63 protein-coding genes and 1 pseudogene (1 of these 64 running past the window's edge) are annotated in these 57,497 nt (G+C 33.6%); 26 read left to right on the top strand and 38 right to left on the bottom strand.

Features of this window, described 5'->3' with window-relative positions; genetic code table 11:
• The 3 genes from ACJAZK_RS07785 to ACJAZK_RS07775 form a co-directional block, all read right to left on the bottom strand.
• A protein-coding gene (locus tag ACJAZK_RS07785) for an SPFH domain-containing protein (RefSeq protein WP_415223430.1) crosses the window boundary here: on the bottom strand, positions 1-696 show its 5' portion. 165 nt of this gene lie to the left of the window's left edge; only the first 696 of its 861 coding nucleotides appear in the window; its start codon is at positions 694-696; the stop codon falls past the left edge of the window.
• 250 nt (positions 697-946) lie between these two features.
• Positions 947-1,873 carry an alpha/beta hydrolase family protein gene (locus ACJAZK_RS07780; protein ID WP_415223429.1) on the bottom strand — a complete coding sequence of 309 codons (927 nt, stop codon included), beginning with the start codon at positions 1,871-1,873 and terminating at the stop codon, positions 947-949.
• A gap of 488 nt (positions 1,874-2,361) precedes the next feature.
• A complete protein-coding gene (locus ACJAZK_RS07775) occupies positions 2,362-2,961 on the bottom strand; it encodes an alpha-ketoglutarate-dependent dioxygenase AlkB family protein (protein WP_415223428.1) in 600 nt (199 codons plus the stop codon).
• 187 nt (positions 2,962-3,148) lie between these two features.
• Between ACJAZK_RS07775 and ACJAZK_RS07770 the strand changes: the two genes are divergently transcribed.
• Positions 3,149-3,832: a M15 family metallopeptidase gene (locus ACJAZK_RS07770; protein ID WP_415223427.1), complete on the top strand. Its 684-nt coding sequence runs from the start codon at positions 3,149-3,151 to the stop codon at positions 3,830-3,832.
• Positions 3,833-3,993: 161 nt separating this feature from the next.
• Positions 3,994-4,794: a tryptophan-rich sensory protein gene (locus ACJAZK_RS07765; protein WP_415223426.1), complete on the top strand. Its 801-nt coding sequence runs from the start codon at positions 3,994-3,996 to the stop codon at positions 4,792-4,794.
• Between the two features lie 63 nt (positions 4,795-4,857).
• On the opposite strand, the gene ACJAZK_RS07760 is transcribed toward ACJAZK_RS07765, so the two are convergent.
• Entirely contained in the window at positions 4,858-5,397 is a 540-nt protein-coding gene (locus ACJAZK_RS07760) for an RNA polymerase sigma factor (RefSeq protein ID WP_415223425.1), read from the bottom strand.
• Between the two features lie 108 nt (positions 5,398-5,505).
• Here ACJAZK_RS07760 and ACJAZK_RS07755 point away from each other — a divergent pair, with 108 nt between their 5' ends.
• Together ACJAZK_RS07755 and ACJAZK_RS07750 are read left to right on the top strand one after the other, a co-directional pair.
• On the top strand, positions 5,506-6,669 hold the full coding sequence (locus ACJAZK_RS07755; RefSeq protein WP_415223424.1) for a FecR family protein: 1,164 nt from the start codon (positions 5,506-5,508) through the stop codon (positions 6,667-6,669).
• A gap of 70 nt (positions 6,670-6,739) precedes the next feature.
• Positions 6,740-9,769: a TonB-dependent receptor domain-containing protein gene (locus ACJAZK_RS07750; RefSeq protein WP_415223423.1), complete on the top strand. Its 3,030-nt coding sequence runs from the start codon at positions 6,740-6,742 to the stop codon at positions 9,767-9,769.
• Between the two features lie 306 nt (positions 9,770-10,075).
• Here ACJAZK_RS07750 and ACJAZK_RS07745 read toward each other — a convergent pair.
• Positions 10,076-10,174 (bottom strand): annotated as a pseudogene (locus ACJAZK_RS07745) (NAD(P)-binding protein); the annotation flags it as partial.
• Positions 10,175-10,373: 199 nt separating this feature from the next.
• Here ACJAZK_RS07745 and ACJAZK_RS07740 point away from each other — a divergent pair.
• The 3 genes from ACJAZK_RS07740 (at position 10,374) to ACJAZK_RS07730 (ending at position 12,168) form a co-directional block, all read left to right on the top strand.
• The gene (locus ACJAZK_RS07740) at positions 10,374-11,669 is read left to right on the top strand and encodes a DEAD/DEAH box helicase (RefSeq protein WP_415223422.1); all 1,296 of its coding nucleotides are present in this window, start codon (positions 10,374-10,376) and stop codon (positions 11,667-11,669) included.
• Between the two features lie 143 nt (positions 11,670-11,812).
• Complete coding sequence (locus ACJAZK_RS07735; RefSeq protein WP_415223442.1) at positions 11,813-11,875, top strand: DUF6500 family protein; 63 nt, start codon at positions 11,813-11,815, stop codon at positions 11,873-11,875.
• Positions 11,876-11,943: 68 nt separating this feature from the next.
• Positions 11,944-12,168: a VF530 family DNA-binding protein gene (locus tag ACJAZK_RS07730; protein WP_415223421.1), complete on the top strand. Its 225-nt coding sequence runs from the start codon at positions 11,944-11,946 to the stop codon at positions 12,166-12,168.
• A 1-nt stretch (position 12,169) separates the two neighbouring features.
• On the opposite strand, the gene ACJAZK_RS07725 is transcribed toward ACJAZK_RS07730, so the two are convergent.
• From ACJAZK_RS07725 to ACJAZK_RS07630, 20 genes are all read right to left on the bottom strand, one after another.
• Positions 12,170-12,832 (bottom strand): hypothetical protein, encoded by a 663-nt coding sequence (locus ACJAZK_RS07725; RefSeq protein WP_415223420.1) that lies wholly within the window; start codon positions 12,830-12,832, stop codon positions 12,170-12,172.
• Between the two features lie 83 nt (positions 12,833-12,915).
• Positions 12,916-13,827 (bottom strand): YitT family protein, encoded by a 912-nt coding sequence (locus tag ACJAZK_RS07720; protein WP_415223419.1) that lies wholly within the window; start codon positions 13,825-13,827, stop codon positions 12,916-12,918.
• Positions 13,828-13,834: 7 nt separating this feature from the next.
• Positions 13,835-14,287, bottom strand: coding sequence for a tRNA (cytidine(34)-2'-O)-methyltransferase (locus ACJAZK_RS07715; protein WP_415223418.1), 453 nt, complete (start codon positions 14,285-14,287; stop codon positions 13,835-13,837).
• Positions 14,277-14,501: a hypothetical protein gene (locus ACJAZK_RS07710; RefSeq protein ID WP_415223417.1), complete on the bottom strand. Its 225-nt coding sequence runs from the start codon at positions 14,499-14,501 to the stop codon at positions 14,277-14,279. Before ACJAZK_RS07710 ends, ACJAZK_RS07715 begins: the two co-directional genes overlap by 11 nt.
• 59 nt (positions 14,502-14,560) lie before the next feature.
• A complete protein-coding gene (locus ACJAZK_RS07705) occupies positions 14,561-14,704 on the bottom strand; it encodes a hypothetical protein (protein ID WP_415223416.1) in 144 nt (47 codons plus the stop codon).
• Between the two features lie 62 nt (positions 14,705-14,766).
• Positions 14,767-15,102, bottom strand: a complete 336-nt coding sequence (locus tag ACJAZK_RS07700) for a hypothetical protein (protein ID WP_415223415.1) — start codon at positions 15,100-15,102, stop codon at positions 14,767-14,769.
• Between the two features lie 140 nt (positions 15,103-15,242).
• Complete coding sequence (locus ACJAZK_RS07695; protein WP_415223414.1) at positions 15,243-15,458, bottom strand: DUF805 domain-containing protein; 216 nt, start codon at positions 15,456-15,458, stop codon at positions 15,243-15,245.
• Positions 15,459-15,460: 2 nt separating this feature from the next.
• A complete protein-coding gene (locus ACJAZK_RS07690) occupies positions 15,461-15,574 on the bottom strand; it encodes a hypothetical protein (protein ID WP_415223413.1) in 114 nt (37 codons plus the stop codon).
• Between the two features lie 115 nt (positions 15,575-15,689).
• Complete coding sequence (trpA, locus tag ACJAZK_RS07685; protein WP_415223441.1) at positions 15,690-16,454, bottom strand: tryptophan synthase subunit alpha; 765 nt, start codon at positions 16,452-16,454, stop codon at positions 15,690-15,692.
• A complete protein-coding gene (locus tag ACJAZK_RS07680) occupies positions 16,447-17,538 on the bottom strand; it encodes a family 10 glycosylhydrolase (protein ID WP_415223412.1) in 1,092 nt (363 codons plus the stop codon). Before ACJAZK_RS07680 ends, trpA begins: the two co-directional genes overlap by 8 nt.
• 86 nt (positions 17,539-17,624) lie before the next feature.
• Positions 17,625-18,719 carry a carbohydrate-binding family 9-like protein gene (locus tag ACJAZK_RS07675; protein ID WP_415223411.1) on the bottom strand — a complete coding sequence of 365 codons (1,095 nt, stop codon included), beginning with the start codon at positions 18,717-18,719 and terminating at the stop codon, positions 17,625-17,627.
• On the bottom strand, positions 18,719-19,900 hold the full coding sequence (gene trpB / locus ACJAZK_RS07670; protein WP_415223410.1) for a tryptophan synthase subunit beta: 1,182 nt from the start codon (positions 19,898-19,900) through the stop codon (positions 18,719-18,721). Before trpB ends, ACJAZK_RS07675 begins: the two co-directional genes overlap by 1 nt.
• Complete coding sequence (locus tag ACJAZK_RS07665; protein ID WP_415223409.1) at positions 19,890-20,570, bottom strand: phosphoribosylanthranilate isomerase; 681 nt, start codon at positions 20,568-20,570, stop codon at positions 19,890-19,892. The genes trpB and ACJAZK_RS07665 overlap by 11 nt, the downstream gene beginning before the upstream one ends.
• Positions 20,567-21,352, bottom strand: a complete 786-nt coding sequence (gene trpC / locus ACJAZK_RS07660) for an indole-3-glycerol phosphate synthase TrpC (RefSeq protein WP_415223408.1) — start codon at positions 21,350-21,352, stop codon at positions 20,567-20,569. The genes ACJAZK_RS07665 and trpC overlap by 4 nt, the downstream gene beginning before the upstream one ends.
• 1 nt (position 21,353) lies before the next feature.
• Entirely contained in the window at positions 21,354-21,509 is a 156-nt protein-coding gene (locus ACJAZK_RS07655) for a hypothetical protein (protein WP_415223407.1), read from the bottom strand.
• 78 nt (positions 21,510-21,587) lie between these two features.
• Positions 21,588-22,580: an anthranilate phosphoribosyltransferase gene (gene trpD / locus ACJAZK_RS07650; RefSeq protein WP_415223406.1), complete on the bottom strand. Its 993-nt coding sequence runs from the start codon at positions 22,578-22,580 to the stop codon at positions 21,588-21,590.
• 187 nt (positions 22,581-22,767) lie between these two features.
• On the bottom strand, positions 22,768-23,331 hold the full coding sequence (locus ACJAZK_RS07645) for an anthranilate synthase component II (protein ID WP_415223405.1): 564 nt from the start codon (positions 23,329-23,331) through the stop codon (positions 22,768-22,770).
• A gap of 338 nt (positions 23,332-23,669) precedes the next feature.
• Positions 23,670-25,070: an anthranilate synthase component I family protein gene (locus tag ACJAZK_RS07640; protein WP_415223404.1), complete on the bottom strand. Its 1,401-nt coding sequence runs from the start codon at positions 25,068-25,070 to the stop codon at positions 23,670-23,672.
• Positions 25,071-25,408: 338 nt separating this feature from the next.
• Positions 25,409-25,981: a YceI family protein gene (locus ACJAZK_RS07635; protein ID WP_415223403.1), complete on the bottom strand. Its 573-nt coding sequence runs from the start codon at positions 25,979-25,981 to the stop codon at positions 25,409-25,411.
• 29 nt (positions 25,982-26,010) lie between these two features.
• Positions 26,011-26,463 carry a MarR family winged helix-turn-helix transcriptional regulator gene (locus ACJAZK_RS07630; protein WP_415223402.1) on the bottom strand — a complete coding sequence of 151 codons (453 nt, stop codon included), beginning with the start codon at positions 26,461-26,463 and terminating at the stop codon, positions 26,011-26,013.
• Between the two features lie 102 nt (positions 26,464-26,565).
• On the opposite strand from ACJAZK_RS07630, the gene ACJAZK_RS07625 reads away from it, so the two are divergent.
• From ACJAZK_RS07625 to ACJAZK_RS07605, 5 genes are all read left to right on the top strand, one after another.
• Positions 26,566-27,090, top strand: a complete 525-nt coding sequence (locus tag ACJAZK_RS07625) for a TlpA disulfide reductase family protein (RefSeq protein ID WP_415223401.1) — start codon at positions 26,566-26,568, stop codon at positions 27,088-27,090.
• A gap of 16 nt (positions 27,091-27,106) precedes the next feature.
• Positions 27,107-27,715, top strand: coding sequence for a thioredoxin family protein (locus tag ACJAZK_RS07620; protein ID WP_415223400.1), 609 nt, complete (start codon positions 27,107-27,109; stop codon positions 27,713-27,715).
• A gap of 121 nt (positions 27,716-27,836) precedes the next feature.
• Positions 27,837-28,151: a rhodanese-like domain-containing protein gene (locus ACJAZK_RS07615; protein WP_415223399.1), complete on the top strand. Its 315-nt coding sequence runs from the start codon at positions 27,837-27,839 to the stop codon at positions 28,149-28,151.
• A gap of 13 nt (positions 28,152-28,164) precedes the next feature.
• Positions 28,165-28,563 (top strand): rhodanese-like domain-containing protein, encoded by a 399-nt coding sequence (locus tag ACJAZK_RS07610; RefSeq protein ID WP_415223398.1) that lies wholly within the window; start codon positions 28,165-28,167, stop codon positions 28,561-28,563.
• A 202-nt stretch (positions 28,564-28,765) separates the two neighbouring features.
• Positions 28,766-30,715, top strand: coding sequence for a protein-disulfide reductase DsbD family protein (locus ACJAZK_RS07605; protein WP_415223397.1), 1,950 nt, complete (start codon positions 28,766-28,768; stop codon positions 30,713-30,715).
• A 1-nt stretch (position 30,716) separates the two neighbouring features.
• On the opposite strand, the gene ACJAZK_RS07600 is transcribed toward ACJAZK_RS07605, so the two are convergent.
• The 4 genes from ACJAZK_RS07600 to msrB form a co-directional block, all read right to left on the bottom strand.
• Complete coding sequence (locus tag ACJAZK_RS07600) at positions 30,717-31,655, bottom strand: aldo/keto reductase (RefSeq protein WP_415223396.1); 939 nt, start codon at positions 31,653-31,655, stop codon at positions 30,717-30,719.
• A 327-nt stretch (positions 31,656-31,982) separates the two neighbouring features.
• A complete protein-coding gene (locus ACJAZK_RS07595; protein ID WP_415223395.1) occupies positions 31,983-32,255 on the bottom strand; it encodes a glutaredoxin family protein in 273 nt (90 codons plus the stop codon).
• 12 nt (positions 32,256-32,267) lie between these two features.
• The gene (msrA, locus tag ACJAZK_RS07590) at positions 32,268-32,819 is read right to left on the bottom strand and encodes a peptide-methionine (S)-S-oxide reductase MsrA (protein WP_415223394.1); all 552 of its coding nucleotides are present in this window, start codon (positions 32,817-32,819) and stop codon (positions 32,268-32,270) included.
• The gene (gene msrB, locus ACJAZK_RS07585; protein ID WP_415223393.1) at positions 32,819-33,280 is read right to left on the bottom strand and encodes a peptide-methionine (R)-S-oxide reductase MsrB; all 462 of its coding nucleotides are present in this window, start codon (positions 33,278-33,280) and stop codon (positions 32,819-32,821) included. The genes msrA and msrB overlap by 1 nt, the downstream gene beginning before the upstream one ends.
• 486 nt (positions 33,281-33,766) lie before the next feature.
• Between msrB and ACJAZK_RS07580 the strand changes: the two genes are divergently transcribed.
• Entirely contained in the window at positions 33,767-36,082 is a 2,316-nt protein-coding gene (locus ACJAZK_RS07580) for a transglycosylase domain-containing protein (RefSeq protein WP_415223392.1), read from the top strand.
• A 21-nt stretch (positions 36,083-36,103) separates the two neighbouring features.
• Here the strand turns inward: ACJAZK_RS07580 and ACJAZK_RS07575 are convergent, their stop codons facing one another.
• The 7 genes from ACJAZK_RS07575 to ACJAZK_RS07545 form a co-directional block, all read right to left on the bottom strand.
• Positions 36,104-36,769 carry a hypothetical protein gene (locus ACJAZK_RS07575; protein ID WP_415223391.1) on the bottom strand — a complete coding sequence of 222 codons (666 nt, stop codon included), beginning with the start codon at positions 36,767-36,769 and terminating at the stop codon, positions 36,104-36,106.
• Between the two features lie 144 nt (positions 36,770-36,913).
• Positions 36,914-38,113: a glutamate-5-semialdehyde dehydrogenase gene (locus tag ACJAZK_RS07570; protein ID WP_415223390.1), complete on the bottom strand. Its 1,200-nt coding sequence runs from the start codon at positions 38,111-38,113 to the stop codon at positions 36,914-36,916.
• A gap of 15 nt (positions 38,114-38,128) precedes the next feature.
• The gene (proB, locus tag ACJAZK_RS07565; protein WP_415223389.1) at positions 38,129-38,899 is read right to left on the bottom strand and encodes a glutamate 5-kinase; all 771 of its coding nucleotides are present in this window, start codon (positions 38,897-38,899) and stop codon (positions 38,129-38,131) included.
• Complete coding sequence (proC, locus tag ACJAZK_RS07560) at positions 38,892-39,707, bottom strand: pyrroline-5-carboxylate reductase (RefSeq protein ID WP_415223388.1); 816 nt, start codon at positions 39,705-39,707, stop codon at positions 38,892-38,894. The genes proB and proC overlap by 8 nt, the downstream gene beginning before the upstream one ends.
• A gap of 43 nt (positions 39,708-39,750) precedes the next feature.
• Positions 39,751-39,936, bottom strand: coding sequence for a hypothetical protein (locus ACJAZK_RS07555; RefSeq protein ID WP_028872167.1), 186 nt, complete (start codon positions 39,934-39,936; stop codon positions 39,751-39,753).
• Positions 39,937-40,123: 187 nt separating this feature from the next.
• Positions 40,124-40,480, bottom strand: coding sequence for a hypothetical protein (locus ACJAZK_RS07550; protein WP_415223387.1), 357 nt, complete (start codon positions 40,478-40,480; stop codon positions 40,124-40,126).
• A gap of 210 nt (positions 40,481-40,690) precedes the next feature.
• On the bottom strand, positions 40,691-41,194 hold the full coding sequence (locus ACJAZK_RS07545) for a MarR family winged helix-turn-helix transcriptional regulator (RefSeq protein WP_415223386.1): 504 nt from the start codon (positions 41,192-41,194) through the stop codon (positions 40,691-40,693).
• 454 nt (positions 41,195-41,648) lie between these two features.
• On the opposite strand from ACJAZK_RS07545, the gene ACJAZK_RS07540 reads away from it, so the two are divergent.
• Positions 41,649-41,789, top strand: coding sequence for a hypothetical protein (locus ACJAZK_RS07540; RefSeq protein WP_415223385.1), 141 nt, complete (start codon positions 41,649-41,651; stop codon positions 41,787-41,789).
• A 1,083-nt stretch (positions 41,790-42,872) separates the two neighbouring features.
• Here the strand turns inward: ACJAZK_RS07540 and ACJAZK_RS07535 are convergent.
• Complete coding sequence (locus ACJAZK_RS07535) at positions 42,873-43,223, bottom strand: hypothetical protein (protein WP_415223384.1); 351 nt, start codon at positions 43,221-43,223, stop codon at positions 42,873-42,875.
• Positions 43,224-43,932: 709 nt separating this feature from the next.
• Positions 43,933-44,199 (bottom strand): hypothetical protein, encoded by a 267-nt coding sequence (locus ACJAZK_RS07530; RefSeq protein ID WP_415223383.1) that lies wholly within the window; start codon positions 44,197-44,199, stop codon positions 43,933-43,935.
• A 385-nt stretch (positions 44,200-44,584) separates the two neighbouring features.
• On the opposite strand from ACJAZK_RS07530, the gene ACJAZK_RS07525 reads away from it, so the two are divergent.
• The 12 genes from ACJAZK_RS07525 to ACJAZK_RS07470 all read left to right on the top strand — a co-directional run.
• Positions 44,585-46,441 (top strand): B12-binding domain-containing radical SAM protein, encoded by a 1,857-nt coding sequence (locus ACJAZK_RS07525; RefSeq protein WP_415223382.1) that lies wholly within the window; start codon positions 44,585-44,587, stop codon positions 46,439-46,441.
• A gap of 944 nt (positions 46,442-47,385) precedes the next feature.
• The gene (locus ACJAZK_RS07520; RefSeq protein ID WP_415223381.1) at positions 47,386-47,532 is read left to right on the top strand and encodes a hypothetical protein; all 147 of its coding nucleotides are present in this window, start codon (positions 47,386-47,388) and stop codon (positions 47,530-47,532) included.
• A gap of 1,662 nt (positions 47,533-49,194) precedes the next feature.
• The gene (locus ACJAZK_RS07515; RefSeq protein ID WP_415223380.1) at positions 49,195-49,659 is read left to right on the top strand and encodes an Rrf2 family transcriptional regulator; all 465 of its coding nucleotides are present in this window, start codon (positions 49,195-49,197) and stop codon (positions 49,657-49,659) included.
• 43 nt (positions 49,660-49,702) lie between these two features.
• Positions 49,703-50,029 carry a HesB/IscA family protein gene (locus tag ACJAZK_RS07510; RefSeq protein WP_415223379.1) on the top strand — a complete coding sequence of 109 codons (327 nt, stop codon included), beginning with the start codon at positions 49,703-49,705 and terminating at the stop codon, positions 50,027-50,029.
• A gap of 84 nt (positions 50,030-50,113) precedes the next feature.
• The gene (locus ACJAZK_RS07505) at positions 50,114-50,464 is read left to right on the top strand and encodes a 4Fe-4S dicluster domain-containing protein (RefSeq protein WP_415223378.1); all 351 of its coding nucleotides are present in this window, start codon (positions 50,114-50,116) and stop codon (positions 50,462-50,464) included.
• A 157-nt stretch (positions 50,465-50,621) separates the two neighbouring features.
• The gene (sufB, locus tag ACJAZK_RS07500) at positions 50,622-52,070 is read left to right on the top strand and encodes a Fe-S cluster assembly protein SufB (protein WP_415223377.1); all 1,449 of its coding nucleotides are present in this window, start codon (positions 50,622-50,624) and stop codon (positions 52,068-52,070) included.
• Between the two features lie 25 nt (positions 52,071-52,095).
• A complete protein-coding gene (gene sufC, locus ACJAZK_RS07495; protein WP_415223376.1) occupies positions 52,096-52,848 on the top strand; it encodes a Fe-S cluster assembly ATPase SufC in 753 nt (250 codons plus the stop codon).
• 17 nt (positions 52,849-52,865) lie between these two features.
• Positions 52,866-54,167: a Fe-S cluster assembly protein SufD gene (sufD, locus tag ACJAZK_RS07490; protein WP_415223375.1), complete on the top strand. Its 1,302-nt coding sequence runs from the start codon at positions 52,866-52,868 to the stop codon at positions 54,165-54,167.
• Positions 54,168-54,377: 210 nt separating this feature from the next.
• Entirely contained in the window at positions 54,378-54,806 is a 429-nt protein-coding gene (locus ACJAZK_RS07485) for a SufE family protein (protein ID WP_415223374.1), read from the top strand.
• A 4-nt stretch (positions 54,807-54,810) separates the two neighbouring features.
• Positions 54,811-55,137 carry an iron-sulfur cluster assembly protein gene (locus tag ACJAZK_RS07480; RefSeq protein WP_028872991.1) on the top strand — a complete coding sequence of 109 codons (327 nt, stop codon included), beginning with the start codon at positions 54,811-54,813 and terminating at the stop codon, positions 55,135-55,137.
• A 1-nt stretch (position 55,138) separates the two neighbouring features.
• Positions 55,139-55,654, top strand: a complete 516-nt coding sequence (locus ACJAZK_RS07475; RefSeq protein WP_415223373.1) for a DUF2480 family protein — start codon at positions 55,139-55,141, stop codon at positions 55,652-55,654.
• A gap of 433 nt (positions 55,655-56,087) precedes the next feature.
• Positions 56,088-57,497: aconitate hydratase (locus ACJAZK_RS07470; protein WP_415223372.1), on the top strand; the 1,410-nt coding region annotated here is incomplete at its 3' end.

The following is a 57,497-nucleotide window of genomic DNA, read 5'->3' as shown; positions in this document are numbered from 1 at the left end:
TTCTACAATTTTGTGTCTTGCAGCAACTATTGCAGTAGCTTGTTGGCGTTTCAACATGGCGTTTGCTATTTCTTGAGCATAAGCAAGATATCCAATACGAGCTTCGAGTACTTCAATACCTGCAATAGATAGACGTTCATCAATTTCTTTTTCTAGGGCAGTACTTACTTCATTAACACTAGATCGTAATGTGATGTCTTCATCAACTCCTTCATCTGCAAAATTGTCATAAGGATACATACTCGCCAGCTTACGTACAGCAGCATCCGTTTGAACTCTAACAAAGTTTTCATAAACGTCTACATCAAATGCCGCTTTATAGGTGTCTTGAACTCGCCAAACTAAAATCGTACTGATCATAATAGGATTGCCAAGCTTGTCATTTACTTTTAAACGCTCACTATCAAAGTTCCTGGCACGTAGCGAGATTTTCTTTTTTGTATAAAATGGATTTACCCAATAGAAACCGTTTAGTTTTACTGTGCCAATATATTTACCAAAGAGAAGCAGTACGCGAGACGCATTAGGTTGTACCATTATAAATCCAGGAGTTATAAAGATAGCAAAGAGTACCGATAGGAGAAAAATTGGATTTTTTAAATAGATCATTACAACAATGCTTCCGAAGAATAAAATAAGAACTACAAAGAGCATAAGGTATCCATTTGCTGGAACGATAATTTTTTCTTCTTTCATTGGTTTTATATTTTAGTTAAATAATTCAATATGATATTATTTTGATATCAAATATACATCAAATATTTATATGACACAAATGAAGTTTGGCACGCCATTTGCTTTACATATAGTGTAATTGATTATGATGATCTTAGAAGAGGAGTGATTACCTCGCATAACGGAGTAACATTTACATTTGGTTGGTTAGTTAATAAAAACGCATCTCTTTTTGAGATGCGTTTTTTATTTGAATAGGTCGTTGTTACCACTATTTCAGGATAAAACTAGAGATTATAGAAATGAGTTCTTCCGAAATTTTACGAGACGACTCATTGTAGCTTTTTGAATTGACTAATTGATCCCCTTCAATTATGAAAAGAACATGGTTCATTTTCTCAATGATATTAATTTCAGAATCTTTTGAAGCAACTTTAAGTAATTGTGCTTCATCAACAGAAACTTGAAGATCGTTTGTTCCATTTATAATAAGAATAGGAATATCTAAAGACTTAATAACCTTTTGCGGATTATACTGCATCCAATTCATAATAAAGGGTTGCACATCTGCTCTAAATACAGGAGCAAGTGGAGGAGGATAGTCTGTTGTTGTTTTTCCAGCTTTTAAGCTTTCAAACGCTTTTTTTGTGGCATCAATAAGCGAGGGATCCATAGCGCCAATTTGTTCTGTGATGACTTCATCTATAGATTGTCCTGAACCCCCAAGTGAGATAAATCCATCTGCTCTGTCTTTTGAAGCAAGCATACCAATTAAACTGCCTTGACTATGTCCAATCACATAAATACTAGAGTACGTTTTGTCTTTTTTAAAATAATCAACTACAGAAATAGCATCAGTCACAAAGTCATCAAACTTAATATTAGGATCTACATTATTTTTTCTAATTTGTTTTACAATACGTTTATCATATCTAAAAGTTGCAATACCTATATTAGTTAAAGCTTCAGCAAGCTTTTTAAGAGAGTTGTTTCTTAAAAAATTCTGGTTTCCATCTCTATCTGTGGGTCCAGAATCAGCAATAATAACGGCGAGCCTAGGTTTGTCTCCATCATTTGGAGTTAACAGTGTGCCATCGATGAGATTGTTGATGGCAATATCTTGGGTGCTATAACTCAGTTCTTGACTGTTTGTAGTGAAACTGAAACAAATTAATAAAATGTTTAAATAATAATTCATGTGTTGTATTTCTAATTTCTTAACGGTGACATGCTCTTTGTACGTAACATGCTCATTTCATAATTCTTTTTTTGTTCAGCTACACCATAAATATATCAAAGTTAATTAAATTTAAAATAGATTTTTAGAGTTTTTAGTATCTTAATTTCTTTAAAATTTAAATTTGGAACATGTATTTAATCGATAAAACAGACTATTTCATCTTAATATGTTAAAATTAAGTGTATTTCATCGATTAATAGTGTATTTTAACTTGTACATCGAAAGAGAGTTATATATTTGAAGTGTACTAGAATTTTGTTTTAGTTCAATGGATTAATTAATTAATATTTGCATGTGTTATGACTTAGAGACCCTAAATCTACCACATATAAAAAGCAAATTAAGGAGAACCAAGGTTGAGGGACCTTGGTTTTTTCGTATCTACTATTCTGTAATAATTTGACGATCTCGACATTTCGATTCATTCAGTTCATATTATGTTATAATTATAGTATCGTTCTAAAGGTGAGGTTGATGCGCTCTCCAATGGTCTTTTTTGTCTTAGCAATTTGATGTAGCCAATAGTGCTGCATTTCTCCACGCATCAATAATAAACTCCCATGATTGAGATTTATTTTGTGTCGTTCGTCTTTTATGTGACGATGTTTAAAATGAAATGGTCTTGTTTCGCCAAAACTTAGCGAGGCAATTACAGGATTTTTTCCTAACGCTTTCTCATTGTCCGCATGCCATCCATTACTATCGTTTCCATTGCGATACAAATTGAGTAAAACAGACGTGAATTGATGCTCAACCTCTTGTTCGATGTCTGATTTAATCTGCTGCAATTCCGAAGTGAAAATAGTAGGTTGCATTGTAATATTTGAGTAGCTGTAAGGCTGACTATTATTAGCATACAATGAAGTGAGCCTTGGCTGCTTGTATGTTTTGCCGAAGAGGGTAATGTCATCTTGTTGCCAGTTTACAGTCTTTTTCAGAATCTTAAAATAGTACTCTGCGTTTGTCGCATTATAAAAGTTTTCGATATAAAGTAATTCGGCATTTGGTAGATTAAAATGCCTTTTTTCTGCGGAAAATAAGTCCATCACTTAATTTTTATCTAATTTAGTGTCTGATGCTAAACAGACTCTTTTTATAATTTAATTTGTTTTTGATGCTTTTTCATAAGTCGATAGCTTAGCGTCAGGTGATTAAAAATAAATTGAAAGGGCATCAAAAAGAAATAAATTTAATGTTGTTATGTTTTCAACCAGCCACTAATTTAGCTATATCATGAAGATTCACAAAATATTACTGCTGGTAAGTGTAATTATTACCTTTGTATTTTCTCTGCAAGAGCAAAAAAGGCTACCAGAGGGATTTGTTTATGTGAAGGACATTATTCCAGACTTGAATGTGCAGTTACGCTATTTTTCGACACATAATTTTGTAGGTGATACTATTACGGGTTATAAAGCCAATAGATTGATACTGACAAAGCAATCTGCAGAGGCTTTAAAAAAAGTTCAAAATGATTTACAAGATCAAAATTTATGTTTGATGGTTTATGATGGCTATCGTCCTCAGCAAGCTGTGAACCATTTTTCACGATGGGCAAATGACTTAAATGATACATTACTAAAACGAGAATTTTATCCAAAGGTTAACAAGCGTCATCTGTTTAGAGATGGTTATATTGCGTCACGTTCTGGTCATAGTCGTGGGAGCACATTAGATCTCACTATTATTGATGGAAATACCAACGAACCAATAGATATGGGTAGTCCGTATGATTTCTTCGGAAAAGAATCGTGGGTAGATTATCCAGACCTTACAAAAATACAATTAGCTAACAGACAATTATTACAAAATATAATGCTGAAATATAACTTTATAAATTATCCTAAAGAGTGGTGGCATTTTACTTTACGCTGGGAACCATTTCCAGAAACGTTTTTTGATTTTGAGGTGGAGTAGGTGAGATGAGCGTTTATTCTTGCGCAGAAATAATAAATCGTATAACAAGTAAAGCGCTATTTGTCGGGTTAAATTATGAGCACATTAAATTCAGTAATAACCTATGGTTTCTCGTTTTTATAAAAATTATAAAAAGAGTTCCATTTCTGTAAAAAATAAATATGAAAAAAACACTACAAATAAGTAATGGAGTTGCTTTAATAGCCACCATTTTCATGAATTATCTATCCAATACGGGTTTGATGAATGATACCACGATTGGCGAAATTTCAGGCGGATTACGAACATTATTCACGCCTGCAGGTTATGCGTTTTCTATTTGGGGAATTATATATCTTCTACTTTTAGGTTTTGGTATCTATCAAGGTAGAAGTTTGTTTGTTAAAGTTCGGGATGATGATTTTGTGATTCGGGTAGGTTGGTGGTTTATATTATCATGTATCGCAAATAGTTGTTGGGTCGTGAGTTGGGTTTATGGATATACAGGCTTATCATGCTTTTTTATTTTTTTACTCTTGTACTCATTGCTTAAAATAGTGTGGAATAATCGCATGGAATTATGGGATGCGCCAATATCTATTATAGTATTTTTATGGTGGCCATTTGTCATTTACAGTGGTTGGGTCACTGTGGCGAGTATTGCAAACGTCTCGGCTTATTTAGTAAAAATAGGTTGGGATGGTTTTGGGATTTCTCCAATAACTTGGAGCCTCATTATGATAGTTATCGCTACACTACTAAACCTTATAATTACTTGGAAACGTAACATGCGTGAATTTGCACTCGTAGGTGCCTGGGCTTTAATTGCGATTGGAGTAGCAAATCAAGATATTCAAACTACGATTGCATATACAGCTTTTACTGCGGCAGGGATTTTAGTTGTAAGCAGTGGTTTTCATACTGCTAAAAATAAGGATACGAATCCTTTTGTAAAGTTTTTTGAACTTAAGAAGGGAGAGTAATGTATAAAAGCAGACTGTAAATTGTACTTATGATTTTATATATTCTGAGATAATCAATTAATTTTAAAGCATAAAAGATGTAGCGTGTTCTCTTAAAAAGCTGAGAGCTTTAGACATATGATTTTCTACTGTCTTTATTGAAATCCCTAAATCATTAGCAATCTCTTTATATTTTCTACGCTCCAGTTTGTTAAGGATGAAAACCTCTTTACATTTTGGAGGTAGTTGGTCAATAAGCTTATTTAGAATTTCGATTCGGTTAGATTCGGGTGTTTTTTCTTCTTCATAAACTGCTGTCAAAACATCCCAACGAACTTGGTCTAAAAAGTCTACTTTAATCTTTTTTTTACGAATGTGTTGTAAAAACTCATTGTGACAGATTCTAAAGAGATAATTTTTTAAAGATGTTTTTACGATAATTTTTTTACGCTTTTCCCAAAATTTTATCATGGTTTCTTGCGCAAGATCTTCCGCAAGTTCGGGATCATTACATAAACTACAAACATAATTACAGAGCCAGATATAATAGGTGTCAAATAATAATTTGTAGGCGGAAGCGTCGTTTTTACTTAGGCGTTCAAGAAGTTTTGACTCATTGATCATTGGTCAATGTATAATTAAATTATTAATAAATGATAAATAAGTAGGGGTTTTTTGAAAAGTATGCATCTATTTGTCAGAGAAGCGTGCAGAACTTTACGAATTATTGAAATGAAAAACCTGATTAAAAAATATCTAGAAGAATCGATTTCTCCTGACGAACAAGCGCTTTTAAAAAGCTGGGTTCAGCAGTCTGACGAAAATAGGAATCTATTTGAAAAAGAAATCATAGCCTGCGACGCACGGTCTGAATTTGATTTTGATATCAAAGTCGCTTTAGAGCGTTTTAACCATAGCATCTCTCAAAAGCGTTCCGCTTTTAAAGTACGCAGACTAAATATAATTTATAGATATGCTGCTGTTTTTATAGGTATCGGTGCTTTGGGCTTCATGAGCAGAGCCTTAATTTTGGATTCAGGAGTAAAAACCGAGAATTTAATTGCTACTGCAGAGTCTTCTCAGGACGTTGACGCAATTGTAATCAAGTTAGCGGACGGAACAATTCAAATTCTCGACGAAGACGAAGAAGTCGGTATTACAGATGCTCAAGGTAATTTGGTGGCTAGCAAGAAAGACGCCACACTCCGATTTGAAAAGTCGAGTTCTTCCGTTACGGAATTAGTTTATAATGAGATTACCATTCCTAATGGTAAAAAACTCAAACTTGAACTTTCTGATGGTTCTCTAGTTTGGTTAAATTCAGGGACGTACTTTAAATTTCCGCAGCAATTCATATCATCTAAAAAAACACGTTCTGTATTCTTAGTTGGAGAAGCTTTTTTTGAAATAGCTAAAGATAAAACACTTCCATTTATAGTAAACGCAGGGGAACTCGATGTAAAAGTTTTGGGAACAAAATTTAATGTCTCTGCTTACGAGGCAAACGATGCTGTTGCCACAACGCTAGTAGAGGGATCTGTATCAGTTTGTAGGGATTTGGTTCCAGAAATAAAAACTGTTTTAGTACCTAACGAACAATTGCGCTACAATATTCAGTTAAAAAGTATGACTAAAGAGATTGTAGAGGTTACAATTTATACAGCATGGATGGAAGGCAAATTAATCATAAACAATTTAAGATTTAAAGAAATCTTAAGAAGGCTAGAGCGCAGGGATGATATTACGATTATCAATAAAGCCAAAAATTTAGATAATGAGATGTTTAGGGGAGCATTCAAAAACGAATCTGTAGAAGAGGTTCTTCAAACGATGGCTATAAGTACGCCATTTAATTATAGTATAAACAATAAAATAATCACGATTACCAATAAATAAAGCAGGACGTGTTCGGCGCAAAATCTTGCTTTTTAACTAATTATTAATGTCTAACAAAAACCAAAAAATCATGAAAAATTTAATTAAACAGTTATTTGATCCCTTTAAGGGAAGCTCAAATTCCATCAGTTTTAAGATGCGGTTGAGTTTTGCCTTTTTACTGCTTCTAGCTATGCAGGTTTCAGCAAATAATGTGTTTTCGCAAAACGAGATTCAGCTCGACATGAAGAACACATCTTTAAAGTTAGTTCTTGATGAAATCAAAGAACAAACTGGGTATAGTTTTTTCTACAACGTAAACGAGGTTCAGGATCAAATGAACCTTAGTATCGTTGCAAAAAAGGAAACTTTAGAGCAGGTGCTCAAAAAGATCTCTGCAAAACTACCTTTAGACTATACTATTAATGAAAAACAAGTAGTGCTCACTCCAAAAGCAGTAATGAAGCCTGCAAATGTGGCAATGCAACAAGTGCTTAAAGGTACTGTTACAGATATTGCTGGCGTACCACTTCCAGGTGCAAATATTTTGGTAAAAGGAACTACTGTAGGAGCGCAAACTAATTTCGATGGAGAATTTACTATTGATGTTCCAGAGGGAAGTACTATTCTTGTTGTGTCTTACATAGGTTTTAAAAGCACAGAAGTTGATGTGACAGGAAAATCTGAGGTTACCATACAGCTACAAGAAGATGCAGGACAGCTTGATGCTGTAGTGGTAGTTGGGAGTAGAGGTAAGCCTAGAACAGCGATGGACTCTCCTGTGCCAGTTGATAACTTAAGTACTGCAGATTTAGCTCTAACAGGCCGAGGCGTGCTTGATCAGCAGTTAATGTTTAAAGTGCCTTCATACAACTCAACACAACAGCCTATATCTGATGCAGCAGCACATTTTAGTCCAGCAGATTTAAGAGGTTTATTACCTTCTAGAACTTTGGTTCTTGTCAACGGAAAACGTAAAAACGCGAGTGCTTTAGTGTATAGTTATGTGACTCCAGGACGAGGAGAAGTCGGTGTTGATATGAAATCTGTGCCAACAGCCGCTTTAGAGCGTGTTGAGGTATTGAGAGATGGTGCCGCAGCGCAGTATGGTTCTGACGCTATCGCAGGTGTTATTAATCTTGTACTCAAGAAAAAATCAGATCCTTTTATAAATACGAGTTTTAGCACCACTACAGAAGGTGATGGTGAGCAATATCAGCTTGAAGCAGGTTTTGGTATGGATATTACTGAAAAAGGTTATGCTAATTTTACATTTAATTATTTTGACCAAAAAAGGTCGCAACGAGCAGGTACAGTTAGTAGTGTGCAGGATGAGGCAGATTATTGGGGTGTTACAGATACAAGTGATTTTAATACTACCGATTTAGAAGGATTTTTAGACCGAAATCCAAGTGCAGGATTTCAAGTTGGTTTACCCGATATGAAGATTACTAACTTTTCGTATAATATGGGATATACGCTTGATGAAGAATCACAAACTGAAATATACTCTTTTGGTACTCTTACCAATCGTAGTGGTTCTGCTCCACAGTTTGCACGAGTGCCATATTGGGTCTCCGGTTTTGAGCAAATTTATCCAGGACAAGAATTTTTCTTAGCAGAAATGTCTCCACAAATTGTTGATAATACGTTTTCATTAGGATTAAAAACTGTTTATAACGAATGGAACTTCGACTTGAGTTCTACAATGGGTAAAAACCGAATCGATTATTACATCACTAATTCATTCAACCAATCATATGGAGCTTCTAGCCCATCAGACTTTTACAATGGTGCGCATCAGTTTAGCCACGTCGTAAATAATCTAGATGTGGTACGTACATTTGAAGATGCAGGAATCAACGCATTAACTGTAGCCTTTGGTGCTGAGCACAGAACTGAGCGTTTTGTGACCGAAGCAGGTGAGGTTGCCTCTTATGCAGATGGTACTCCTGACGATCCTACAGATCGAACGGGCTCTGAATCTTTTGGTGGTTTTAAACCAGAAAATGCTTCAGATGACTACCGAAGTAATTTAGGTATTTATGCCGATGTCACAGCAGATCTTACAGAAAATTTCTTAATAGGTGGCGCCCTTCGTTTTGAGGATTATAGCGATTTTGGAACTCAAGTAAGCTGGAAGTTAAGCTCTCGATATAAGCTTTTAGATAATAAATTAAGTATCAGAGGGTCATTGAGTAGTGGGTTTAGAGCACCATCTCTACACCAGTTATTTTATACCGCAGTCACTACGACACTTACAGAAAACGGGATTCAGCAAAACGGAATTTTAAATAATTCTGATCCTGCATTACGCGCTTTAGGGATCCCTAAACTTGATGCTGAGACCGCTTTTAATATCGGTTTAGGTGCGACCTACCGTATTAACAAACATATGGGAATCACTATTGATGCGTATCAAATTGATGTAGATAATCGCATCGTATTGTCTGGACAGGTCACACCTACAGGAGATCCTAGTAATCCCATTGATCAAACTTTGAGTAGCGTGAATGTTGGTGCTGCAGGTTTTTTCTTAAATGCAATCAATACACGTACACAAGGGATAGATATCGTATTTACATACGATAATATAAAGCTTGGTAGGGGTGTCTTAGGAGGTAGTGTTGCAGCTAACTTTAATATGACGGAGGTGAGTGAATTAAACTTTCCTGATTTTATTGATCAAAATGACTTGGGAGATGCTTTGTTTTCAAGAGAAGATATCTCACGTGTTGAAACATGGAGACCTAGACAAAAGATCGTCGCTACAGTAAACTATGCTTTAGAACGTTTCTCCACCAATCTTTCGTTTTTAAACTATGGAAAAGTAACGTATAGACATCCATCAGATCCTGTTAATGACGCAACTTATGGAGGAAAGACACTTACAGATTTAAGTTTCTCTTATGAATTTACAGATAAGCTTAATTTCACGATAGGAGCAAACAATCTTTTTAATATATATCCAGACACATTTGCAGATGCTTATTCGTCTACAGGTGGCGTACCTAGTGATCGTAATCTTGATTTTGTTGGAAGATTCAAATACCCATGGCAAACAACACAGTTTGGTATCGATGGTACACGTATCTTTAGTAGATTAACGTTCAATTTTTAAAATGAATTTGCTAGCTAAAGGGTAGGCTTATTTTTAAACTTTCCTTTGGTGTTTTTTGTATTATATTTGAGTTTAAATGGGCTTTGTACTTCGTGTACAGGCTCATTTTTTGTGTTATAGTTTTTTCGGAAATATGTACAACTTCGAATTCTAGATTTTAATCAAGATATGCGATTGCTTATACTACTTTTGTCGCTGCAGAAATTTTAGTATTTAGAAATTATACTGATACGCTGTAAGTTGAACTACGAATTCTTTTGTTAAGTTTTTGAGTTTAAGAAACAGAAGTAGTTTTATTAAGTATCGTTTCTCACCAACTAAAACTTTATATCCTTTTTTTGATAATCTTAAGGCGCTAACCGAGCCTCCAAAGCCACTTCCTACTATAATATAATCGTATTCTATTTTTTATTTATAAGGACATGTTAAGAGATCAGCTGTTATGAGAATGAAAAGCCATATGTTTTCAAAGTTGGCTAATTTTCACGAGAAGCCAAACTTTAATCTACTTACCAAATTTATTAGTATTACCTTTGCGAACAACAAAAAATGACGCTTAACACACAGTAGGTCATTTAAACACTAATTTGACCAAAACATATTTATGTCATTTAAATCTTTAGGCCTATCTGAGCCTTTACTTAAAGCTATTAGCAAAAAAGGATACACAACTCCAAGTCCAATTCAAGAAAAAGCAATTCCTCCAGTAATGGAAGGGCGAGACGTATTGGCTTCAGCACAAACAGGGACAGGGAAAACCGCAGGTTTTACCTTGCCATTATTACATTATTTATCTGAGAATCCAAAGGAAAAATTTAGACCAATACGTGCATTAATTTTAACACCAACGCGTGAGCTTGCAGCTCAAGTACATGAGAGTGTTAGAGATTATAGTGAGTTTTTAGATATTAGAAGTACTGTGATTTTTGGTGGCGTTAATCAAAAGCCACAAGCAGCTGCGATTCGTCGAGGTGTTGATATATTGGTCGCAACGCCAGGCCGCTTATTAGATTTACATAATCAAAATCTACTATCTTTAAAACGTGTTGAGGTTTTTATATTAGATGAAGCAGATCGTATGCTAGATATGGGGTTTCTAAGAGATATAGAGCGCGTCATGAATGCCATGCCTGTAAAACGTCAAAATTTAATGTTCTCTGCAACCTTTTCAAAAGACATTAAAAAGCTTGCCAAAGGAATTTTAAATAACCCTGTACAGGTAGAGGCAACTCCAGAAAATACGACTGTAGAAGCTATTTCTCAAAAAGTATATCGTGTTGCTAAAGCAAAAAAGCCTGATTTGCTAATTAAGCTCATTTCCGAAGGAAAGTGGAAACAAGTGCTTGTCTTTAATAGAACGAAACATGGTGCGAATAAGTTAACAAAGAAACTTATTTCTTCAGGAATCAGTGCGGCAGCAATTCATGGTAATAAAAGTCAGGGTGCTCGAACAAAAGCTCTTGCTGGTTTTAAAAATGGAAGTGTGAAAGTATTGGTTGCTACAGATATTGCAGCTCGTGGTTTGGATATTCCATTGTTGCCACATGTTGTTAATTTTGAGTTGCCTAATATTTCTGAAGATTACGTGCATAGAATCGGTAGAACTGGTAGAGCAGGAGCTAACGGGAAAGCAATCTCATTAGTAAGTGCAGATGAAACGACATTTTTGCGTGATATTGAAAAGTTGATTGGAGAGAAAATCGAAGTTGAAATACTTGAAGGTTTTGAACCAGATCCAAATGCATCTACTGAGCCCATTAAACAAGGCCAAGGTAGACAAGGAGGCGGGAATAGAAACCAAAGCCGAAATTCTAGTTCTAGAAACTCTGGAGGTAGCAGAAGTAGTTCTAATCGAAGTAGTAGTTCTGGTCGAAGTAGTAACTCTAGACGACGTAACTAACTATTAGATGTGTTATCATGGGTTTCGTCTCGCAACAAAACACCTCTAAAATTAGAGAATGACAACACTTTTAAAGTAAAAGATTATTGACGTTTGTGATAAAAAAATTACTCAAAAAGGGGCTAATGTAGGACTCTCATTATATGCTTTTTTTTAAGAACAAAAATGATACTCCAAAATTATTGGTGGAAGTCGCTACTCGGTGAATTAAAATACACCAATTAAATCATTTTGAGAGCGCAGTAAAAATCAAAGAAATGGTAGAGCAATTGTAATGGAAACTCAAAAAAACAATCCGCTACACGGAATTAAATTAGAGCAAATCGTAACCGATTTAGAAGCGCATTACGGTTGGGAATATATGGGTACAATCATTAATATTAAATGTTTTAATGATAGACCATCTATAAAATCAAGTCTCAAGTTTTTAAGGCGAACACCTTGGGCGCGAACAAAAGTTGAATATATGTACTTAAAGATGCTTAAAAATAAACGGTAAATTAATCCTCGTTGTCCTCTTCAAATTCTTGAGCAGTCGCATCAAACTCGGCGTCTTTAAATTCATCTCTACTCATCCAATATTCAGATGTCGTCAAAATGTAAGATGACATACCAGTGGTTTTTAAATCCCAAATAATATCCTCGGCTTCCTCAAAAGATTCTTTACCCGCTAATTGATTTGAGAATAAGCGTTTTATAACATTATTACTAGCTAAGGTCTTATCTAATAGTTTTAAAATCAGCTCTTTGGATAGCTCCTTATTGGGGCTTATTTCAAATTCTATAAGAGTTGCTTTTGCACTGGGAAACGTTCCATTATAAGCTTTATGAAGTAATTGATTAATATTAAAAAGTTGATGATGTAGGGATATATCTGCATATTCTTCGGAAATTTTATCCAATAACATATCGTGAGACATTTGTTCAATTTGATTCTCATTTAAATGATCACTTAGTTTATAATCTAAAATTAACGCTGCAGCTTCATTGGGTTCAAAATCTGAAATAGCCATAAAAAGGAGCTCTAATAATTCCGAAGGATTTGAACTTCCAGTGTCCTCCAGTCCAAAAGCATTTAATAATTGAATGTAATCTTCAGTCGTCCATGCATTTTGTAAGATATCAACAGTGGTTACACTATTTATTATAATATGGTATTTCATAGTTTTTAAATATAAAGTATTAATAATTCCTGTTATTTTTGACGCTAACGAGACGTTTTTACTCGAAATCGTATCCTAAACACTTAAGAATTTTTCAACGGATGCGTTATTAGTTTTTTGTTTTTTTTCCTGTTAAGGTAGTGTCTTAAAACGCCTCCTTTAACATTGTTGACATCAAATTCTACGATAAAAGCATTGTCATCAATATTAGAAATAACGCGATACATTTTCTTGATATCAATACGATTAATAATGGTGTGAATAATATCAAAATCTTCAATTTCGCCCGTACTTCCAAAGCCTATACGTCCTTTGTAAACGGTTATTCCAGCGCCAAGTTCTGTAATAATTGCAGTCTTTATTTTTTCGTAGTCTTTTGACACAATAGTAACACCAATAAAATCTTCAAATCCTTCAATAATCAAGTCCGTCACTTTCGCAGTAATGATATAGGTAAGGATGGAGTACATCGCAATTTCTGTAGAAATCACAAAGGCAGTAACACTAAATAAGATCACATTAAAAACTAAAATAACTTTACCTATGCTAACTCCGAATCTATCGTTAATAAATATGCCTAATATTTCTGAGCCATCTAAAACTGATCCATTTCGTATGGCAATCCCAATGCCGGCTCCAACAAAAAGTCCTCCAAAAATGGAGATTAGTAATTTATCTTCTGTAATAGTTCGAAAATTTTCAAAGTGTATAAAAAGAGCTAACCCTAAGATACTTAAAATAGATTTTATTACAATGCGTTTGGAAACTGTATGATACCCTAAAATTAAAAAAGGAATACTAAAGACAACAAGGAGTAATGACACGTTAATATCAAATTGTGAATTCAATAAAATAGCAATACCTGTGACGCCTCCATCTAAAAATCCATTAGGTAATAAAAACGCCTTGAGGCCTATACTTGCGAGAATAATCCCGAGAGCAATCTGGAAATATTCTGAAAAGAGCTGATAAAATTTAATGCGTTTTGTTAACATATCTTGATTATTGTAGTTGTCTCAGTCCTTCATATATAACAATAGCTACAGCATTCGCTAGATTTAGACTTCTAATGTGTTCACTGTATAATGGGATTTTGTAAAGGTGTTCTTTATGATTTTCAATTATAGATTTAGGCAAGCCAGCGGATTCTTTTCCGAAGATAAGAAACAGATTTTTCTCAAATTTAATATCCCAATGAGGTTGTTCTCCATGACTAGAAAAGAAAGCAAACTGAGCTTCTTTATTGTCACTAAAAAAGGCGGCAATAGAATCGTAGATCACGACATCTAAATGTTGCCAATAATCTAAACCAGCACGTTTTAAACGGCTATCACTTAATTCAAAACCAAAGGGTTTTACAAGATGCAATTTAGAACCAGATGCTAAGGCAAGTCTACCTATATTACCAGTATTATTTGGGATTTCGGGTTCAAATAAAACAATATTAAGCGCCATGTTTTCGTGTGATTTTTATTAAAATTAATCGCATTAATAGTATCCATGAAAACCCATGTAATAACACGTCAAACCAATCTTGAATTCCCATACTATTAGCGCCTCCTGCAATCCATTTTAATTTTCCCCAAATATGAGGCTCGGGAAAAAATGGTACTAGACCTATGGTCAAACAAAGTAGAACGGTAATTCTATAATCATCAAGTTGTTCCATAAACAAAAATCTTATTCAAAAGTAATGAATAGGCTTCAAGTTTCAAGTCTAATTTTAAATTAGCTCGTCGTTTTATTTTGTTGCTGTTTTATTGTTTTCTTATCGCGGTTGAAATTATTAGTGTCTTCTTTGGTATATCCTGTTGGGTTTGTTGGGTTTTTTTGTTTTATTGTTGTTTTAAATTTCTTTCTATCTTTTATCATGCCCATAATTTACTACTGTGTTTTAATTTAGCTCAATATCATAAAAGCAAATCGAAACACTCTTAAGAGCCAGTTAAATATCCACTATATTGTGTTAAACTATCATAAAATGATACCCTTGAAATCATAAAATAGAACAGAAGTTTTATAATCGTATTTGCCATAGGGAGATCTTCAATAATCCCTTTAAATTTGCCGAAAATATAAGACTTTTGAAAAAAAGGAGATACGTCTAAGGTAAGGTACAATACTAAGGTATTTATAAAATCGAAAATATAATATTGTGCTTCTGTGCTAACCATATCATCAATGTTATCATAACCCAACAAGCTCTTTAAGTCAGAACCTTGATTACCATAGTCAAATTTACTATCTGTTGTGACGAAACGATTTATCAAACAGGACCAATATCTCGTTACTTATAAAGACTAATACATTTTTTTGAGCTGTAGTTTATTTTGATATAGATGGTTTAATTTAATCATAAAAAAGCCTACTCTTATGGGAGTAGGTTAAATTATATTTGAAGTTGAAGTTATTAAATCGTTGTTGTTCCAATTGTATTAATGGCCTCATTATCTCTCGATTTGGGATCAGGACCGTGTGCATTTGAACCCGTATCACCCTCAGTAACAAATAGAATTATGAGCCAGGTACTTCCTATCAATGTAATTAGTTTGATGAGATAGAACCACCCACTTTTACCAACATCATGTAAGTGTCTTACTGAGACCGCTAAGCTTCGGATAAACACACCTAGGACATAATCATGTATAGTCCCATAACTATAGGAGCATCAAGTAAACTGGCTAATACGCCAGATATAATCCCAATTGCAATAACAAAAATGAGGTTGAATAATACAAACATCCAATATTCTTGGCGTCTAGATCTTCCAGTAAAATTTACATAATTATCTCTTACGACTTTTAAATACCACTCCTTTAAATTTCATTTCTTAGTTAGTTAACACCAACTATAAAATTTAATTCAGTATAGAGCTGGTAAACATTTTAATTTTATCGACACCGTGAGTTGATAGGTGTTTTATAAAAGCACTTCCAATAATGGCGCCTTTTGCGTGTTTAGTGGCTTGAGTAAACGTTTCATTATTAGAAATCCCGAACCCAACAATTTGCGAGTTTTTGAGATTCATATCTGCAATACGGTTAAAATAGGATGTTTGTTCATCTCCAAAGCCAGAGTTGCTTCCTGTAACACTTGCACTACTTACCATGTATATAAATCCTTCGGAAATGGAATCAATAAAGTTAATACGCTCTATTGAGGTTTGTGGTGTGATTAAAAACACATTAATCAAACCATATTTCTGAAAGATGGCTTTGTATTGCTCATTATAAACATCTACTGGTAAATCTGGAATGATGAGTCCGTCGATACCCGTTTCTTGACATTTCTGACAAAAGGCTTCAACACCATACTGCAGTATGGGATTAAAGTAACCCATAATAATTAACGGTATAGAAACGGTTTTACGAATATCTTTTAATTGGTTGAAAAGAATTTCGCTAGACATACCGTTTTTTAAAGCCTGAGTAGAACTTGCTTGTATAGTTGGACCATCTGCTAGGGGATCACTAAAGGGTAATCCTATTTCTATCATATCGACTCCGTTTTTTTCCAAGTTTTCAATAATTACTTTTGTATCCTCTAGACGAGGATAGCCTGCGGAGAAGTATATTGATAAGAGCTTTTTGTCTTCTTTTAGTTTTTTGTTTATTCTATTCATCATTAAATTCTTCTTTCAGTTTAATAAATACAGCTTTTTGTTCCTTACTTAAATTATCTGCGGTGAAAATGGAAACTCCTTGAGCTCCTTTTTCTTTTGCCAGTCTAATCGCTTTTTCTAAATCTTTTGGATCAGCTAAGGCGGGACTATACAAACCAGCATATAAGGGAAAGTTTACATCGTTAACACCTTGTTCAATTGCAAAACCAATCCAATTTACATTTTCTCTATAAAAATTATTGTAGACCATTGGATAGGCAGCATCTAAATTCCAATCATCCCAAGCTTGTCTAACCATTTGTCTTGACATTTCAGGAAATGGAAACACAGCAGCAGTTATTTTTTGATTGCTATCGTGAGCAATTTCTACAAGTTCATTGACTAAAGAACTTACAGCATTTAATCGATATTGGCGCCATTCCGTACTTAGCTCTGGATGATCAAAATCTTGAGGGTCTTTTCCGAAAATAGTTTTAAATCCTTCTCGAGCAATTGGATGGTAGCCATAATCATATTCAGGCATCTCGGTTGATTGTACTAAGTTATATTTTGGCTGCAAATCTTTGCCTAATATGACATCAACATAGCGCACATAATCCAAATGAATTGATGCCAAACCTTCAACTTTAGCGAGTTTACGTACGTTATTTTTTACATGTTCTCGAGCTTCTGGATGAAACGGACTTAACCACTGGTAATAATCTACATAGGCTCTATATTCTAATGAATTTTTTCCGGCTCTATTTACAGCATACCATTCAGGATGTTTATTCGCAATAGTGTCATTGGGACGATTTAGTGTCCACATCCAAGCATGAATTTTTATATTTTTTTCTGAAGCTAAAGGAATCAATTGCTTATAAAATTCTGGGCTTCCTCCAATCAAAAGTTCCGTAATGCCAAGTGAATCGTAGCTGGCTAATTTGGTTTCCCATTTAGACGCATTAAAAGTACCTCCTTCATGAGCCCATGAAGCAAATACAAATTTGTCCTCGTTAGTTTTTACCACTAAGTCTTTCTCAATTATTGTTTCTTTGCAAGACAGGAAACATATAACTGTTAAAAATAAGAGTGCTTTTTTCATGTGTTTATATGTATTGTTTTTCAATGGTCACATGCTGTTCGCTATTAATCATTCTCGTGGGTGACAAAATTTTGAACATGCTCGTTTCATAATTTTTTTAAGGTGCCTTCTTGATTAATGATGTATATAATATCTGTAATTGGGCTTTTAATTTTATATTCAAATCCAAATAAGGTTTTATGAAAAATGGCTTTTACAGAATTATCTCCTGACATCGTAACATTCAATTCTTTTTTGCTGCCTTGTTCTTCATCTAATAAATACTTTAAACTCTTATATCTTGTTTTCCTAAATAGAGCAAATATCGTTTGTTTGATGAGTAAATCTTCATCTTTTATGTAGGGTACACCTTGTGCTGTTGATTTTTCAGTAAATTGTAATATACCCCATTTTTCAGGTTCATGCATATTGATTACTTTTTGATTACTCCATACCCAATTGTACTCTGGTGAAAACTTATTATCTTCTTTTTTTCTGTAATATTTGCCATCAATAATATCATGGTCCCATTGCACTCTAGAAAAATTAATTCGCCACTGTTCTCCTTCTTTTGGTAAAGATTTGGGTCTGTTTTTTAGAGCTATTAATGGTTTTAAAGGAATTGCTATTTCTACGGTCCACAATGAATCAATATCATTAGGGTTGTTTAATGATCCGTGAATTTGTACCGCTGATTTTAGTTCATTTAAATTCCATTCAAAGTTGGCATGTCCACCTATTCGGTATGGTTTATTTAAATATAAATCCCAAACGGTATTTAAAGCATTTATTTCTATTTCACCATAACCAATACCTGTCTGAGATGGGTCAATAAATACTTCAAAATCATTATTGTAGTATATGATGGTGTCTCTTTGCTTTAATGTTCCCCAAATATGAGGTTCAGAGAGTTCAGCATACACATATATAAATTGATCATCCCAAAGCATTTTTGTTTTTGTCTTATACTTTGGCACTTTAACTCCTTCGATATCGATAAATAAATCTGTAAAACCGGCGTTTTTCCAGCTTAACTCTGATGCTTTTCCATCGACAGTTATATTCTCAGATGTCTTAGGTATAAGGTAGTGTTTCGGTATCACAATTGATTGAATTACAGACACATCAATTGCTTTAGCTTTATCCTGAGCGTGACAAGCAAAAAATACAATTCCAATACAGATGTGAATAAGGTGTTTCATTAGAGTTTAAAATAATCTATATAGTTTTGTAAATCTTTATCACCTCGGCCTGATAAATTAAGAACGATTACATCATCTGGTTTAAATTTTTTGTGCTCAAAAACGGCTAAAGCATGTGAGGTTTCTATAGCAGGAATAATACCTTCTAGTTGAGATAATTCTAAACCAGCAGTCATCGCTTCATCATCTGTAATAGCTATAAATTCTGCACGACCAGTTTTATATAAATTGGCATGCATGGGTCCAACTCCTGGATAATCTAAACCTGCCGAAATAGAGTAAGGCTCCGTAATTTGTCCATCTTGGGTTTGCATCAATAAGGTTTTACTACCATGAATAATACCTTCTTTTCCTAAAACAGATGTCGCTGCACTTTCACCAGAATCTATTCCTTTTCCTGCAGCTTCAACAGCTATTAATTTGACCTCTTCATTGTCTAAATAATGATAATAAGTACCAGCAGCATTACTACCTCCGCCAACGCAGGCAATGAGATAATCTGGGTTTTCTGTACCTTCTTTTTCTAGTAACTGGCTTTTGATTTCTTCTGAAACTATGGCTTGAAAACGAGCTACCATATCTGGATAGGGGTGAGGACCTACAACGCTACCAACAATATAATGTGTGTTTACGGGATTGTTAATCCAATCGCGCATCGCTTCATTTGTAGCATCTTTTAGAGTGCGGCTACCTGATAATGCAGGTACCACCTTAGCGCCTAGCATTTTCATACGTGCTACGTTAGGTGCTTGTCTCGCAATATCAACTTCTCCCATATAAACGATACATTCTATACCCATTAGTGCACAAACGGTTGCAGTAGCAACTCCATGTTGTCCTGCACCGGTTTCTGCAATGATTCTAGTTTTGCCCAAACGTTGTGCGAGTAAAATTTGTCCAACAGTATTATTGATCTTGTGGGCTCCAGTATGGTTTAAGTCCTCTCGTTTGAGGTAAATTTTTGTGTTGTATTTTTCTGAAAGCCTTTTCGCAAAATACAGTGGAGTAGGACGACCAACATAATCCTTTAATAACTGGTGGAACTCTTCTTGGAAAGAAGGATCTGCGGTTATTGTTAAATACTTTTGGCGTAATTCTTCAATGTTAGGATAGAGCATTTCTGGAATGTATGCACCACCAAATTCTCCGTAATATCCCTTTTCGTTAATGTTATAGCTCATTTTTAAATGTTTTTAATTCTTTATTATTTTTCAATCCTGGTTCAATTTCAAATTTACTATTTACGTCTACAGCGTAGCAATATTTTGAAGCATCTGTGTTTTTGAAATCTTTTAGTTTCTCAGTTTCATTTAACCCAATGCCACCGCTTAAAAAGAAAGGTTTGGTCGATGGATATTCTTTTAAAACATCCCAATTAAATGTGTAACCATTTCCTCCTGGTAGTTTGCCTTTAGTATCAAACAAAAAGTAATCGCAGACCTCTTCAAAAGGTTTCAATATTGAGAAATCAAACTTGTCTTTGATACTAAATACTTTTATGATTTCTGGTATTTCTGAGGACATATGAATCTCATTGTAAGATTCTTCGTTAGCACTTAGACTACGCTCAGTATGACACATCAACTTCAATTCTGCACAAAAACTGGCTGATTCCTCTCCGTGAAGTTGTATCGCTTGTAAATTATGATTTTTAATTTTTTTTAATATATCGGGTACTGAAGCATTAACAAACACGCCAACTTTTTTAATTGAATGTGGTAACTCCGGAATATCTCCATCAAAAAACCGACTTGATTTCTCGTAGAATATAAAGCCTAGATAATCGGGTTGCAGCTGTGCAACTTCGGTTATATTATCTTTGTATTTCATTCCGCAGATTTTTAGTTTCATCGTTCTAAGTCTTTTATAAATTGTGCAGCACTTTCTCCTGCATCATCCGTTTTCATGAAATTCTCTCCAATTAAAAAGCCTTTATAACCGTAAGGCTGTAATGTTTTAATGGCTTCAATACTGCTAATCCCGCTTTCTGATACTTTTATAAAATCATTTGGGATGAGTTCACACAATTGCTTGCTGGTATCCAAGTTGACTTCAAAAGTTTTTAAGTTTCTATTGTTGACGCCTAGCATGTCTAAACTTGGCATAATGGATTTATGTAGCTCGTCCTCATTGTGAATTTCAAGTAATACGTCTAGATGTAATTGCTTAGCTAATTCTGAAAACTGTTTGATTTCTGCCCTAGTTAAAATGGAAGCAATAAGTAAAATAACATCAGCACCATAAGCTTTTGCTTCTATAATTTGATAGTCATCAATGATGAACTCTTTACGTAATAAAGGCAAATTACAACTTGCTCTTGCTGTTAAAAGATCGTCAAGACTTCCTCCAAAGTATTTGCCGTCTGTCAATACAGATATCCCGCAAACACCTCCGTTTTCATAACCTCTAGCAACATCAAATACATTTAAATCATGATTGATAACTTGTTTTGAAGGCGAACGTCTTTTGTGTTCTGCGATGATTCCAGTATCGCTTTCTTTAAGCTTTTTTGCTAATGATATTGTTTCTCTTTCAAACAGAATAGATTGCTCTAACTGCTTGACAGGAATGAGTCGCTTGCGAAGACTAACCTCAATGCGTTTATCGTTTACTATTTTTTGTAATATATCCATTCTATTTTTTGTTTCTGTTCACTTTGCCTTGATGCAAAGCGAACCAAAAGATCATATTGAAATGAGGAAATTCCTGCGGAACATTCTCTTCTGGAATTACATGCTTAAAGCTTCGCTTGGCATCTTCGTTCCATCGTTCATTATTTCTGTATTTCAAGATTCAATTCTACGAATTGATTTGGGACTCGAACTTTTACTGTGTTTTGTTTTTATCCCAATGTTATTTTTTTAACTCCTAACGACTCATTTCTATTAATCGTTCTAAACTTGCTTTTGCTCTACCGCTTTCTAAACTTTCTTTTGCTAACTGAAACCCGTCTTGATGTGATATTTCTTTTACGGTAGCAATTGCTAACCCAGCATTGGCATAAACGACATTATTTTGAGCATCTGTACCTTTTCCATTAATTATGTTTTTGAAAATCTTAGCAGCAGTTTTTACTGTTGATCCTCCAAAGATTTCTGATTGTTTTATTTGATCAACATTTAAATCTGTTGGACTTAACATTGTCTCAGTTGCATTTGAAATTATTTTCGTATTTCCTGTTAAAGAAATCTCATCATAACCGTCTATGGTGTGTACGATGCTATAGTTCTTGTCTGTATTTTGATATAGATAACCGTAAATACGCTGTAATTCTAAATTAAAAACACCTACTATTTGATTTTTAGGAAATGAGGGGTTTACCATTGGTCCCAACATATTAAAAAAGGTTTTAACACCTAATTCCTTACGAATTGGAGCCACGTTTTTCATTGCAGGATGAAATAAAGGTGCATGTAACACACATATTCCTGCTTGGTCTATAGCGTATTTTAAAAAATCTGATTTATTTGAGAAGTGGATACCTAAAGCTTCCATAACGTTAGAGGAGCCAGATGCTGAAGACACTCCGTAATTTCCGTGCTTAGCTACTTTTACTCCTGCTCCAGCAGTAACGAAAGAAGACAGGGTTGAGATGTTAAATGTGTCTTTTCCGTCACCACCTGTTCCGCATAAATCTATAGTATTAAAATCTGATAAATCGATTGGAATACAAAGTTCTAATAAAGCATCACGAAACCCTTGTAATTCCTCTAAAGTGATACTTCGCATCATATAAATAGTAAGAAAAGATGCTATCTGGCTTTGGTTGTATTTTCCTTCGGAAATATCAACCAATACATTTTTTGCTTCTTGACTAGAGATGCTTTCGTGGTTTGTTAATCTGTTTAGTATGTGTTTCATATTTGTTTTCCACAAAAATGGGAATCTCTTTAGTTCGACTATCTTTTTTCTTAATCAACCCTTCCATTTTTAATTCCTTTATTGGAATCAAATTTATCTTCACAAGAAATAAGCGAAGACATTTTTTAGGTGTATTACTTCTCAGTTATCTGAGTAGGCACTACGTATTGTGACTGAATAGAGCCTACTAGCTCTTAATCCAGTTCTCCAAAATTTGCTTTCCATTAGGCGTTAACACACTTTCTGGATGATATTGCACACCTTTAACATCATAGATTTTATGTCTCAGTGACATTATTTGTCCGTTGCTATCAACAGAAGTCGCTTCTAAAACTTCTGGTAAATTTGGATTGACAACCCACGAGTGGTAACGACCTACTTCTATAGTCTTATCCATATTATTAAATAGTTGTTCATCGTCAACAGTAATCTCAACTTTAGTGGCTACTCCATGATAGACGTCTTCTAAATTAATAAGTGAACCTCCAAAAACTTCACCAATTGCCTGTTGACCAAGGCAAACACCTAAAATACTTTTGTTGGGTGCATATTTGGCAATGATAGCTTTTAGTAATCCAGCTTCATCAGGAATTCCTGGTCCAGGTGACAGTAAAATCTTGTGAAAAGCATCTACTTCTTCAAGCGTGAGTTTGTCATTACGTTTTACGGTGACGTCACAATTTAAATCTTCTAAATAGTGCACCAAGTTATATGTAAAACTGTCGTAGTTATCTATTACTAATACTTTCATACTAATGCCTGCGAAAGCAGGTATCTATTTGTTAAACTTCATTCCTGCGAAAGCAGAAATCTTCTTCTTCTTACGTTCATTTTGTCTTGAAACACTATTTATTTTAAAATGTCTGGTAGACATTTTAAAATAAATACAAAACCAAAACTTCATATTGAAATGAGGAAATTGCTAAAGCATCATTCGCTTTCAGTATTATGTGCTGTAAGCTTCGCTTGGCATCTCTATTCCTTCTCTCATTAATTCTGCATTTCAAGGTTCAATTCTTTAAATTGATTTGGGACTCGAATTTTTACCATGTTTTGTTATTCCCAATGTTCTTTTTTGTTGATTTTTTGCTAAATATCTTCTGCCATTTCAATTGCTTTTGTTAAAGCACCTAATTTGTTATATACCTCTTGTAACTCATTTTCTGGAACTGATTTTGATACCAGTCCTGCGCCTGCTTGCCAATGCAGTTCATGGTTTTTACTCATAAAGGTTCTTATCATAATCGCGTGATTATAATTACCGTTAAAATCCATGAAACCTATAGCTCCACCATAAAAAGCTCTACTCGTTTTTTCATATTTTTCGATCAATTGCATCGCACTATGTTTTGGTGCACCACTTAAGGTTCCAGCAGGAAATGTATCTGCAACAACCTGCATAGTTGGAATTTTGTCATGCACCTTTCCAGTCACTTTGCTCACTAAATGAATCACATGAGAAAAGAACTGTGCTTCTCTGTATGTTTCTACTTTTACTTGACTTCCATGTCGACTTAAATCATTTCTGGCTAAATCAACTAGCATAACATGTTCCGCATTTTCTTTCTCATCTTCTGCGAGTTGTTTTGCGAGTTTTTGATCTTCTTCATCGTTTCCTGTTCTTTTAAATGTTCCTGCGATGGGATGAATTTCTGCAATAGATTTATTGACTACAAGTTGTGCTTCTGGCGAGCTCCCAAAGATTTTAAAATTTCCGTAGTCAAAATAAAACAGGTAAGGTGAAGGGTTGATACTTCGCAATGCTCTGTAGACATTGAACTCATCACCTTTAAAACCTTGTGAGAATTTTTTGGACAGTACTAATTGGAATACATCTCCTCTAGCACAATGTTTCTTTGCTAAATCTACTTGACTCTTGTATTCGTCATCTGTAAGGTTTGATGAAATATCAGAATCTGTTTTAAAAGTATAAGAGGCAAAGTTTTTAGAACTTATGAGTTGCAACACTTCATCAATATTATTTTCTGTGTCGAAACAATGTGCAAAAACATAGGCTTCATTTTTAAAGTGATTAATGGCAATGATGTTTTGATAAACCGCATAATAGATATCTGGAATATCTAAAGAATCTGGTTTTTTACTAATTTCAATATCTTCAAAATATTTAACAGCATCATAGGCTGTGTATCCAAAAATCCCATTATTAATAAACTTAAATTCTTCATCAGAGTTTACTTTAAATCGTTTTGTAAACTTGTGAATTTCCTCGGTAACAGAAATATTTAAAGCACTATTGGTTTTAGAGCTGCCATCAGGATAATGCTGTTCAATGATATCCTTATCTACTTTAATAGATGCAATAGGATTAAAACAGATGTACGAAAAACTATTGTCGCTAGCATGATAATCACTGCTCTCTAATAGAATACTATTTGGGAATTTGTCTCTTATTTTAAGGTAAATACTTACAGGTGTAATAGTGTCTGCTAGTATTTTCTTGTAATGGGTGTATAGACTAAATGTTTTCATTTATTTTTTATAAATCCTTTCTTTAAAGCAGAAAGAGTTTTTATTTATGTTGTATTAATTTCGCTAAAGCGGTTTCAGCAGAAAATGAAAAGAGGCTTGTCGTGAATGACAAGCCTCTTTTATATTTAGTTTTAAATATACCTATAGGGTTAGTTCACGACGTTTGAGTTTCGAGAGTTCCACCACCAAGTATGATTTAAATTTATGTTCATAATTTTTGTAAAGTTCAAAGATATACATCATAATTTAGTTTTCAAACTTAATTTGATGAAAAGAAAAAGATTTCTAATAATTTTGAAATCTTTTTCTTCAAATATTGCTATTAATTTGTTTGAATATTAAAACTTTAAGGATACATTTAAGTCAAACTCGTCGTAGATAGCTTTGTCTTTTAAATCATTAAAGAAGGTCGGAGAACCATATCTTACATCAAATTTAGAACGATCTACTTTAAGGTTTGCAGTGGCTGTATTGTCTGCAATACTCATATTAATAGTCATAGAATTCGTTTTTGATTTAATGGTCAAATCTCCTGTTACTTTATAAGCGCCTTTTTCTCCTTCTACCTTTGTGATTACAAAACTAGCATTGGGATGATTTTTAATTCCGAAGAAATCATCAGATTTTAAATGTCCTTCTAATTTTTCTTTGCCTTGTCCAGCTTCTAAGTCGGTAACGGTTATTGATGTCATATCGATAGAGAAGTTTCCACCAACCAATTTGTCGTTTTCAAATATAAGTGAACCATCGTTTAAGGTTATATTACCTTCATGTGATCCGGTAACTTTATATCCTTTCCAAGTGATAGTTGATGTTTTAACTTTTAATTCTTTTTTTAGAAGGGTAGTAAACGATGCAAATGATAGCGCTAGTACTACAATAGTTGCTGATTTAAAAATGTTCTTTTTCATTATTTTTGTGGTTTAATTTATTTTAAGGTTTATTGTATTTTATTTAGTAATCTGTTTAATTCTTCTAATTCAATAATTGTTAATTTCGAGGTCACTCTTACTTCTGCATCATTTATAAGAGCGTCTAACTCTAATAATTTGTCGAGACCACTAGCCGTGATGTAAACCTCAATTTTTCTTCTATTTTTTTTACATTCTGTACGTTTTACAAAATCTTTTAATATCAACTTGTCAATGAGCCTAGTTGTGTTGCTCATTTTACTAACCATACGTTCTTGTATATCTTGTAAATTAAGAGGGTTTCCTTTTTGACCTCTTAAAATGCGTAATACATTAAATTGTTCGAGAGATAATTCATGAGGTTTTAAAACACTCATCAATTCAGTTTTAATTGTAATATTGGTTAAAAGCAAATTAATTACAGTTTGGCTGGCTAAAGGTAAAATAGCACTGGTTTTTAATTTAACATTTAACTCTTTCATGTACCATAGTTGTATATACAAATGTAATTTATTTTTATGATATAGATTCTAATATTTTGTTAAATTTATAAATGTCTGTTTTTTGATACTTAAATTTAGAACATGAATGTGAAACTTCTATTTTTAATGCTTGTCTTTTTTTACTTCGGAAATGTAACCGCTCAGGTGCCTACTTCTCAAGAAAATAATAGTACCACATCCACTACAGGATTAAAAGTGTTTGATTTTAATGAACTTGAATCTTATCTCAACTCAAAGAAAGACGGTAACACATATGTTATAAATTTCTGGGCCACATGGTGTGCACCTTGCGTGAAAGAATTACCGTATTTCGAAGCGTTAAATACTAATTATAAAATTAAAAATGTTGAAGTTGTTTTGGTGAGTTTAGATTTTCCGAAGCAAATAGAAACAAAGCTCGTTCCTTTCTTAAAGAAAAGAGGTTTTAGAAGTGAGGTTGTCATTTTAAATGATCTGGACTCAAACACCTGGATTCCTAAAGTAAATAAAGATTGGTCTGGAGCAATACCAGCTACCCTTATATATAATAAGAATAGAGAGGCGTTTTACGAGCGTTCGTTTAATTATCGAGAATTAGAAACTGAATTGAAACAATTTATAAAATAACACTAAAAATAAACACATGAAAAACACACTTAAAACACTTTTAGTATTGGTTGTATTTGTAACAGCTTCTGCCTTTACAACTGCAGGCACTGGATATGATATTGGTGATATTGCTACAGATTTTGAATTAGAAAATATTGATGGCACTATGGTGTCTATGGCAGATTATAATGATGCTAAAGGCTTTATTATTGTATTTACATGCAATACGTGTCCTTACGCAGTAGCTTATGAAGATAGAGTAGAAGAATTAAATAAAAAATATGCAGCTAAAGGTTATCCTGTGATTGCGATTATGCCAAATAATACAGACGTCAAACCTGGAGATAATATGGCAGCGATGAAAGCAAGAGCGAAGGCAAAAGGTTTTACATTTCCTTATTTAATGGATAAGGGACAAAAAATATATCCACAATATGGAGCGACAAAAACACCTCATATTTATATATTAAAGAAAACTAAAAATGGACCTCAAGTAAAATATATTGGTGCTATTGATGATAATTATCAGGATGCAAGTGCAGTGACTAAAATCTATGCTGAAGATGCGGTAAATGCGTTGTTAGATGGAAAAGAAGTTAGTGAGACAAAAACCAGAGCTATTGGTTGTTCTATAAAGGTTTAAACGCCTTCTGTTTTTAAATTTAACGATCCGAAGTGTAACACTTCGGGTTTTTTATTGTCTATAATGTAAAGTTTCCATAACGAAATGTTAAATTTGCATGATTATTGATGTAAAAAGAACTATGGCTGATTTAACACAACACGAATGGACCTCTAAATTATCTGCAGATGAAAACGCAGTCATTTTAGATGTAAGAACACCAGAAGAAGTAGCACAAGGTATCATACCTAACGCTATTGCAATTGATATTTATAAAGGTCAAGGATTTATCGATGACATTGAAAAATTAGATAAAACCAAAAACTATTATGTGTATTGTAAGTCTGGTGGTCGAAGTGGTCAAGCTTGTGGTGTTATGAATCAGTTGGGTTTTAAAAGCGCATATAATCTTATTGGAGGTTTTACCGATTGGCAAGGTGAAGTTGCTTCAATTTAAAAAAACAATCACAATGAAAAATAAAGTACTCATTTACTGTTTCGCTCTTTTTGCATTTGCATTTAGTTGCAAGGACGCAACACAAACCGAAGTTGTAATGGTTTCTGCAGAAGAAATGCAAGAGCTATTAGAATTAGAAGACATACAGCTTGTAGATGTAAGAACACTAGAAGAATATAAGACTGGTTTTATTGAACAAGCACAAAACATTGATTATACGTCACCAACCTTTGAAGAGGATTTGGTTAAGTTGGATAAATCAAAACCAATAATGGTCTATTGTAAATCGGGCATACGCAGTGGGAAATGTTCTAAAAAACTTAAAGAAGCTGGCTTTATAAAAATCTACGATTTAAAAGGGGGAATTACCCAATGGAAATTTTCTGGATATGAAATCAAAGCTTTCGAATAAAAATTATAAACCGAACTTTAGTTCGGTTTTTTTATGACATAAATTGATATTTGTCAATCAAGTCCAATTGCTACCGCTTAATTCCTTTGTTTTTTCTAATTTAGCAGCTTTCAATAGCCAACTTATTTTATGTGGTATTGTAAGTAATACCTTGTATTTGCGTTTAACTACAATAGTTACATCACTAACCTAATTATTTCAAATGAAAAACTTAATCATTACACTTTGTGGTTTACTTGTGTTTTCTCTTACTACAAACGCTCAAGTATTAGAGCCTGTTAAATGGGAAACTTCTGTTGAAAAAATATCAGATACCGAATACGACCTAATTTCTACAGCTGCTGTAGATGACGGTTGGCACTTGTATTCTCAAAGTGTACCAGATGACGGTCCAATACCTACAACATTTATTTATAAAGCAACTACTGATTATGAATTAAGCGGGACAACACAAGAAGAAGAAGGGCATACTGTTGATGATCCAGTTTTTCTAATGAAAATTAAGTTCTTTGAAGATAAAGCAGAATTTAGACAACGTATCAAAGTTTTAAATCAAGAGTTATCTATCGTTGAAGGAGAAGTAGAATTCATGGCTTGTGACGACGAGAAATGCTTGGCTCCGGAGTATATAGACTTACGTTTTGATATAACTAAGAGTGTAGATGCAAAAAAAGGTTTAACAAATTCTTTGTCTTCTGAAAATGAAGGCCGTAAAGAGGGCTTATGGACCATTTTTATTTTAGGTTTAGGAGCCGGATTTATTGCCTTATTTACACCTTGTGTATTTCCTTTGATTCCTATGACTGTTAGCTTTTTTACCAAACAAAGTAAAACAAAAGCAGAAGGTATCAAAAATGCTGTTGTTTATGGTTTATGCATTATTGTAATTTATGTAATTCTAGGAACAGGAGTTGTCGCAATTTTTGGAGCCAGCGCAATTAATGAATTTTCTACAAGTGTCGAATTTAATCTTGTTTTCTTTGCGATACTTGTGATTTTTGCAGTTTCTTTTTTAGGCGCATTTGAAATTATGCTACCCAATTCATGGGCAAACAAAATTGATAGAAAAGCAGATAGTGGAGGATATACAGGTATCTTTTTTATGGCTTTAGCTTTAGCAATTGTGTCCTTTTCTTGTACAGGTCCTTTTGTAGGGAATATTATAGTGCTTTCTGCATCCGAAGGGGGTCTAGCGCCTATGATAGGTATGCTCGGATTTTCGTTAGCTCTGGCATTACCTTTTGGATTATTTGCAGCATTTCCAGGTTGGATGAATTCGCTCCCAAAATCTGGAGGATGGTTAAATACAGTAAAAGTGGTTTTAGGGTTTTTAGAATTAGCTTTTGCTTTTAAATTCTTATCTCAAGCTGATTTAGTATTGCAATTACATTGGTTAGAAAGAGAAGTCTTTATCGCAATATGGATAGCTATATTTGGAGCATTGACTTTGTATCTCTTTGGTAAAATCCAATTACCGCACGATTCTCCGTTGAAGAACATTTCCGTAGGAAGATTATTTTTAGGGTTATTGACATTATCATTTACCGTTTATATGATTCCAGGACTTTGGGGAGCACCTTTAAATTTAATTAGTGCATTCCCACCACCTTTAGATTATAGCGAATCACCTTATGGTGTAGGAAACTCGAAAACAGGAGGGGGTATTGTTGCCAATCAAAATAAAGATATTCCTGACGGGGCACATTTATTAGCGCCACACGATATTTTGGCATTTAATGATTATGATAAAGGATTAACATACGCTAAAAAAGTTGGAAAGCCAGTAATGATTGACTTCACAGGTTGGGCATGTGTGAACTGTCGTAAGATGGAACAACAAGTTTGGGTAGTTCCTAAAGTACTTGAGAAGCTTAAGAACGATGTGGTATTAATTTCTCTCTATGTTGATCAAAAAACAGGTTTTCCAGAAGGTGAAGCTCCGGATTCTAAATTGAAACTAGGTAAAAAATTAAGAAATATAGGTCAAAAATGGAGTGAACTTCAAACTATAAAATATAAAACAAATACACAACCTTATTATGTGTTGATAGATCATGATGAGAACAATCTAAACCCTCCTGTGGCCTATACGCCAGATGCTGATGCCTATTTTAGTTGGTTGAGTGATGGGATTGATAAGTTTGAGGAATAAACTAATTCCAGGTCAAATCACTTCTTTCGTCCCAATAGGCTTTAGAACCTATTGTTAAGGTTTTTAGAAGTTCGAGATCTTTAGATAATAATTTAAAATCAAGTGCTTTTAAGTTTTGATTCAGATGATTGGAAGTTGATGCACCACTTAAGACCACATTTGGTTGCAACGTGTCTATAATAAATCGCAGAGCTATAGCATCCACACCAACATCATATGTTTTTGAGAGTGTTTCTAATTTCTTTTTAGCGTGTTCGTTGGTAAATACTCGTCCGTTGGCTAAAGCTTCTTTGATAATAATTGTTTTGCCCATAGCTTTAAGTTGTTGTAAGGTGTTAAAAGTGGATTGTTCAAACACATTGTATGTGACTTGAAAGCTGTCAAAAAGTAAGTCGTTTTTTACTGCGATGTCTTTTGCGCTATTTAAAATTTCAGACTGATTAGAACCACTAGTTGTAATCCCTATTTGTAATCCATATTCTTTTTTTAACTGAAACAGGCGCTCATGTATAGAGTTGTCTTTTAAAATGCCACTCTCTAAAGTAGCAGAATGTACTTGATATATTTTTAATTGCGGAAAAAGTGCTTTAGATGTTTTCCATTGCTCATTAAGCTTCAATAAGGAGTGTTCTTTGATTTCATGTTTTCCTTGAAAGCCAAATTCCCAGTTCGCTACATAGGTATAGCCCCATTTTGTAGATAACAGAACGTCTTTGTGTTGTCTTGAGTTTTTCCAATCTAATAAGAACGCTTCCCCTAAGCCATAAGATGGCGCCGTGTCGAAATAACGAACACCATTCTTGTACGCAAAGTCCATCACGTTAAAGGCGTTATTCTTAAACGCAATTTTTGATTTGTCAATATTATTATTTTGTCTAATATTGATATAATCAGGTCGTCCTAATGCTGCTAATCCTAATCCTATTTGAGTTTTAGTCATTTAATAATTGTGATCATATTTAACTTGACACGTTGCACAAGTGTACGTACCTTTATGGATTGTGATTCCAGAAATGTTAGTCTCTACAATCTTATTAATAAAGTTATTATAGGTGTTATCTCGTTTGTCATTTTTACTGCCTTTCATCATCTCATAAAACTCATTATCCCATTCTTCCTTTCCCCAACAATTTAGGCAAATCCCTTCAGGTGCTGATTCTATGGTTTTGTCGTTTCTTTTTTATTAAAATAGGTTCTAATGTTATCTATTAGTACCATATGTTTTATGGGTTTTGAATTAATTGATACGTTAAAATAATGATTCTATTTAATGATTAGGAATTAACTTCTTTAGCCATTTCTTAAGTTCTTGAATACTTGGATTTCTTAATTTTTTGGAACCTATAGTAATTGCAGGGAAGTTCAGTTTTCTATGTGCATAAAGACCACGCAATTCTAATGCGTGGTCCTCATTAGTTTCAACATCTAAAAACGAATATTGCAATTTAGTTTCATCCAATAAATTGATATAAAATTGCGTTTTATGGCATCTCTTTGCACCATAAATTTTTATTGTTGGAACAGTCTGTTTTTCATTCAATATGTCTACTGTTTATGCAACACGATTCTTCAATTTGTCAGCATGTAATTTTCTAAGATTTGTGAGCTTAGGTTCAATTACATAAGTGCAATAGCCTTGTCTTTTATTATTGTTATAGAAATTTTGATGTTCAGCTTCTGCTTCAAAAAACTCGCCTAGTTCACTAACCTCCGTTACGATAGGGTTTTCGAAATAGGGCGCTATTTCTTTTACGACAACTTCTGCAATTTCTTTTTGAGCATCATTATGACAGAAAATAACAGACCGATACTGCGAGCCTACATCTGCGCCTTGACGGTTTAGCGTAGTTGGATCATGACTCGTCATAAAAATGATTAGTAAATCTTTATACGAAATAACATTCGCATCAAAAGTGACTTGAACTACTTCGGCATGACCAGTTAGTCCCGAGCATATTTCTCTATAGGTAGGTCTTCCTGGAACAGTTCCTCCACTATATCCAGAAACTATTTTTCCAACCCCTTTTACATGGTCATAAACTGCTTCGATACACCAAAAGCAACCGCATCCAACGGTTAATTGTTCTAATTTTTTATTTTCCATTATTTTGTTTCTTCCACTTTAGAATCTAGTGTCATAGATTCAGAATTAATACAATAGCGCAATCCGCTTGGCTCTGGTCCATCAGGAAATACATGACCTAAGTGGCCATCACAAGTATTGCACATGACTTCAACTCGAACCATCCCAAGAGATGAATCTTTATGGTATTTAATCGCATTAGGTGCAATAGGCTGCGTGAAACTAGGCCAGCCAGATCCAGATTCAAATTTAATAGTGGAATCAAATAAAGGAGTGTCACAACAAATACAGTTGTATTGTCCTTCATCGTAGATACTACACAGTTCTCCACTATATGGTCGTTCTGTGCCTTTTTGACGCGCAATTCTAAATTGTTCTGGAGTTAATTGTTGACGCCATTCAGCGTCTGTCTTTTCAACTCTACGGTCTGGTATAGGGTTTCCTTTTACGGAGAAGTTTATGATTTCTTTCCAAGTTAACATAGTCGTATTCTTTCTATTTTAATTAATTGTTTAACCTTAATATAAGTCGTGAATGATTCCAGTTTATTACAAAAAAAAGTTCACTATAAATTTACGAGATAAATCGTTAAGGTTTCTTTATAAAATCATAAAACTAGGTTATAACATTATAAAGTTTGTCTTCTATCACATAGTTAAGTCTCAAGACTAGAGGATAACCAATAAAAAGCTATAAATTATCTTTGACGGTGATTTGTTTCAAGATGCTTCATCTATTTTTACAGCGCCACACGAGGTCTTCGTACTATGATTTTAAACCTATTTTTACAGTCAAAGCGTTAGCCATTATTACTACCACTAAAAAGTAAATTCTATGATGTATAATTTGAGGGTACTATTTTACAATTTGGTATCTCATAAAGATAAATAGGTTTGTTCTTAAATAAAACAGTAACGTCTATTCATGCATTTCACACGTATATAAAGGAGAACTAACTAAAACTGTTTATGAACTTCACTCTCAAGTCTAAATGGCTTAAACGTTTGTTATACACTATTGCTTTAGGGTTTTCTGCACTTGCCTTATTTTGGTTTTCTGTATATATAGGTCTTTGGGGAACCTTGCCTTCCGAAGAACATATAAAAGATATTAAACAAGCAGAAGCGTCTTTATTATTAGATGCTGAAAATGAACTACTCGGTAAATATTTTATTTTTGATAGACAAATTGTAACGTATGAAGATTTACCTAAGCATTTGGTTGATGCCTTGGTAGCGACTGAAGATTCTCGTTTCTATGACCATAACGGAGTGGATTATATGAGTTTATTGCGTGTCGTCTTTAAGTCTATTTTAATGCAGGATAATTCTTCTGGAGGAGGAAGTACTATTAGTCAGCAATTGGTTAAAAACATCTATGGAAGAGGTCACCATGGTTGGTTTACAATGCCTGTAAATAAAGTTAAGGAGATGATTTTGGCTAAGCGTTTTGAAAACTTGTATTCAAAGCAAGATATTATTGCCTTATACTTAAATACGGTACCCTTTAGTGAAAATGTCTTTGGAATAGAAAGTGCATCCCAACGCTTTTTTAGTGCAAAAACTAAAAATCTTAGTTTAGCGCAATCTGCCACTTTAGTTGGAACTTTGAAGGCTCCTCACGGATATAATCCAAGATTGTTTCCTGAGCGAAGTCAATTACGTCGTGATGTCGTTTTACAGCAAATGGAAAAGTATGATTATATCGATAACGCTTTAAAAAAGGAAACAAGTGATATTTCATTAGAAACTGAATACAGGAAGTTTAGTCATATTGATGGCGTCGCTCCTTATTTTAGAGAGAAAATACGATTAGAAGTTAAGGAACTATTGGATAGTTTAAATGCCACTAATAAGACGTCTTACGACTTATATAAAGACGGATTAAAAATACATACCACACTTGATATTACGATGCAACGCTATGCTGAAAACGCGATGCAGCAGCACATGAAAATAGTTCAAAAGCAATTTGAAAATGCCTACGGTAAAAATGCGCCATGGCTAAAAAACAAAACATTAATTACAAATAAAATAAAGAGCTTACCTCTTTATAAAACACTACAAAGGCAAAAATGGAGTGACAAAGCAATCCTGGATAGCCTAAATGTGACATCTAAGTTTACTGGTTTTTCCTGGGAGGACGATGCTGTTTTAGAAGGTTCTATAATTGACAGTATGATACATAATTTAAAATTCTTGAATGCCGGTTTTGTCGCTGTAGATCCTCAATCTGGAGCCATAAAAGCTTATGTTGGAGGCATTAATTTTGAACATTTCAAATATGATCATGTGTCTGTTTCAAAACGACAAGTTGGTTCTGCGTTTAAACCCATAGTTTATGCAACTGCTTTAGAATATGGTATTGACCCTTGTGCTTATTATCCAGTTAAAGAAATAACTTATACCAATCAAAAAAACTGGACACCTACCAATGGTGGAAAACAAGAAACGGATAGACACCTTAATTATTCGCTTGAGAAGGCATTGAGCGAATCTGTTAACACAATTGCTGTAAAAGTACTCGAGGATGTTGGCATTGACGCTGTAATCTCACAAGCTAGAAAAATGGGAATTACCTCAGTGTTACCAGAAGTACCCTCTTTAGCCTTAGGTACTGCGGAAATGTCCATGCTAGAACTCATTGGCGCATACACAAGTTTTGCTAATGAAGGCCACGTGTCAAAACCATTCTATATTACAAAAATTGAAGATAAGTTTGGAACAATTATTTACGAACCTGCAACAACAGAAACTTTACCAGAAGCCTTTTCTAAAGAAACACGACAATTGATGGTTGAAATGATGAAGTCTACCATAAATACGGGAACAGCAACACGGATACGTTCTCAGTACGGACTCCAAAATGACTTAGCAGGAAAAACAGGAACTACACAAAATAATAAAGATGGTTGGTTTGTAGGTGTTAGTCCTAAATTGGTTATGTTGTCTTGGGTTGGTAATGATGATCATCGTATTGGGTTTAGTAATACAGCTATTGGTCAAGGCGCAAATTCTGCATTACCAACAGTAGCTTTGTTTTTAAAGCAAATGAATGCCGATCAAAAATTCAATACGATTACAAAAGCTAAATTTGAAATGCCTACTGAAGAGGTTCTCAATGCCTTAGCTTGTGCTGCAGAAAAGCGTGATGGATTCTTAAAACGTATGTTCAAAAAGGATCAAAAAGAACGTGAGTTCGATACCGTTTCCGAAGACGATAAAAAGAAAAATAAACGAGGACTATTTGGGTTTTTGAAAAAGAAAGAAAAGGATAATAAATAAGATTTGTCTAGTCCTTTTTTACTAATTAATAATGTCTTCCGCTTTTTCTTTTTTTATGACTAGAGGACTAATTAGTTGTTCTTCTTCTAGAACAACAATAGCTAATCTAACGTAATCATTTACGGTTTTTTCTATAGATCTTGGATCTGTGATGTTGATATAGCCTTTCCAAATAAGTTCTCTGTCTTTAGTTGGACAAATACAATACATGGAGGTTTCTGCTTTATAAATTTTAAATTCCTCATAGTAGTCAGGATTATAGAACACATCTTGATGTCCCAAATACTCATCTTTAAATTTTAGATATGTTTCATCAAAATTTTCATAATCTTTACGATAGGCTGTTTTATCTTCAACACCTACGATCTTAGTAAGTAGCATGGTGTTAAACCCCTCGGCAATAAGCTGACTCTCCAGAGCATCTAAGTCGGCCTCCGTCATTTTATCAGTTTTAGTAGCCTCTATGATATCAAAACTAATGACAGCTTCAGCACCTCTGAGTTCTAATTCAACTTTTAGTTCTTCTTCAAACTGTTGTCTTGCTGCTTCGTCTGAAGTTAATCCTACAACAAAAACCTTATAAGGCTCATCTGTATCAATATCGGGGTGTTTCCAGCGTTTTACTAATTGAGCTGAAGAGCAGCTCATAAAAATAGTGACTATTAGTATTAAGATTATTTTTTTCATAACAATCTTAATACTTTATAGATAATTTGTTCTTTGTCAAATAAACAATTAATTACAGTTAATAATTATTGTTTACTGTTGTGAAAATGAATGAGCTTTTTAGGAACTATGAGTTTGAAATACGATTGCAGTTTAGGATATCCTTTAATCGCGAATATGTCCTTCTCCGTATACGTAATATTTATTGGTAACCAGTTCGTTAAGACCTAACGGGCCTCTATGATGTAATTTACCTGTACTAATTGCAAGTTCTGCACCTACTCCCATTTGACCACCGTCGGTAAATCTGGTGGATGCATTTTGATATACAGCCGCACAATCCACTTGCTCCATAAAAAGGGACGCCGTGTCATTACTTGTTGTCATTATAGTGGATGAGTGACCGCCAGAATTTGTATTTATTTTTTCAATAGCCTCTTCTTTAGAGCCTACTGATCCAATACAACACTTCATCGCCAAAAACTCTTTTTTCCAAATCGTTTCATCCGTTATAAGCTCTTCCTCTTTTAAAATATTTTTAACATCTGAATCTACCATTATAGATACACCATTATTTTTTAAAATATTCTTCAAATCAATCATTTTATTACGATAATTTGGAAGATTATTGTTAATCAAAATTTTATCTAGAGCATTACAGCCCGATATTTTACTTGTTTTGGCATTAAGAATAACCTCAATACTTTGTTCCCAATTAGCATTTTCATCAACATATAAAAAATTATTACCTCGACCACTTATTAGAACAGCACATTTTGCGTGTTCTTTTACAAAAGAGATTAATTTTTCTCCTCCTCTAGGGACAATTAGATCTAAAGGCTCTTTTGGGTTTTTTAGAAACTGTTGTGTCTCTGTTCTATCCATTGTCAATAATTGGATATATTCTGTGCTTAACCCGTTTTTTATTAGTGCTTTATGCCAAAAATCAACAAGAATTTTATTGCTAGTTACGGCTTCTTTTCCTCCTTTAAGTAAGATTTTACTATTGGCTTTAAAAGCAAGTACTGCGGCTTCTACAGTCACATCTGGTCGAGATTCATAAATAATCATTATCGTGCCAAAAGGTGCTGTTTTATTCACTACTTGCAAACCGTTTTCTAGCGTTTTGTTGGTAATGACTCTGTTTACTGGATCGTCTTGTGAACGGACCTCCATGATAGCTTTTATCATACCATCGATTTTTTCATCATTGATAAGCAAGCGGTCATACATGGCCTGATCATCTTTGTTAAAAGCATCAAGGTCCTTTTTATTAGCATCAAGTAATGCCATCCTATTTTCGTCTAAGATGCGTTCCATGCTTTCCAAGACGTTATTTTTTATTTCTGTTGCTATTAATTTCATTTAAAACTATTTTAATTAAAGGGACACTTTTGTCCCCACACTTTTTCCATCTATAATGTCAATGATTGTATTATCTCTCTTTCCATTGGCAATAAATGTTGGAATGCTATGAAACGCGGTCTCTTGGGCGTAATTTAGTTTAGACCCCATTCCACCACGACCTTCTCCTTCAGATTTATCAGTATCTTCTATGTATTTATCAAGGTCTTCTCTTGGGTCTACATTTTTAATTAGATTACTGTTATCTGCGTCTGGATGACCACTATATAAACCATCAATATCAGTAAGAATAATAAGTCTGTCAGCATTGATTAGCTTTGCGAGTAAACTAGCTAATTCATCATTATCTGAAAACATAGACATGCTTACTGATACAGCATCATCTTCATTTGCAATAGGAATCACTCCTTCTGAAAGTAATCCCTCACAGCAATTAATCATATTTTCTCGATGTATACCTGGACTAAAATCTCGTTTAGTAGGAAGAACTTGGGCACATTTCATCCCATAATCTTGAAAAATACTATAATAAAAACTCATCATTCGAGGTTGGCCTATAGCAGAGTATACTTGCCTTTTCTTAGTTTTATCTTTTATTTTAGATTTTCCTAAAACCTCTTTTCCTGCAATTACAGATCCGGAGGACACCAAGAGCGTAATAATATCACGTTCATAAAGTTCTGCAATTTGTTTAACCAATCTTCTCAGCACTGGTCTTACTATTCTATTGTCTTTATTGGTCATAACATTTGTTCCAACCTTGATGACAATTATTTCTTTATACATATTTGTTTTCTTTACCTAATTCAACAGCACGACTAAATGCAGCGAATGCAGCTTCTTTTATTAATTCATTTACGTTATTGTCATCCATCGAATCGAGAGCTGCTTGCGTAGTTCCTCCTTTAGAAGACACTTTCTCCATCCAAGAATTAGGAGATAAATTAGACTGATTAAAAAGTTCTATGGCGCCTGTAAAGGTTTGACTAACTAATACTTTAGAATCATTCTTTGAAAAGCCCATTTGTAATCCAGCTTCCATCATACTCTGCATAAAGTAAAATACATATGCAGGTCCACTACCAGAAATTCCTGTGGAAGCATCGATTAAGCTTTCACTATCAACTAGGATAGACTTTCCGGTTGTATTTAAAAGACTTTCTACAGTTAATAATTCTATTCTTGAGACTTCTGGAGAAGCTACATAGGAGGTTAATCCAAGTCCTACTTTTGCTGGTAAATTTGGCATCGCACGTACAACTTTTTGTACCCCAGAAAATTCCTTTATTGCGTCTAAAGTAACTCCTGCCATAATGGAAATTAGAATTTGGTCTGTCGTGACCATAGGCTTGATTTGTTTGAAGAGACCTTCTGCGTGGTGAGGCTTCACAGCAACAAAAATGATATCCGCTTTTGGCACACAATCTTCCAGTTCCTCAAAAGCATCAAAATGCGAAATTTGATGAAGCTCTTTTAATTTTTCTTCAGATTTGTCTAAAATCATTATGTTTTTCTTCTTGAGCAGTTTTGATTTAGACATTCCTTCTGCATAGGTTAGACCCATGTTACCTGCTCCAATTACTAGTATTTTCATTAAATATTATAAGTTTATTAATTAAATAAAATAGTTCGTTGTTTTAGATGATACAATCATCACAATTTTTCATTTTGCCGTAATAGGTTTCTCTATATTTATGTAGCGTTTTAATAGGTAATCCTAAAAAGCGTTTTTTTATGTAGGTGACTTTAGCTGTAAGTTCTCCCATTTTTTTGCTGTATCGTTTCTCAGTTTTAGTCTCTCTTTTAATATCTATAATCTTCATAAATTAATTTTTTATGTGGTTAATAAATGCGGTGTTTTCTGAGGTGTTAGTGGTTTGGTTTAAGGCCGCACATAAAGAATGCTGCTAAAGCGCTTTATATCTTGTGATATATTGCTCTTTTGCTGCATTTTCTGTTAGTTTCTGGCTTTTGGTAGACTTTTTTGGATTAATCTATCTCCTCTCGCAGCTAGAGCATGTGAATTACTGCTTTAATATCGTTGTTTTTAACTAATTTTTCAGTGTATTCTTTATGACCGTTGGGTACCAATAAATGTAGATTTCCTCTTTCCATAGATGCAAGAAAACTTAGCATTTTCCATTTTGCAACTGTTTTTTTTGAATTCTCATTTTTTAAAGCTAATACTGAATAATGTTTAATTCCTCCATAAGTAACGAAGGATAAATCAGGTTGAATTTCTTCCTGAGTTGTTCTACTTGTAAATATCTGAGGATTTTCGTATCCCTCTGAAATCGATTTTAATGAGATTGTAGTGTTTTTTTCGGCCCACACGACTGCCTTTTCTAAATAGTTATCTTCCTTCATATATTTGTTTTAGTGAAACTATACTTAAAACCTCAGTTTCGAAAGGAATTATTACAAATATACAAAATATAGTTCGTATAGAAACTATTTAAAGTTTTTAATATTAAAACTATTTATTTAACTATTTATGAATCAGTGGTTTATGTTGATTTGATTTCTTTGAAAATCAACCGTTTTCTTCATGACTTTAAATTTGGCCAATCTAAATTATTAAGGTTGGCTTGTTCTATCATTTGTAGTAAGCTCCGTTAAATCTTTTATAGTAAGTAATGGTGCTGCATCCGTATCTTTGACATCCATTATGACAGTTAATAGATCTATATTTCGATCTAATTCCTCTATTTGATTAGGGGTTAGATTTTTTAACCTTTGTGAAAGTTTCTCTTGAAGCGTAGGTGGATATTTATAAAGTAATTCAGCGCCTTTGGCGGTTAAAAGAATATATGTCGCTCTCTTATCATCTGGTTTTGTTGACTTAGCTACTAAAGCTTTGCTTTCTAGCCTTGAAATAATACCAGAAATGGTACTAGCATTTAGATTGATGTATTCTTTAATATCTTTGGCAAAAGCTCTGTAGTCTTTTTGATCAGATAAATATTGAAGAACTAAAAGTTGGGGGATGCTAATTCCCAATTCTTTCTCTATTTTTTTGCTTTCCAGATTTATAGAGCGAATAATTTTACGTAATTTTATAAGAATTTCAATGTATTTCACAGTGTACCTGTTTTTTAGTTAGCCCCAAATAAAGCTATTTAAATCATATAAATGGTTTCATTCACTTGTAAAACTATAACATTTTCTGTAGAAACTATATAAGAGTGGGGATAAACTTTTAATCTGTGAGTGTAGCTAATTATGATTGTTTTTTTATTTAGATAAGCATTATTTGGAGATAAGCGTTTTCAAAATACCTTTAGATTGGTTTTTCGTTTAATTAAAATTCATTGAAATTTTTGTGTTCTTTGATAATTAATTAGGATTATCAGCGCAATTTGTTGCTAACAAATACTATCACATAGTTTAGAAGATTTTTATGAAGACTACATTTCATTGGTCACTATTATTATATTGCATTTATTAAAAGTGGAAAAAAATCATTTCATCATAAAAAAAGGTCGTGAAATATGTGAGAAACTTGTATTAGATACGGGATGATAAAAGGATTGGAGTGAGTAGCATAAAGTTCCTTATTGTTACATATCACTACTGTTATCCAGAAATTCAACGTATAGAATTAGGAAAAACCTTTGAAGAAATAGGTTTAGTAGATCATCGTTTAAAATTGGCTTTGCATTATCCTTTTATTTAAAAGCAAAAATGAGATCATTTTAATGGACAATTTCATACTGATTATTAAATCTTAAAAGATAATTTATGAATATTAGGGCAGAAAGGGAATAAAATATCACAGCGTTAAAATGATTAATCTAGTCATTCCGTTTTTAAGTTTATTTATTGAAATTAAATAGCATTGATTATTATGTCTTAGAATGAGGATGTATTAAAAAAGTAAATGGACGTATTATCCAGTTCTTTAGTGTCTAAAATGAAAATATTAATTTCCGTTGAGATTAGTATGTCTAGGTATGTTATACATAGACAGACCTGCGCCCAGACTCTAAGTATTGGTTTAATTAAAGGACTAAATAGAAAAAAACAAGGATCTGTATTTTGGCAGTTTAAAATTATTGTCTTAAGGACGCTTTCGCCCTATCATTTAAATTTTAGAAATGCGCCCGACTTAGAACTCTGTTAATCTTGAATAAATGTTTTTTTTTAATTAAAATTTGTGTCCATATTTTACAATAGTTTTGGCTATTTAAAATTATTCTTTAATATTTAAAAGGTCAATATCAGTGCTTTTAGATGGTGAATTCTGACCTGCGCCTTTGCAATGTTTTAAAAGATTCTATTTTTTTGTCCTTGTCATTTAGCTAAACATTGGAGCAAAGTAATTCTTTTATGTACTGTGAAATTGCTAATGTTTGAACTACGGAAAGTAGCGTGTTTTCATGCGAAAATTTTCCAAAGAAAAAATCGAAAGCTAGTTCATACATACTCAATTTGGTTAAGGTTAATACCGGCAATAAATTTTATACGGTTTTGGTTGTTGGTGGTTTCTATTACTAGTATTAAAACTTTTAAAAAAGTTATTTTTAATTAGCTATTACCATCCTTTTTAATGTCAGTACTTCTTAGTGAGATAGGTGACCGGAATAGATTGCCCCGTTTTTTTAACATCCCATATAATGGAGTTAATTAACCATCCACCATCTACTTTCACTACTTGAAGGCTGCTAACTCCCTTTTCTCCAATCTTTTCGGCGCCATCAAAGTAAGAAGCATAGGCGCTAATGCGATGCCCAATGTTACCGAAATATTCAGTTTTCCCTCACAATTTTACTTCATTGAAAGCTGTCATTTCGCCGTTATTAATAGCGCCTTTGAATCCTGAAATAAAGTCATCTATGTTTGAGAATACCAAGCTATCACCACGAAAGTTGTAAGTCGTGGCATCATTGGTGAAGATAGCTCTCAAGGCTTCATGATCTAGTGTTGTTCCTTTTTCGAAAGAAATTAAAGCATAGGCATCCTTCACAGCTTGGTTGATGGCGTTCTCTTTTTTTGAGACAGTTGTTTCTACCTTAGTCATTGTTTGCTTCGATTCAGAATTTTCTGGATTTTGGTTGCAGGAATAAAAACCAGTAAGAAATAGATCAACTATTAATGTAACGTTTTTCATAAGTAAAGGTTTAGAGTTTGGTTAAAATTAAAGCACGGGTTATTCAGAATATTTGAAAGAATTTTATCATATATTTTCATTTCTTTTTTCAATGATTACCAATGTTTTTTTTAAGTCTTTTGATTGATTTATGTACTAAAATTAGTGAATAAATCACGGGTGTAAAATCTATAAGAATTTTCATTTATAAACGAGAACTAGCACTAGCACTACATTATATAGTGTGTTAGTCTTTCATTATTTTTTATTTCGATACGAATAAATTCAATTAATTCATTGTTTGATTTTAATAATTCAGTGTTATTGTTCAACAAATCGTTATTAATCGACAAACTCCATCCTGAACTTTGTTTTAATTTTCTGTATGCAGGGGAATCATTATTGCTAAAAAAGGCTTTTGCATAAGGAAAAGGTTTTTTTTACTTCTCCAAAACCAAAAATTAGTAAAATCATAACCGTAAAATAATGCTCTAAACTCTTTTCTCTGTTCCTTGTTTTGGTAAGTGCTTTCATCAAGGAATTGATAATATGCCAGGATATTATTAACCAGGTCCTCATTAGATAAATTATATATTCTACCAGAATTAAGCATTTCATCGTAGGTTGTAGTTCGCGGATTTAAATTTTTGTGCGTTGCACCGTAAAAAAAAACATAACTTCTTTTATCTCATCATCAGATAATGCTTCTTTGAATATAATGTCTTTAGCACTATTTTAAATAGTCCCTAAATCCAGTGTAAAATTCAATATTACTCAAATAACGTTTGTTATCGCTATTTAAGTCTTGAATTAGCTTTTGTAAGGTTGCTGTTTCTTCTGAATGTATTCTTTGTTCGCTTTTCCAGTCATTAATAGCCAAAGCCATTAAAATTCCAATGATAACAAACGTAATCTCTCCAATAGCGTAAATCAGATATTTACTGAATTTATTTTCAGTCAGCATATTTTTGCGAATTTTTTTAAAGATATTTATCATTGGTTAGTTGTTGGTCCAAATGGAATAAATTGTTTTGTACATGATTAATTGTGTTGGTTAGCAACTAAAATAGTAAAAGAAAACGAACCATGAGAAAATCTGTGGAGTTTCCGAGTACGTAAAGAATTGGCTATTAATTATGTCTGTTATTCACTAACGTGTTTTTATCTGAAGCTGACAAAACTGTACCCATCTTTGATTTGGTAATGTCATGTGTGGTTTCTGCGCTGCCTCAACCATTAGGCTTTGTAATATTACACATAAGCACCTGTAATTAAGTAACTTAATAATTTATATGTGTTTATATGAAGCTAATTATGTCATTGAATTTATAAAAGAGCATAAATTCAATGAAGTTCGTTGTAGAGAATTCTATCTTTGCATTATGCAACCTACAATTCTTTTTATCACACCTCCGTTTACCCAGTTAAACACAGCTTATCCGGCTTCTGCTTACCTTAAAGGGTTTCTAGAAGGATACGACATATCTTTTTCACATTGTGATTTAAGTATTGAGTTATTTGCTTCCATTTTTACAAGTGATTTTCTGCGTGCTGTTTTTAAGGAAGCAGAAGATTTGGATAATTACTATTATCCTGAGGTTAGTAAAATGAAAGAGTATTATATTTCAAGAGTTGATGTGGTTATAGGCTTTCTTCAAAAGCAGGATATTAAAACTGCAAATAAAATTTTGGAAGCTCATTTTTTACCTTTAGGACACAGGTTACTTCATGTTAATACTGAAATTAAATGGGAAGCTGGGGAAATAGGAGTTATAGATAAAGCAAAGCATTTCGCAACACTTTTTATAGAAGAAATAGGTGATTTTATTCAGGCGAATGTAGATGAGTTTTTTGCTTTTACTAAATATGCAGAGCAAATTGCCACCTCAGCCAGTAGTTTTCATCAATTAGATGAATTATTGAGTTATCAACCGACACTCATCGAAGATGAAATGATGAACATCTTAGAAGAGAAAATTCAAAAATATACTCCTGATTTAGTTTGCTTTACGATTCCTTTTCCTGGAAATTTGTTTGCAGCATTGCGTTGTTCTCAATTTATTAAACAGTTTTTTCCTGATATTTATATTGCATTTGGAGGAGGGTATTGTAACACAGAATTGCGGTCACTTAAAGATCCTAGAATTTTTGAATTTATTGATTTTATATCTTTGGACGATGGGGAAGGGCCGTTACTAAAAATAGTTAATTATCTTGGAGGTACCGCTAACATAAATGAACTCGAAAGAACCTTTGTACTAGAAAACAATCAAGTCAGTTATAAGAATAAAATTCCAAACACAATTTTTCATCATAGAAACTTGCCTGCACCAAATTATTCTGGATTACCTTTTGATAAATATGTGTCCTTTTTGGATGTGGTAAATCCAATGCATCGCATGTGGACAGACGCGCGATGGAATAAATTGACTATTTCTCATGGATGTTATTGGAAACAATGCTCGTTTTGTGATGTAAGTTTGGATTATATAGGTAATTACCAAAACACAACTGCTGAAGACTTGGTGAATAAAATTGAGAAAATAATTAAAGATACAGGTATTACTGGTTTTCATTTTGTTGATGAAGCTGCTCCACCTAAAATGTTAAGAGCTTTATCAAATAAATTGATGGAGCGACATGTAAACATCACGTGGTGGACAAACATTCGATTTGAAAAAACATTTGACTTTGAATTATGTCAGTTAATGGCAAAATCGGGATGTATTGCTGTTACTGGTGGCTTGGAAGTGGCCTCAGATAGATTGTTGACTAAGATGAAAAAGGGAGTTGATATAGCGCAAGTAGCAAGAGTTACTCATAATTTTTCTAAAAACAATATTATGGTTCATGCCTATCTTATGTATGGATTTCCTACCCAAACCGAGCAAGAAACTATCGACTCACTAGAAGTTGTGAAGCAATTATTTGAAGGAAATTGTATTCAGTCTGCTTTTTGGCATCTATTCACGACTACTATTCATAGTCCAATTGGTAAGAATCCTCAAGAATTTGGTATAGAAATAACGGGGCCAGTGTTTGAAGGTTTTGCTCAAAACGATTTGTATCATAAAGATCCTCAAGGAGCTGATCACCCCAAATATACTAAAGGTTTAAACCTTGCATTAAACAACTATTTAAATGGAACAGGATTCAAAGAGGAGCTAAAAAATTGGTTTGACTTTCCAGTCCTTTCAACTAGTCATCCGGAGGACTTAATCAAAAGTTTTTTATCCTAAATTAAAACCTAAAGAGTGTCTATTAGGTCTCTTTCACTTTTTTAACGATGTGTTTTTAACGTAATGCACAAATGTGAATATTTGGTGTCTGTTTAGTTGCGTTGGCTGTTAACTAAGCTGATAAAAGAAAACGGGTTAGAGGCGGGAGCTCTGTTTCTTTTTTACGATTACAAACAAAACGACCAGTTGACTATAAGCTGCAGTATTTATTCAGTTATTTTCTTTCTCGAGGAAGAAATAAACATTGAGTTTTCAGCTTATTATGCTTATTAGAATTGTATTTAACTTATTTCTATCGGTGAAGGTTCTACCTTGACTTTTGTTAACAAATGGAACGTGTAAACCACAAATTTCATTTTAAGTAGAAAAAAGAGGAAGATTAAGCTTTTTTTCTTTTCCGATATGGCACACAACAATTGGAGATACATAATTATCTGTATATATGTTTCTAAATCTAACAAATTTTTAAAGACTTTTGTTTTAGAAAATAGGAGTATGTACCTTAAGAAGCTTTAGAATTTGCTGTAAGCAATATGGAGTATCAACCAAAAAAAACTAACCTTTTAATTTATAGGATATACGAGGGGTAATTAGGGAGTCGTAGATAATTAAATTATCCCCTATATATCCTATAGATTAAATTCTTAAAAGTATACTCTAAATCGATTTCGCAACTTCGCTCTTGGTGTTTGAATTATGTGTTTTCGTTTATTAAAATTTGTTAAATACCTGATTATCGGTTAGATTGAAGCTCTTTAAGTCTGATGTTTATCTTAAATGCTAGTATTGAGCTACAGGTTATAATATTAGTTGAGGTCCAAGTGAGTGAAACCATCAAATCAATGGATGGTGAAAACCCGTGGGGTTTATACTATAATAGTTTTTTGCAAGGGGATTTAGGTAGACACGTTGCGACTGTAAGCTTTCTGAAAAATTGAGCAGAAATGGATGAAGATAGAAATTTTAAAGAGTCTTATGAAAAGTTGTTTGGTGAAAATTTATGGGATAATTTTATAGAGACCTTAGAGGATACATTTACTAACCGATGGGATGAAATCTGGGTGTATAATAAAAATCTTAGTGGAGATTAGGCTACATCATGCTATAAAAACCGCTCTATTGAGCGGTTTTTATTGAGATATTAAAATTTTGTTATTCTAAGAATAACAAATTAAATGTTATAAAAAGAAGCACTAGGGAATAGCTAAATATTATTTAGATGGCTTATTTTTATTTTCAGGTTCTAATGACGAGAGTGGATCAAAATTTTTTTTCAAATTCGGATAATTTTCTTCTCTTTGTTTCTTGTTTGAGTAGAAAATATTATAAAATGTGAGTCCTATATATATCGAAAATATTATACCTCCTATTAAAAAAAATCCTATATTCATGATGTCCTTCTTTGTCTAATTGCAATTGCAAATAATAATATTGTACCTGGCCAATGAGCCGAATATTGAGCTTCTTCCGTCATTCCTAATATACCATATCCTACTGAGTATAACAAGCAAAGAAATGCTAAAATAATTGGATACCACTTTAAAATAAATTGTTTCATCTTTTACCGTTTTATGTAATTTTTATTCTAAGGTACGACATATGAATGCAATGTTTTAAAAAAAAGGAATAGAATTTTATTTTAAAATGATCTTTAAATATAAAACATTTAATAGTAGGCTTCTTAGTGCTAGATTGTTTTTTTAAATTAAAAGGTGAATTAACACCTTCTCAGGGTTCTGAGCATTTAAATATTTCTTAACAAATAAAGGGGATTATTAAGAGAGCTTTTAAAATATTAATTAAAAACTTAGGAGTTAAAATAAGACCATTCCTTTTTTTTAGCTTCCCGACATGTGAATAAAATTAAAAGATTGCGGATTTATATATAAACAGTATTTTGGTGGAGTCGGAGAGAGCGACTAGAATTTCAGCTATCTAGTGTTTATAGCTACTCTAAAGATGTTATTTTTAATGGTCACTGAATTGGTCTCGATTTAATATACTTTAACTTTTTAATCACAAGATTAATATTATATAGGTTGAATATTGATGAAATTGTATTAAAAGATTTGACAATCAAAATGAAGTATATCTAAATACTAGGAGTTCACAGGTTCAAATTCAGTTCCTGCTAATTAGTAGCACCTTCCAGTTTTTTGTTTTCGGGTATTATGTTTTTAGAATTTAATGTAACCTGTGTTGGATCTCCTTAAATATTTTTAATACGGTGTTAAACAGGGTGTTGATAAGAAGTGTTTTTGATAGCTCTAACTGGTTTATAGGTGCGCACATAATATATGTCTGTTTTAGGGAAAATAATAGTCTTTAAAGAGCTCTTTTTTTTAAGTTAAAACCTAGTTTTTTTAGATATATGCTACTCAGATGAAACAAGTTCCCTTTATCTCATAACACAAAAATATTAGGCGAATAAAAACTCCTTTTTTTGATTGGTTTATAGCTACTTGAAACTGCTGTTATTAATATGGCATCTTTAGGATTATTGATTAGTTCTACTAAATGTTCCCTTGTTGGAACTTTTTATAAATCGACTTGACATTTTGAATTGTTTCGTTGAATGAAGTGTTTAAATTTATTCTATTCATACCTGTATTGGTAAGATTATTTTGAATAACTTATATATACTCTTTAGTATATATTAATGTATACTTTTTAGTATATATTGAAAATAATGTTTACATTTGTATGGGAGCTTATTTTAATCACCATAAATCTATTATCAAAACTTTTAAAGAATGAAAATAACAGCACAAGACGAGTACGGCTTAAGAATACTGGTGCGTATTGCAAAGTGTAAGGTTCAGACTGGCTTGAGCATCCCTCAGCTTAGTGAAATGGAAGGGCTGTCACGACCCAATGTTTCAAAATTAACTCGAATACTTCGTGTCGAGGGTTTGATAAATAGCACCAAAGGACATGTTGGAGGATATGTACTTGCTAGACCTGCTGCCGATATTACGGTTAACGATGCTTTAAAAGCTTTAGGTGGACGTTTGTTTGATGAAGATTTTTGTGCGAATCATGTGGGAGTACTAAAACTATGTACTAATTCTATCGATTGTTCTATTCGTTCACTTTGGTCAATGGTGCAATCTTCTATTGATACGCTACTAGATAAGGTGACGCTAGCAGATTTATCGAATAGCGAAAAGGAAGCTATGTTTACTTTTCAAGGTTTCCTTGAAAAAAATGCCAATTAAAAAAAATAAAAACACATTATCAATAATCTAATACCTAAACAAAATGATAACAGTTTCAGAAAACGCAAAGCGGCATGCGTTAGGTTTAATAACAAACGAAAATAGTCCCGAAGGAACATTTATTCGTGTCGGAGTTGATGGCGGTGGTTGTTCAGGTCTTAGCTACAAACTCGAGTTCGATACTATTATTACAGAAACCGATAAGGTTTTTGTAGACAAAGGAATAAAAATTGCCGTTGACAAAAAAAGCTTTTTGTATTTGATAGGTACAGAGCTTGATTATGTCGGAGGATTAAACGGAAAAGGATTTGTATTTGTCAATCCAAACGCAAGTAGTACTTGTGGTTGTGGAGAATCGTTTGGCGTTTAAAAGAGTTCAAAGTTGTAAGGTTAATACTCTTTTTAAGAAGTTCTGATAATCTGAAGGCTCTTATAACAGTAGAAAAATATAATAATGGCAATTATAATTACAGATGAATGCATTAATTGTGGCGCTTGTGAACCAGAATGTCCTAATAACGCCATCTACGAAGGGGGAGATGAATGGCGTTTTTCTGACGGAACAGCAATAAAAGGAATGTTTAATTCAAAAAGCGGCTTAACTGTCGATGCAAATGAACCGCAAGAACCTATATCAGACGATGTTTATTATATCGTAGCCGATAAATGTACCGAGTGTGTTGGTTTTCATGATGAACCTCAATGTGCTGCGGTTTGCCCAGTAGACTGTTGTGTGGATGATGATAACTGGCGCGAAAGTGAGGAAGAATTAGTTATCAAGAAAGACACACTGCATGTAGTGTAATACCAATACAAGATGAAAATAGTGCTATACATAACATTGGGTTTATTGAGGTGTATTGGATTTGTATGGAATAAATAATAGGGATAATAAATTAATCCAGATAATTATTGTGGGTTTAAATTTATTAATGAATAACACATAGTAAAACTTAACTAATATGAATGAGGTTATAGAAGAAAAAATCAGCGCGGAATACAAATACGGTTTTGTTACCGATATTGATGCTGACAATGCACCGAAAGGATTGAATGAAGATATTATTCGTTTTATTTCTGCTAAAAAAAATGAACCAGAATGGATGTTAGTGTATCGATTGGAGGCATTCCGTAATTGGTTAACAATGGAGGAGCCAGACTGGGCTCATGTTTCTTACCAGAAGCCAGACTTTCAGGAAATCATTTATTACTCAGCTCCAAAACCAAAAAAAGTATTAAAGAGTCTCGATGAAGTTGATCCTGAATTATTAAAAACATTTCAAAAACTTGGGATCTCAATCTTAGAACAAGAGCGCCTTTCAGGAGTAGAAAGTAGAGTTGCAATTGATGTTATTGTGGACAGCGTTTCTGTAAAAACAACATTTAAAGAAACCTTAGCTGAAAAAGGAATTATTTTTTGTTCGTTCGGGGAAGCCATTCAAGAACATCCAGAATTAGTACAAAAATATATGAGTTCTGTTGTTCCTTCTAGCGATAACTTTTTTGCAGCATTGAATTCGGCTGTTTTTACCGACGGTTCGTTTTGTTATATTCCAAAAGGCGTTCGTTGTCCAATGGAACTTTCAACCTATTTCAGAATAGAAGCGGCAGGTACCGGTCAATTTGAGCGTACCTTGATTATTGCAGAAGAAGGTTCGCAGGTGAGTTATCTGGAAGGTTGTACAGCACCAATGCGTGATGAGAATCAATTGCATGCGGCCGTTGTTGAACTTGTGGCTCATAAAAATGCACAAATAAAATACAGCACTGTGCAAAACTGGTATCCTGGAGATAAAGAGGGTAAGGGAGGCGTTTTTAATTTTGTTACTAAACGTGGTATTTGTTTGGAAGAAAATGCTAAAATATCTTGGACTCAAGTAGAAACAGGTTCTGCAATTACGTGGAAATATCCATCGGTTATTTTAAAAGGTAACAATTCGATAGGTGAATTCTATTCTGTTGCAGTTACAAATAACTATCAACAAGCCGATACAGGAACAAAAATGATCCATATCGGGAAAAATACTAAAAGCACGATCATCTCAAAAGGGATTTCGGCAGGATTTAGCAACAACAGTTATAGAGGGCTAGTGCGTATTGCAAAAGGCGCAGAAAATGCTCGTAATTTTTCGCAATGTGATAGTTTATTAATGGGTGATCAATGCGGTGCACATACATTTCCATACATCGAAATAAAAAATAATACCGCCGTTGTGGAGCACGAAGCAACAACTTCAAAAATTGGTGAAGACCAGCTATTTTATTGTAAACAACGAGGTATCGATAATGAAAAAGCTATTGGTTTAATTGTAAACGGCTATTGCAAAGACGTATTAAGTCAGTTGCCAATGGAATTTGCTGTTGAAGCACAAAAACTGTTGGAAGTTTCTTTGGAAGGTTCTGTAGGATAAAAGTAAACAATCAAAATTCAAAAAAATGTTATCAATAAAAAATCTACATGCGTCAATTGACGGAAAAGAAATTCTGAAGGGAATTAATTTAGAAATAAAAGTGGGAGAAGTACACGCTATTATGGGCCCTAATGGTTCGGGAAAAAGCACATTGGCAGCTGTTCTTGCAGGGCGCTCGGAATATGACGTTACAGAAGGTGAAATAATCTATAACGGTAAAAACTTATTAGAACTAGAGGCGGAAGACAGAGCTAGAGAAGGGGTTTTTCTTGCGTTTCAATATCCTGTTGAAATTCCAGGAGTGAGTAATATTAATTTTTTAAAAACAGCTATTGGCGAAATTCGTGCTTACAAAGGTTTAGAGCCTATAAAAGCAAAAGATTTTTTAATGATGCTGAAAGAAAAACAAGAGTTAGTTGAGATAGATAGATCACTTGTTAGACGTTCTATAAACGAAGGTTTTAGCGGTGGTGAGAAAAAGCGAAATGAGATATTTCAGATGGCAATGCTAGAACCCAAACTTTCCATTCTAGATGAAACCGATAGTGGGCTTGATATTGATGCGTTGCGGATTGTTGCCAACGGAGTAAATAAATTAAAATCGGAAGAAAACGCAACTATTATTATCACACATTATCAACGGTTGTTGGATTATATTATACCCGATTTTGTACACATATTACACAACGGAAAAATTGTAAAATCAGGATTAAAAGAATTGGCATTAGAGCTGGAAGAAAAAGGATACGATTTTATTAAAGAGGAAGTAGAAGCCTAATTTATTTAACAAACAAAATGGAAACAGTTATTAAGACTAGAACGATAAAAGATAAATTAATTTTTGAATTTGAGAACTCTAAATTATTTTTATTTGGTAGTACGCAACTTCGTGATAATGCTATGGAAAGCTTTTACAAACAGGGCATCCCGACACGAAAGCATGAAGAGTATAAATATACCCGTGTGGATTTGATGCTGAAAGGGGAATTTGATTTCTCTACAAATAAAAATTGTAGTGATGCGCAAATTGAGCCCCTGAAATTTTTAAAAGATGCTTATGTTGTAGTTATCGAGAACGGTGTTTTTGTTGAAGGATCATCAAACGTGGAGAACCTTCCAAAAGGCTTAACAATATGTAGTTTAGTTGATGCAGAAAAAAGCAATTCACCTGTTTTTGAAAAACATTATGCACAATATGCAGATGTAAAAACAGATCCATTCATTGCGTTAAACACAGCTATGACTAAAGACGGTGCATTTATTCATATTGCAAAAAACGAAATAATCGAAAAACCGATACATGTCATTCACATTTCAACAACCTCGGTAAACACTATTATTCATCCGCGAAATTTAATCGTTATAGATGAAAATGCGCAAGCAAAAATTATCGAATCCTTTGAAACGGTTTCTGCTACGGCAAAAACAGTTAGCAACGCGCTAACAGAAATTGTAGTAGGTAAGGACGCTATTGTTGATCATTATAAAATTCAGGATGAAAAGGAGTTGGGGTATTTAGTGAATACTACCCAGGTAATTCAACAAAGACAAAGTGTGTTTTCCACTCATACCTTTACGTTGAGTGGTTCGTTGGTTCGTAATAATTTAACAGTAGTATTAGATGATGAACACATTGAATCGCACTTAAACGGATTGTATTTAACGGTAGGGAATCAAGTTGTAGACAACCATACTGTGGTAGATCACCGCAAGCCAAACTGCAACAGTAACGAGCTTTATAAAGGTATTATTGAAGGGAAATCAACAGCAACCTTCAATGGAAAAATATTTGTAAGAAAAGATGCACAAAAAACAAATGCGTTTCAATCAAACAAAAATATTTTATTGAGTCTAGCAGGAACAATCAATACAAAACCGCAATTAGAAATTTATGCCGATGACGTAAAATGTTCACATGGGTCAACAACAGGTAAGTTGGATGAAGCAAAAATATTTTATTTACGCGCACGTGGTATAGGTTTAGTAAATGCCAAGAAATTATTGATGCACGCATTTGCTTCGGAAGTTGTTAATACTATAAAAATAGAAGCTCTACGCGAATATGTTGAAGAAAAAATTTCCAAAACATTTGAATAATAAAAATAGAAACAAGCATAAAAAATAATATTCTCAATATTCAAAAACTCCGACAGGATTTACCTATACTTTCCAAAAAAGTCAATAGCAAATCCCTAGTGTATTTGGATGGTGGGGCAACAGCCTAAACAGGTAATTGATGCTTTACAATATGAAAGAAGAAATTGATGTGCTGCGTAATGGCATATAGAAAGTAATTAAAATGTTAAGATGAGGATAGCCGAAATTGAAAATGAAATAATTGAAGAGTTTGAGTTATTCGGTGGCAACTGGGAAGGCAAGTATGAGCATTTGATTGATTTGGGGAATCATTTACCATTGATTGACAAGCAACACAGAACCGATGACAGATTAATAAAGGGCTGTCAGAGCAGAGTGTGGTTACACTCAGAATTGTATAACGAAAAAGTTGTTTTTACAGCCGATAGCGATGCAATTATAACGAAAGGAATTGTAGCAATTCTAATTCGTGTATTTTCTGGTCAAACTCCAGGAGAAATCATGAAAGCTGATTTGAAATTTATTGATGATATTGGCTTAAAAGAACACTTATCACCAACTAGAGCGAATGGTTTAGTGAGTATGATTAAACAAATTAAAATGTATGCGATTGCTTTAAATTTATCACAAAATTCTTAAAATTATGTCAGAACAAACTATGGATATTGAAAAACTAGGCGAAAAAATTGTTCGCGTTTTGAAAACAATTTATGATCCAGAAATACCTGTTGATATTTACGAACTTGGTTTGATTTACGATGTGTTTGTAAATGAAGATTACGAGGTTAAAATATTAATGACTCTAACGTCTCCTAATTGTCCCGTAGCCGAATCATTGCCTCAAGAAGTCAATGAAAAAGTAAAGTCACTTAATCAGGTTAAAGATTCAGAAATAGAGATGACTTTTGATCCGCCTTGGTCGAAAGATTTAATGAGCGAAGAGGCGCAACTCGAATTAGGATTTATGTAAGATGGAAAAAGAAATAATTAATAGAGTAGCAAAAAGTGGTATCATTACCATCAACCTTGAGGAGTTTTACCCTTCGGGTGAGCGTGAGTTGTTCGATATAAAAGGACTCTTATATCAAGGTTTAATATTGAAAGAAAAAGACTTTAGAGAATTTGTTAAGAATGAAGACTGGAGTACATACACTGATAAATACGTGGCCCTTATTTGTTCTGAAGATGCTATTGTTCCTACCTGGGCGTATATGCTATTGGCAACAAACTTAGCCCCTTTTGTAAAAAAAGTGGTGTTTGGTGATTTAGAAACACTTGAAACAGTTTTGTATAATGAGATACTAAATGAACTAAATATCAATGCTTATAAAGGTGTCCGTATCGTTATAAAAGGTTGTGGCGATTTGCCTGTACCTAAAGCGGCTTATGTTGAAATTACCAGACTTTTACGCCCTGTTGCAAAAAGTATTATGTATGGCGAAGCTTGTTCAATGGTTCCTTTATACAAGCAGCCCAAAAAAAATTAAGTTTAGCGCAAAGAATAGGAACAATACAATATGAGTATCATGTAAACAAAACAGATAATCATCGATAACCGTTCAATAATTAAAATAAAGTTGGATTACAAAGCAACAATAACTGTCAGAAGTATGGATGTTTATAAAGTATGTAAAGATAAATATCCTGAAGCTATAGCAGTTGAATAAATGGTTTGAATAAAAAAACTACAAAACGGAAAATACAAACGTTAACGCAACTGGACTAGCAAATCATCTACTATTGGTGTAAGAACGTATTAGGATGCATAAAGAAGAGGACAGTTTAGAAACAAAAGATCAAAAATTTTCCCTCTAGCGATGCGGACATTCACAGAATAAATCGTGTTGCGATGGCTAGCATGAAAGTAATAACCTGCTGAATTACACAAATAAAAAAGTGTAGGCATAAATTTTTTCAAGAATGAAACTACAAAACGTAAGTCAAAAATTGATTAGTTCTCATCTTATTTCTGGTGAGATGAATCCCGGAAGTGAAATCGGATTGAAAATTGATCAGGTATTATTACAAGATGCCACAGGTACATTGGTCATGCTGGAATTGGAAGCATTTAATTTAAATAAAATAAAACCAGAGGTCGCGGTACAATATGTAGATCATAATCTGCTTCAAACGGATTATAAGAATATGGATGACCATCTATTTCTACAGTCGGCAGCGGCACGATTTGGATACTGGTTCAGCAGATCAGGAAACGGAATTAGCCATGTAGTGCACATGGAGCGGTTTGGTAGACCGGGTAAAACGCTATTGGGTTCAGATAGCCATACTCCTGCTGGAGGAGGTATTGGAATGCTTGCCATCGGTACGGGTGGATTGGATGTAGCAATGGCTTCAGCGGGTGAACCGTATTATGTTAAAATGCCAAAAGTGATGGGTATCAAACTCATTGGGAAGTTGCCCGACTGGGTAAGTGCCAAAGATGTAATTTTAGAAATGCTTCGCAGGTATGATGTGACAGGAGGGCGTGGATATATCTTAGAATATTTTGGACCTGGTCTAAAATCTCTGAGCGCATGGGATCGTCATGTTATCGCTAATATGGGGACAGAAACAGGGGCTACAACATCGGTGTTTCCTTCAGATGAAATCACCCGTGAATTTCTTAGACAAGAAGAAAGGGAAGACGAGTGGGTAAAATTGGAAGCTGATGAGGGAGCAACGTACGATCTTACTATTGAAATAGACCTAGCTACACTAGAGCCTTTAATTGCACTTCCTGGCAGTCCAGGAAATGTTGTTTCAGTAAGAGAAGTTAGCGGATTAAAAATACAACAAGTTGTTATTGGCTCTTCTGCAAATCCCGGATTACGTGATTTTTGGATCGCCTCTCAAATTGTCAAAGGTAAAGTCGTTTCTCCTGATGTTTCTTTAGATATCAATCCTTCCTCTCGCCAAGTGTTAGAAAATTTAACAGAAATGGGTGCACTTGGACCGTTGATTGCTGCTGGCGCGCGTCTTCATCAATCGGGTTGTATGGGATGTATTGGTATGGGACAAGCTCCTGCTACCAATACGATTAGTATCCGAACGATGCCCCGTAATTTCCCAGGACGTTCGGGGACACTTGATGACCAAGTATACCTCTGCAGTCCAGAAACGGCTATAGCTGCTGCGATTACTGGGGAAATAACAGATCCACGAGACCTCGAGTCTGTAATGAATTTTAGGTATCCAAAATGGATAGCCCCAACACAAATCAAGATAAATAAAAAGCTGTTGATTGCTCCAAGTGAAATATCTCCGGAATTGGTGAAGGGACCAAACATTAAAACCCTTCCTGATTTTGAAGAACTTCCAGATGAACTGGAA

It is taken from the genome of Psychroserpens sp., assembly GCF_047633235.1.
Lineage (GTDB): Bacteria > Bacteroidota > Bacteroidia > Flavobacteriales > Flavobacteriaceae > Psychroserpens.
This window is presented reverse-complemented; position numbering and strand designations above follow the sequence as displayed.

What these genes read in the sequence shown, in the direction of transcription:
- ACJAZK_RS07780 (WP_415223429.1), bottom strand. Translation starts at nt 1,873, where the DNA reads ATGAATTATTATTTAAACATTTTATTAATTTGTTTCAGTTTCACTACA.
- ACJAZK_RS07775 (WP_415223428.1), bottom strand. Translation starts at nt 2,961, where the DNA reads ATGGACTTATTTTCCGCAGAAAAAAGGCATTTTAATCTACCAAATGCC.
- ACJAZK_RS07770 (WP_415223427.1), top strand. Translation starts at nt 3,149, where the DNA reads ATGAAGATTCACAAAATATTACTGCTGGTAAGTGTAATTATTACCTTT.
- ACJAZK_RS07765 (WP_415223426.1), top strand. Translation starts at nt 3,994, where the DNA reads ATGAAAAAAACACTACAAATAAGTAATGGAGTTGCTTTAATAGCCACC.
- ACJAZK_RS07760 (WP_415223425.1), bottom strand. Translation starts at nt 5,397, where the DNA reads ATGATCAATGAGTCAAAACTTCTTGAACGCCTAAGTAAAAACGACGCT.
- ACJAZK_RS07755 (WP_415223424.1), top strand. Translation starts at nt 5,506, where the DNA reads ATGAAAAACCTGATTAAAAAATATCTAGAAGAATCGATTTCTCCTGAC.
- ACJAZK_RS07750 (WP_415223423.1), top strand. Translation starts at nt 6,740, where the DNA reads ATGAAAAATTTAATTAAACAGTTATTTGATCCCTTTAAGGGAAGCTCA.
- ACJAZK_RS07740 (WP_415223422.1), top strand. Translation starts at nt 10,374, where the DNA reads ATGTCATTTAAATCTTTAGGCCTATCTGAGCCTTTACTTAAAGCTATT.
- ACJAZK_RS07730 (WP_415223421.1), top strand. Translation starts at nt 11,944, where the DNA reads ATGGAAACTCAAAAAAACAATCCGCTACACGGAATTAAATTAGAGCAA.
- ACJAZK_RS07725 (WP_415223420.1), bottom strand. Translation starts at nt 12,832, where the DNA reads ATGAAATACCATATTATAATAAATAGTGTAACCACTGTTGATATCTTA.
- ACJAZK_RS07720 (WP_415223419.1), bottom strand. Translation starts at nt 13,827, where the DNA reads ATGTTAACAAAACGCATTAAATTTTATCAGCTCTTTTCAGAATATTTC.
- ACJAZK_RS07715 (WP_415223418.1), bottom strand. Translation starts at nt 14,287, where the DNA reads ATGGCGCTTAATATTGTTTTATTTGAACCCGAAATCCCAAATAATACT.
- ACJAZK_RS07710 (WP_415223417.1), bottom strand. Translation starts at nt 14,501, where the DNA reads ATGGAACAACTTGATGATTATAGAATTACCGTTCTACTTTGTTTGACC.
- ACJAZK_RS07705 (WP_415223416.1), bottom strand. Translation starts at nt 14,704, where the DNA reads ATGATAAAAGATAGAAAGAAATTTAAAACAACAATAAAACAAAAAAAC.
- ACJAZK_RS07690 (WP_415223413.1), bottom strand. Translation starts at nt 15,574, where the DNA reads ATGTTTGTATTATTCAACCTCATTTTTGTTATTGCAATTGGGATTATA.
- trpA (WP_415223441.1), bottom strand. Translation starts at nt 16,454, where the DNA reads ATGAATAGAATAAACAAAAAACTAAAAGAAGACAAAAAGCTCTTATCA.
- ACJAZK_RS07680 (WP_415223412.1), bottom strand. Translation starts at nt 17,538, where the DNA reads ATGAAAAAAGCACTCTTATTTTTAACAGTTATATGTTTCCTGTCTTGC.
- ACJAZK_RS07675 (WP_415223411.1), bottom strand. Translation starts at nt 18,719, where the DNA reads ATGAAACACCTTATTCACATCTGTATTGGAATTGTATTTTTTGCTTGT.
- trpB (WP_415223410.1), bottom strand. Translation starts at nt 19,900, where the DNA reads ATGAGCTATAACATTAACGAAAAGGGATATTACGGAGAATTTGGTGGT.
- ACJAZK_RS07665 (WP_415223409.1), bottom strand. Translation starts at nt 20,570, where the DNA reads ATGAAACTAAAAATCTGCGGAATGAAATACAAAGATAATATAACCGAA.
- trpC (WP_415223408.1), bottom strand. Translation starts at nt 21,352, where the DNA reads ATGGATATATTACAAAAAATAGTAAACGATAAACGCATTGAGGTTAGT.
- trpD (WP_415223406.1), bottom strand. Translation starts at nt 22,580, where the DNA reads ATGAAACACATACTAAACAGATTAACAAACCACGAAAGCATCTCTAGT.
- ACJAZK_RS07645 (WP_415223405.1), bottom strand. Translation starts at nt 23,331, where the DNA reads ATGAAAGTATTAGTAATAGATAACTACGACAGTTTTACATATAACTTG.
- ACJAZK_RS07640 (WP_415223404.1), bottom strand. Translation starts at nt 25,070, where the DNA reads ATGAAAACATTTAGTCTATACACCCATTACAAGAAAATACTAGCAGAC.
- ACJAZK_RS07635 (WP_415223403.1), bottom strand. Translation starts at nt 25,981, where the DNA reads ATGAAAAAGAACATTTTTAAATCAGCAACTATTGTAGTACTAGCGCTA.
- ACJAZK_RS07630 (WP_415223402.1), bottom strand. Translation starts at nt 26,463, where the DNA reads ATGAAAGAGTTAAATGTTAAATTAAAAACCAGTGCTATTTTACCTTTA.
- ACJAZK_RS07625 (WP_415223401.1), top strand. Translation starts at nt 26,566, where the DNA reads ATGAATGTGAAACTTCTATTTTTAATGCTTGTCTTTTTTTACTTCGGA.
- ACJAZK_RS07620 (WP_415223400.1), top strand. Translation starts at nt 27,107, where the DNA reads ATGAAAAACACACTTAAAACACTTTTAGTATTGGTTGTATTTGTAACA.
- ACJAZK_RS07615 (WP_415223399.1), top strand. Translation starts at nt 27,837, where the DNA reads ATGGCTGATTTAACACAACACGAATGGACCTCTAAATTATCTGCAGAT.
- ACJAZK_RS07610 (WP_415223398.1), top strand. Translation starts at nt 28,165, where the DNA reads ATGAAAAATAAAGTACTCATTTACTGTTTCGCTCTTTTTGCATTTGCA.
- ACJAZK_RS07605 (WP_415223397.1), top strand. Translation starts at nt 28,766, where the DNA reads ATGAAAAACTTAATCATTACACTTTGTGGTTTACTTGTGTTTTCTCTT.
- ACJAZK_RS07600 (WP_415223396.1), bottom strand. Translation starts at nt 31,655, where the DNA reads ATGACTAAAACTCAAATAGGATTAGGATTAGCAGCATTAGGACGACCT.
- msrA (WP_415223394.1), bottom strand. Translation starts at nt 32,819, where the DNA reads ATGGAAAATAAAAAATTAGAACAATTAACCGTTGGATGCGGTTGCTTT.
- msrB (WP_415223393.1), bottom strand. Translation starts at nt 33,280, where the DNA reads ATGTTAACTTGGAAAGAAATCATAAACTTCTCCGTAAAAGGAAACCCT.
- ACJAZK_RS07580 (WP_415223392.1), top strand. Translation starts at nt 33,767, where the DNA reads ATGAACTTCACTCTCAAGTCTAAATGGCTTAAACGTTTGTTATACACT.
- ACJAZK_RS07575 (WP_415223391.1), bottom strand. Translation starts at nt 36,769, where the DNA reads ATGAAAAAAATAATCTTAATACTAATAGTCACTATTTTTATGAGCTGC.
- ACJAZK_RS07570 (WP_415223390.1), bottom strand. Translation starts at nt 38,113, where the DNA reads ATGAAATTAATAGCAACAGAAATAAAAAATAACGTCTTGGAAAGCATG.
- proB (WP_415223389.1), bottom strand. Translation starts at nt 38,899, where the DNA reads ATGTATAAAGAAATAATTGTCATCAAGGTTGGAACAAATGTTATGACC.
- proC (WP_415223388.1), bottom strand. Translation starts at nt 39,707, where the DNA reads ATGAAAATACTAGTAATTGGAGCAGGTAACATGGGTCTAACCTATGCA.
- ACJAZK_RS07555 (WP_028872167.1), bottom strand. Translation starts at nt 39,936, where the DNA reads ATGAAGATTATAGATATTAAAAGAGAGACTAAAACTGAGAAACGATAC.
- ACJAZK_RS07550 (WP_415223387.1), bottom strand. Translation starts at nt 40,480, where the DNA reads ATGAAGGAAGATAACTATTTAGAAAAGGCAGTCGTGTGGGCCGAAAAA.
- ACJAZK_RS07535 (WP_415223384.1), bottom strand. Translation starts at nt 43,223, where the DNA reads ATGAAAAACGTTACATTAATAGTTGATCTATTTCTTACTGGTTTTTAT.
- ACJAZK_RS07530 (WP_415223383.1), bottom strand. Translation starts at nt 44,199, where the DNA reads ATGATAAATATCTTTAAAAAAATTCGCAAAAATATGCTGACTGAAAAT.
- ACJAZK_RS07525 (WP_415223382.1), top strand. Translation starts at nt 44,585, where the DNA reads ATGCAACCTACAATTCTTTTTATCACACCTCCGTTTACCCAGTTAAAC.
- ACJAZK_RS07520 (WP_415223381.1), top strand. Translation starts at nt 47,386, where the DNA reads ATGGATGAAGATAGAAATTTTAAAGAGTCTTATGAAAAGTTGTTTGGT.
- ACJAZK_RS07515 (WP_415223380.1), top strand. Translation starts at nt 49,195, where the DNA reads ATGAAAATAACAGCACAAGACGAGTACGGCTTAAGAATACTGGTGCGT.
- ACJAZK_RS07510 (WP_415223379.1), top strand. Translation starts at nt 49,703, where the DNA reads ATGATAACAGTTTCAGAAAACGCAAAGCGGCATGCGTTAGGTTTAATA.
- ACJAZK_RS07505 (WP_415223378.1), top strand. Translation starts at nt 50,114, where the DNA reads ATGGCAATTATAATTACAGATGAATGCATTAATTGTGGCGCTTGTGAA.
- sufB (WP_415223377.1), top strand. Translation starts at nt 50,622, where the DNA reads ATGAATGAGGTTATAGAAGAAAAAATCAGCGCGGAATACAAATACGGT.
- sufC (WP_415223376.1), top strand. Translation starts at nt 52,096, where the DNA reads ATGTTATCAATAAAAAATCTACATGCGTCAATTGACGGAAAAGAAATT.
- sufD (WP_415223375.1), top strand. Translation starts at nt 52,866, where the DNA reads ATGGAAACAGTTATTAAGACTAGAACGATAAAAGATAAATTAATTTTT.
- ACJAZK_RS07485 (WP_415223374.1), top strand. Translation starts at nt 54,378, where the DNA reads ATGAGGATAGCCGAAATTGAAAATGAAATAATTGAAGAGTTTGAGTTA.
- ACJAZK_RS07480 (WP_028872991.1), top strand. Translation starts at nt 54,811, where the DNA reads ATGTCAGAACAAACTATGGATATTGAAAAACTAGGCGAAAAAATTGTT.
- ACJAZK_RS07475 (WP_415223373.1), top strand. Translation starts at nt 55,139, where the DNA reads ATGGAAAAAGAAATAATTAATAGAGTAGCAAAAAGTGGTATCATTACC.